This window comes from Psychromonas hadalis ATCC BAA-638 (assembly GCF_000420245.1).
In the GTDB taxonomy this organism is placed as follows: domain Bacteria; phylum Pseudomonadota; class Gammaproteobacteria; order Enterobacterales; family Psychromonadaceae; genus Psychromonas; species Psychromonas hadalis.
On sequence record NZ_ATUO01000005.1, the window covers coordinates 1 to 50,695 of the forward strand.

Consider the following 50,695-nt stretch of genomic DNA (forward strand, 5'->3'; position numbering starts at 1 on the left):
ATAAAATTTAATCAGTCGATAATAAAGTTTAACCACCCTGTAATATTGCTAGAGAATAGAGATTGATGGGATACAGTTCAGCACTGCCCTATAGGAAACCTTTTTATACCAAGGGCTATAATAAGCCGCCGGATTGATGAGGTAATAGGGGCGGAAATCCATCAGGGCTAGAGGCATCAGTGATACCTCATAAAAAAGCCGAATATATGGCTGCAATGCACTCTATTTCAACGATCAAAATTGTCTTGCAATCGGAGAGGGTCCATATATGGTATAAGGTTGTTGATAATGGACCTTTACACTCTTTTATTCAAAGTCGTGCATGGTGCTAAATTGCTAAGAACTTAAACTATATATAAAATAAAAATTAACAATTTTAGAGGGTATTGATATCATACTTAACGATTCGGCATAATTTTGCTCCGCTATTGGAGGTACATTTTATTTTGTATTTCTAAGGTGTACTATATTTTTACTTTTATGTTTATACCTTTTTATTGCGTGACTTGTATATTCTAGTAATGATTGCATAGCAATTACTTTTTATATTTAACAAATGTGACTTTGAGCCATGATAGTCGCTTGAGTCAAATTCGTCATTTACAATCAATTTTTAACTCAAATTAAAAGGATTTGGAATTGCAAAAGAAAAAGAACGTCGTTCATTATTGGGGAGGATCCCCAATGGTAGCAACATCAAAATGGATGAGCTATTTAAAGCTAATTGAGAGGTGTGCGGAGCAGGGGTGGAATAATTGGCTTATTTTATCTAAGCAACCAGAAGACCAGTCCCTTATTGAGCCATTCTTAAAAGTGGGTTGCAAAATTATTTATCAACCGCGATCGAAAGGGAATTTTGATCTGCAAAGTATTCACCGAAACTATAAATTATTACGATCGATTCAGTGTGATATTTTTCATTGTTATAATGATCATACTAGTCCGCTTATTGCAGCTAAGTTAGCAGGGGTACCCGTTAAGCTGTGGTCTAAGTTATCTATGTCCTCTTATTATGAGCTAAGTACACGCCCTTCAGGTTTGCAAAAGCTTATGCTCAGTTCGAGAATTACAGGCTGGTGTGTTGATCGTATCCTTGCGGTAAGCGACCTTGCTGGAAAAGAGGTTATTGAACAAGTTGGTTTTAAAGATAAAGTAACCACCGTCACAGTGCCTGTTTCTGTTGAACGTTTTGTCTCGATTAAACACTCGCAGGTGAGAAAAGAATTTAATTTAAAAAAGTCGGATGTTGTTATTGTAGCTGTTGGTCACTTTGTAGAAATTAAAGGCTGGGATATTGCTATCGATGCTTTTGCACTCGTTAATAAAAATGTTCCAGATGCAAAATTATTATTAGTGGGTAAGAAAACCTCAGAGCGTTTTTACCAAAAGGTAATTAAAAAAATTGATGAATACGGATTATCTAAGCATGTCATTATCTTAGGAGGGCGAAGTGACATCCCAGAAATACTTAAAGCAAGTGATCTTTTTATATTACCTTCGCTATCTGAAGGTACCCCCGCTGCGCTTGTTGAAGCGATGGCAGTTGGTATTCCTTGTATTGCGACTGCAACGGGTGGTATGCCTGAGGTGATCGAAAATGGGGTAAATGGTTTTCTCTTTCAGCGTGAAAATGCAGATGAGCTTGCGGAGAAAATTATTTATGTTGTGTCTCATCCTGAATTACGTATGAAAATTGTCGATGAGGGGCGGAAAGGCTTGCAGAGATACTCAATGAAAACTTATGTCGAGACGGTATTTAGCCATTATCAGAATTTATTAGATAGCTCTCAGTAGTGTTTGATATGAATTTTTTGACATTATTTAAAAGTAAGTTGCTATTGAAAAAGGCTTTTTTATGGATTTTATCAAAGTTCGGTGTGTTGGCGTTTTTACATTATAAAAATCGTCATAAAATTTGTGTGTTGATGTTGCACGGTGTAATGGAAAAACAGACAGCAAATACATGGAATCCACTACGATCACAGATTTCACCCAATGAACTCAAACGTACTTTGAAAATATTGTCTGGTTATTATCGCTTTATTAATATTGATCAAGCTGTTGATATATTAACAGGTCAGATGCCGTTAATTGATAATGCAATGCTCATTACCTTTGACGATGGCTATCGTAATAATATTGATTATGCCTTACCAATTTGTGAGCAGTTTGGCATTAAGCCCGTTTTATTTGTTGTCACTGGGCATATTGATTCTGGTTTGCCTTTTTGGTTTGATCGCTTCGATTACGCATTACAACAAAATATGGGGGAGTGGCTTTCGTTGCAATATGAGCATGAAACATACCTGTTTGATGCAACATCTCGCGGTGCGTTGCAGAAAAGCTACAAAGTTTTTAGAGATGACTGCAAAAGAAAATTTACTGATGATATTAAAATGAATCAACTCTTTAATGGGCTTTCTGAAATGCTTGAACAACAGTCAGGTAAAGCACTTTCTGATATCTGTGCAGATGATGATTGGTCTGCTATTGCCTCCTGGTCGCAGTTGCAAAAGGCCGTAACACAAGGGCGAATGGATGTTGCAAGTCATACTGTTGATCATTTTCGTTTGGGGAATTTATCGGCACCGCAAATGTTATCACAAATAAAACAATCAAAAATCCGTATAGAGGAAAAAATGGCAGTGAAATGTCAATATTTTTGTTATCCTAATGGCAATTACAATAAGTCTGCTATTAGTCTTTTAAAGAGCAATGGCTTTAAGGCTGCTTTCTCCACGGATGTTGGATTATGTCAATCAAAGGATGATTTAATGACTTTAAAACGTTTTAGCTTCCCTTTGGATAAATCAGAATCTGAATTGCTATATCTGCTAAACCGATAATGCATTCGATTGCAGAAGCTCCACCTATTTCATCAAATTTTAAATACTTATTAGGTTATAAATTATCATGTTAAATATCTGCTTAGTTGCACATTTCGCATACGATGCAATAAAGGGCGGTAATACTGGCTTTATCGGTGGTGTAGAAAGGCAAACCACTTTAATGGCGAAATGGCTAGCGGAAAAAGGGCATAAAGTTTCTTTATTGACTTGGGCGGATGGTAATAGCGAAGATGAAGTCATTGACGGTATTAATGTTATTAAAATTTGTAGGAAAGATGCTGGTATACCGGGTGTACGTTTCTTTTATCCCCGTTGGAGTGGCTTAATTAGTGCGATGAAGCGTGCTAATGCAGATGTGTATTATCAAAATTGTGGTGAGTACATTACTGGGCAAATTGCCATGTGGTGTAAATTAAACAATAAGCAGTTTTTATATTCATTAGCAAGTGATGCCGATGCGGATCCCGCTTTGCCTGTAATGACAAAGCTACGTGAAAGAGTTTTGTATCGTTACGGTTTACGCCATGCAGATCATATTTTGTCGCAAACAGAAAAGCAGGTTAATTTATTGGCATCTGGGTTTCAGCTAGCTTCAACAGTGATGCCAATGCCTTGCCCTGGTCCTACTGAAAATCAGTATCAGCCTTTAAAATATAAAAAGGATAAGCCAACAATATTGTGGGCCGCCAGAATCCACCCATGTAAACGATTAGAGTTGTTATTGGAAGTGGCAGAGTCACTTCCTGAATTTCAATTTGTGGTCGGTGGTAGCCCTTTAGAGGAGGATGATTACTCCGACGCGTTGTTTAACACGATGAAACGTTTAGACAATGTATCATATTTGGGTATGGTAGGACGTGATGATATGCCCGCTTTGTATCGTTCCAGTACGCTGTTTTGTTGCACTTCAGAATATGAGGGTTTTCCAAATACATTTTTAGAATCTTGGAGTAATGGATTGCCAATAGTATCTACATTTGATCCCGATGACTTGATTCAGAAAAAGCAATTAGGATTACCGGCCACAAGCAAAGATGAGCTTATTGCTGGCATTCGATCATTATGCAAAAATGAACAACAGTGGTCTGAATGCTCACATAATGCGCGATCGTATTATCAGAATAATCACTCTGTTGATGAAGTGATGACCCGTTTTGAAAAAGTATTTAAAGAATTATCTAACTAAAGCTAAGGATTAGCATGTCGACTACCAAACTCGCCTTCGTTACTCAGTTTCCTATCGATTCAAACCGACCCTTAGGTGGTGTTGAAGCGGTGAGTGTTAATTTAGTGCATTCATTATCAGCTTATTCAGATCTGAAAATTGATGTCGTTACCTTGTGTAGTAGCATCACTGAAGCGATGATTGAAACGTGGGGAAAAGTGAAAATTCATCGTTTGCCTAAACCTGTTGGTAGTGAGCTTGTGAATGCAATTGGTAAGAGTAAAAAGCTGATTGAAGCTTACATTCAACAACTACGGCCTGACCTTATTCATGCTCACGATACTTATGGCATTATGACTCAAGATATCGATGTACCGAAAGTATTTACCGTGCATGGTTTTATTTACGGTGATACCTTATTTTCAAGCGGTAAATGTAAATGGCTTCGTTCTAAAATTTGGGAAAAAATAGAGAAAGGCAGTTGGGCGAAGCAACCGAATATCATCTCAATTAGCCCTTATGTGCGTGAACGTGTTTCGCCTGTGTCTGATGCCATTATTTATGATATCGACAACCCTATCTCCGATGCGTTTTTTAACTTAACACGTGATGAGATAAAGGGGCGCATATTTACCTCTGCGGTCATTTGTCCTCGCAAAAATACCCTGCAATTGGTTAAAGCGGTAAAACTACTGGTTGATGAAAGTGTTAATGTTGAACTGCGCATTGCGGGTAGTGTTGGTGATGATCAATATATGCAAGAGATGCTGGCTTTTATTAAAGACAATAATCTTGATAAGCATGTCACTATTTTAGGGCGCATTACCACCACAGAGGTGATGCAAGAGCTAATTCACGCCTCTATTTACGCGTTAGCGTCCCTTGAAGAGAATTCACCCATGGGTATTGAGGAAGCGATGGCAGTAGGCATTCCTGTGGTTACTTCCAATCGCTGTGGCATGCCTTATATGGTCAAAAATGGTGAAACGGGCTATTTGGTTAACCCATTTGATGCTAAAGATATCGCTAACAAGTTGAAACGAATTTTAGATGATAGCGAATTAAAAAAATCGATGGCTAAAAAATCAACTGAGCTTGCTTTAGATCTTTACCACTCGGAGAGTGTCGCAAGACGTACCTATGCTGTTTATCAGGAGTTATTATTGGTCGCGGAGAGTTCGCCTTGTTAAAACGATTTGGCGCTGTGAATATCGCTTCTCTGCTAGGTTTATTAGTAATCTTATTAGTAAATACTTCAGTTTTAGTAACCATCTTCGATGAATGGAATAGCAACGGTCCTTATAGTCATGGTTTTTTGGGTTTTGCAGTCGTACTTTATGTATTGTGGTTAAAGCGCGATATTTTTAATGATGCACAGCATGCGCCCTCTTTTATCGCCTCCTTGTTATTAGTAATGAGCTGTTTAGGGTTGTTGATTAACCATTTAGCGAGTATTCAGCAACTGCAGCAGTTGATGTTGTTTGCGGTAATGGTATTTTATATCGCTAGCATTTATGGCTTTTCAATGCTTAAAAAACTGTTTTTTCCACTGACCATGCTGGCGCTTATTTTACCCGTTTGGAATGTTTTTCAAATGCCTTTGCGTGAGCTTTCTACCATCGCGGGGGATCTCGGTCCTCGTTTAGTGGGTATTGATGTATTGCGTGATGATTATCGCCTTTCAACCTACGGGGGGCTTTTTGATGTAGAGCCTGCCTGTTCAGGTTTAGGTTTCTTTCTGGTTTCCGCTCTGTTCGCGGTCTGTGTTAGCTTTTTTAATAACCTTGGAATAAAAAAAGGATTACAGTTTTTATTAATATGTCTCTGTTTTGCAATCTTTGCTAACTGGATGCGTATTATCATCATTATTGTGGTGGGTAGTTATACTCATATGCAGCACTTTATCGTGCAAGACCACTTAACCTTTGGCTGGGCTGTATTTGCTGTTTTCTTAATGCCTCTTATTTATATCTCTCGTTTCTATTTTGAGGATGAAGTGCAACGAGATAGTGCTGATGAAGCGTCAACTGTTACTGCTGTTAATAAAATTCAGCTATTAACGACTTACTCTATTTTGACTATTTTTACACTGGCATTATTTTGGATACCCTCACGGTTTGATGAAAACTATCAGTTTCAACTACCTGTTTTAGATGAGTACAACTTAGTGAGCGCAGACAAGCTATTCAGTCCAAATTGGTCGCCGCTCTCTCATGGTGTGAGTGCTGAGAGTTTTAACTTCTTCATCAAAGATGAGGTGGCTGTGCAGGTTTATTTAGCCAACTATATCAAGCAAAGCCAAGCGCATGAGATGATCTATGTAGAAAATAGCCTTTATGATAAAAAACATTGGTCAGTGACGGAGCAAGGTAAGTTGTGTCTTGAGAATAACCAAGTGAATCTATTAACGCTAAGTAGAGGGCAAGATCGCTCACGTTTGATTGTTTATTGGTATTTGGTCAACGGTAAGCATACCGAAAATAAGAAACGAGCAAAATTAGAAGAGGTTAAATCAGCCATTGTGGGTACACCGGGAGCGACATTGATTGCCTTTGCGATAGATTATCGTAAGCAGGGAGAGGCTATCGCACATCAGCAGATGCAAACCTTTACACAAACATTTTTTAATAATTTATAGATAGAGAGCTTCATGCAATCAATTACTTGGTATGTAAAACGCATTAAAATGATGTCAGTCAAAGAGATCATTTGGCGTGTCACTTCATTAACGGATGCTTATGTTGAGAAAGGGCGTGTGCAATTTAATCTTGTACCCAAGGTTAAATTCAAGCCTACTTATAACCCTGATGCTGATTTTGTGGGTGGTTTTGAGGTGTTTACCGGTGCAACCGAAGGTTTTCAAAAGCAATGGAAAATAGATTTAATAAAAAAATCTGAGATGATTCTTGAAAATAAATTAAGCTATTTTGATCTTAAAGAGCATGATTTAGGAACGCCTATTAATTGGCATAAAGACCATTCTGCAAACATCTTTTCAAGCTTGAATCATATTGTGGCAGTGAATTATCGCGATTTTGCAAATAATGGTGACTGTAAGTTAGTTTGGGAGCCAAACCGCCATCATCAGTTAGTGGTGTTGGGGCGTGCTTATAAAGTCACGGGTGAACTTAAATATGCGCAGGGTGTGGTTGCTCAATTAACCTCATGGTTAGATGCCAACCCTTACGGTTATGGTATGAACTGGCGTAGTCCGTTAGAGTTAGCTATTCGTTTAATTAGCTGGGTGTGGGCGATTGATTTAATCAAAGATTCAGGGCTTTTTAACGGTGATTTTAAAGCGCGTTTATTAGCTAGTGTTTATCTGCACTGTAGAGATGTAAGTGGAAAATATTCGCAAGGTACCTCTGCAAATAACCATTTAGTAGGGGAAGCTGCGGGTGTTTATATTGCGGCTTGTTATTTTGATATGTTAGCCGATGCACCACAGTGGCAGATTGATAGTAAAGTTGTTTTAGAGCGTGAAATTCAAGCGCAAACCTTTGCCGACGGCTGTACCAAAGAGCATGCATTTAGTTATCAGTTTTTTGTTTTCCAATTTTATCTGTTTACCGCATTAACGGGTAAATGGAGCAAAGATCAATTCTCAGATGAGTATTGGTCAACACTAAATACTATCAGTGCTTTTATTGCGAAGGTTGCTCAGGGCGGTGAATACTATCCCATGTTAGGTGATCAAGATGATGGTTATGTTTTAGATTTAGGCGATCATGTTCATAATATCAATGCAGTGTGTGATATATCTGGTTATCTCTACGACGATGAAATATTTTCTTCATCCTTTAAACAGCACAGTGAATCCACTTTTTGGTTATTTAATGGCAGAGCCAAACGTAAACAAGCGCCAATGACAGAAGTGAGGCCATTAAGCTCACTACAGTTTAAAGCGTCTGGTTATTTCCTGTTGCAAGCTGGCTCATTAGCTGAAAAAAACCAAGCAAGCATCCTGTTTGATTGTGCAGAGCTAGGTTATACCGCGATTGCTGCCCATGGACATGCTGATGTATTGAGTTTTGTTATGCGCATTAATAATAACGATCTGTTTGTGGATACTGGCACTTATGATTATTTCAGCCATCCTTTATGGCGTAACCATTTTAGAACCACTAAAGCACATAATGCACTAGAGGTTGATGGATTAGATCAATCGGTGATGACCGGCCCGTTTATGTGGGAATCACATGCACAGGCAAGTTGTACAGAGTGGTCGCCAAGCGATATTGGTGGACGTGTTGTTGCTGAGCATACGGGCTATTTACGTTTAAGCTCTCCAGTAAAACATCAGCGTGCGATTACCTTAAATAGCGAACAGAAAAACATTACTATCATTGATAGTGTAGAGACTGAAGGACAACATGATATTGCTTTATACTTGCATTTTTCTGAATTTTGTTCTGAGATTAAAATTGAAAATGGAGTTTGTCGACTGAAGCTGGGTGATGAGCAGATTAATATTAGTTTATCTGCTGAGTTGAGCGCTGAGATTATTACCGGGCAAGAGGGCGACGATAAAGAAACACCTGCACTGGGGTGGTTAAGCCGTGGTTATCATCAAAAAGTGGCTATCTCAACATTAGTACTTACAACACGTGTGACAGGTGATAGTGAGTTTAAAACAACAATCACTTGGTAAATACTTTAACGCCTGTAAGCAGGCGTTAAAGCTCCTTTAAATAGCGCCCTGTTGGCCAGATTGCTTTGAGTTTAAAAGGAGTGTTTTTAACTTTGTTAGAGAAGATAAAGAGGTTACAACCTTGCCTCTTTTCTGCTAACCAGCGACGTTTATGATCTGTATAAACACCTAAAAAATCATAAGCTTGAAGTTTCTCTTTAATGCAACGTTGAAAAGAAAAATAGCGTAAAACCTGTCCTGTTCCCGCAAGAAAATCAGGATTAAATCCCTCTTGAATTGCTAAAAATTGTTGTTTATAAACATAACCTATCTGCATCGCTTGTACTTCACCATCGACCTCTAAACGTAATAAACGTAACCAACCTTTTTTTAGTGCTACTTGTGCAAATTGTTGGTAAAAATCAGCCATTGCAGGGCGTCGTTCAAATGAGCCTTGCAAGCCTGCTTTTTGCCAGCGTTTATTATGTAGCGTAAATAAATGCTGTAATTCAGTGGCTAATGTTTCTGGCTGAGTGCTTGTGGTTACTTGCCATTCACCTTCTCGAGTAAGGTATTTTTGAGTCTGTTTTATATTGGTGCGTAGGCTTTTAGAAAGGTGAGGTAATATATCCTCTCCAAGTGAATTTAATGGGCTACTACTAAACTCGATAGTACGTTGATGAACATTGAGTTTGTTAATTTTTGCTAATGCCTCGATTAAACTTTTTCCGCCAGCGGTCCATTGCGCAATATTGGTTAGCCAGATAAAATCCCAGTGTTTTTTATTATCTAATAAAACCTGCCAACAGTGTGTTTTTAGCTTTTCACTGTTGCTATTATTAACAATAAAATTACTGTATTCAGATCCAATACCTTGGTCGCCGGCAAAGCGTAGTGCTTTGTATTTTATGCTGTTTACGAGTTGGTAGGTTTGTTCATAAAAGGGGGCGATAGCAACAATATGATCGTTCTCTTTTAAGATTATAATATAGGGTGTAATAGGGTTGGCAACGCTGTTTCGCCAGCAATTTATCCACTGCCAGGTTAAAAAAAGGTTGTCAGCATCAGACTGGGTAAGTAACTCATCCCATCTATCTTCTAATGCTTCAAACTCTGCCCATGTTGTTAATATTTTACTTTTTAAACGCATCTTTGCACCTTATATCAATCGATACAATGATACTTCGATTATCTTTAAAAGTAATTTTATTTTGCTAAAAAGGGAAGGGAGAACAACGCTTATCATTAAGAGATAAGCGTTGTTGATTTTTACTCAGCGAGATTTTAACTCAGTTTAGGGCCCGCGCTAACTAACTCTTTTCCTTGCTCTTTATCAGTGTATTTTTCAAAATTAGTGATAAAAAGTTGTGCAAGATGTTGTGCTTTTTTATCCCACTCTGCTTTATTCTCGTAGGTATCACGCGGATCAAGAATATTGCTATCAACATTCGGTAAAGCGAGAGGGACTGCAAGATCAAACAGTGGGATCTGCTTGGTTTGTGCTTTCTCAATTGAGCCATCTAAAATCGCATCAATAATGCCCCGAGTATCGGCAATTGAGATACGTTTACCGGATCCATTCCAACCTGTATTAACCAGATAAGCTTCTGCGCCACAGGCTTCCATGCGTTTTACTAATTGCTCTGCATATTGTGTTGGATGCAAACTTAAAAATGCAGCACCAAAACAAGCGGAAAAAGTCGGTGTAGGCTCAGTAATACCAAGCTCCGTCCCTGCTAGTTTTGCGGTGAAACCAGACAGGAAGTGGTATTGTGTTTGTGCTTTCGTCAGTTTGGCAACGGGAGGTAAGACCCCAAAGGCATCGGCAGTTAGAAAGATAACTTTTTGTGCATGACCTCCTTTCGAGATAGGTTTTACAATATTATCAATATGGTTAATCGGGTAGGAAACACGTGCATTTTCTGTTTTGCTCGCGTCGTCGTAATCGACAACACCATCACTATTAATTACCACGTTTTCAAGCAGTGCATCACGGCGAATTGCACCATAAATATCAGGTTCGGCTTCGGCGCTTAAACGAATGGTTTTTGCGTAACAGCCACCCTCAAAATTAAACACCCCATCATCGTCCCAGCCATGTTCATCGTCACCAATCAGAGCGCGTTTTGAATCGGTAGACAGGGTGGTTTTTCCTGTCCCTGAAAGACCGAAGAAGATGGCGGTATCTCCCGCTTCTCCGATATTGGCAGAGCAGTGCATAGAAGCCATACCATTAAGCGGCAATAGGTAGTTCATCACGGAGAACAGCCCTTTTTTCATCTCGCCACCGTACCAAGTCCCACCAATGACTTGTACTTTTTCGGTAAGGTTAAAGGCGACAAAATTTTCAGAATTTAGCCCTTGTGCTTGCCAGTTGGGGTTAGTGGTTTTTGAACCATTCATGACCACAAAATCAGGTTCAAAATCGATGAGTTCTGTTTCTGTTGGGCGAATAAACATATTTTTAACAAAATGTGCTTGCCATGCCACTTCCATAATAAAGCGTACTTTTAGGCGTGAGCTTTCATTGGCGCCACAATAAGCATCGATAACAAAGAGGCGTTTATTGGACAGTTGTTTGCTAACAATGTTTTTTAGATCCGACCAAATGCTTTGATCTATCGCTTTGTTATCATTTTTACCTTGGTCGCTCCACCAAATGGTATCGCGAGTCGTTTCGTCTTTAACAATATATTTATCTTTCGGAGAGCGGCCAGTGAAGATGCCTGTGTCAACAGCTACCGTACCGTTGGATGTAATAATTCCTTTTTCAAACCCTGTTAAATTAGTCGCCATCTCCTCTTCGAACAGTGTTTCATAACTCGGGTTGTACACAATCTCAGAAACAGCTGTAATGCCATATTTGCTTAATTTATTAGGTGCTAATGCAGTCATAATCAGTTCCTCTTAAGTGATTGAAATATCAATCTTGAGAGTAGGGGATTATCGGTGAAAAGGGTGAGATCTAGCTCATAAAATTGATTAAAAAATCGTCGTTAATGTTAATTAATTGTAGCGAGCTTATTGTGGTGGCTTTTGTTTGAAAAGTATCACCACGAAGTCGTTACATTAAAAAAAGAATAAAAGTTTATTCTTTTTTTTCTTGGTAACTTTGTGGTTAATCAGCTTTTAAGTGGGTTGTTATTTTTAGTGTTGTTGGTTGTGAGTATCACCTAATAAGATCTGTAGATCGTTTACTTCAAAACGATAATCACTGGCGCAATATTCACAATGCATCTCAATGGCGCCACGTTCATTTAAAATGCCTAAAATCTCTTCGGGTGTGATAGAAGCAAGTGATGATAAGCAGCGATCTTTTGAGCATGAGCATTTAAATGCAATGGCCTGCTTTTCAAAAAGACGCACCGTTTCTTGATGGTATAAACGATGCAGCAGTTCTTCTTGTGTTAACTCGTATAGTTCATCCGCTTTTACGGTATGTGCTAATGCGCAAACGTGCTGAAAATCATTTTCATGGTTGTCACCAGTTGAAGGTAATGTTTGAATTAAAAGACCTGCCGCTTGTGCTTTACCTTCGCTGTCTGCATGTAAAATAACACGCGTAGGCAGTTGTTCTGATTGATCAAAATAATTTTCTAAACAGGCGCTTAATGAGTCTTTACTGAGGTCAACAATACCTTGGTAACGTTCACCATCATCCGGGCTGATGGTGATCATCATATGTCCATTACCCACTAACTGTGAGAAAGACAGCCCTGCTGTTTCGCCCTTTACACGCGCTGTACCACGTACCTGTAAATTTTGATCGGCATTAATTACCACCATTTTTAGTGGTCCGTCACCCTGTAGCTGTACCGCTATTTTTCCTTCAAATTTAAGCATGGCGGTTAACAGTGTAGTAGCAACTAAAAGCTCACCCATTAGGTTCGCTACTTCTAGCGGGTAATCATGGTTTTTGATGATCTCGTTAAAGCTGTTATCGGCATTGGCAATTTCACCACGAATGTCAAAATCATCAAAAAGGAAACGTTGTAGTTGATCGGTCATTATTTTTATCTCTGTTTAGTCAAAGTTAGCGTTATTACGTTGGGCTTTCGCTTGTATTAGCTCTCTGCGCTGTTTTTTATTGGGTTTTTTATCTGGATGAGGGGCATTTTGTAGACTTAATTTGCGCAATATTGAATATTCTTCGCGTTTTTTAATGCTCAGGGCTGTTTCTTGGTAGAGGGTAACAGCAATAGGAGCACCACGACGTTGATCTGATAACTGTTCGATAGTGACCTGTTTCGCAATATCACCTAGGCGAATGGTGAGTAACGCACCTAATTCAATCATTTTACTCGCTTTAGCGCGCTGACCATTATAGTGGACTTTACCACCATTAATCATGTCACGAGCGATGCTACGTGTTTTATAAAAACGTGCTGCCCAGAGCCATTTATCTAAGCGAATTTTTTTATCAGACATTACTTTATCCTATCCTGTAAACTAGCAGTATAACAAAGAAGAATTTACCGCTAGTTAATTTTTCACCACTTGCTATAAAAAAATAATCAATTTTCCAATAAAATGTAACGTCTCGAGGTGATTACCCTCTATAATCCACATAATTCGTGTCATTTACTTGTTGCATTGTCACCCCTAGGGTAGCATGCTGAATCATTATATTTGTATGAAAACAGGGTTTTTATCGGTGTCATTAGCTTCTCTTTTACAAAAATCTCCCATGATTGTATTAGCAATCGTCGCTACTTTGTTCGCGTATCAATTAGCATTGTTAACATGGTTTTTTGTCCCAACAGAAAAACCTGCACTGCTGTGGCAACCAGTAACAACGAATAAAACGCAAAATAGTAGTAAAATTAATACTCACCAACTGCAAAATCAGCACCTGTTTGGAGAAAAAGCGCGACAGGTTAAACCGGTTGTTAATGAAACCAGTATTACCAATGCACCTAAAACCCGCTTGAATTTAAAATTGGTGGGCGTGGTCGCCAGTACGGAGCCAGAATATTCAAGTGCTATCATTGATCAAAAAGGGCGTCAATCGAGTTATTTTATCAACTCTAAGATTGATGGTACCAGCGCAGTGATTACAAAAATTTATCAAGATCGTATTATCTTACAAGTGAATGGTTCACATCAAACCTTGATGTTAGACGGTGTTGAGACATTAGATAAGCAACATCAGCGTCAAGAGACAAAAGCAAAAAGTACACAACAAAGAAAGACAGCGATGAAAAGTTCAGAGGTAAGAACGGTAAAATTAGACCGTCAAGCGCTCTTGAGAAACCCCGGTAAATTAACTGACTATATTCGTATTTCTCCTGTGCGCCAAAATGGTAAGGTGAAAGGGTATCGTGTGAAACCGGGTAGAGATAGAACGCTGTTTGACCAAGCAGGGCTGAAAAGTGGAGATTTAGCGGTGGAATTAAATGGTATTGATTTAACGGATACGCAACAAGCGTTTACATTGATGAAAGAGTTTCCAACCATGACTGACATGACCTTAACCGTTGAACGAGCTGGGCAGTTACATGAGTTGTATTTTAGTATCCCGTAGTAGGGGTCATTCTTAAACAGTAATTTTAGACATTAAGTAATAGATAGTCGGAGTGGTATTAAATGGTATTTTTAGGGATAAAAAACAGAGTGGGCAAGTTGCTTAATTTGGGTCTATTAGCGGCCGTTTTAAGTGTTAGCCACGTTGGCACGTTGAGTGCAGTAGAATACTCTGCAAGCTTTAAAAACGCGGATATTAATGAGTTTATTAATATTGTGGGTAAGAATCTTAAAAAAACCATTATATTAGATCCTGCGGTGCGTGGCAGTATTAATGTGCGTAGTTATGATCTGCTTAATGAAAGTCAATATTACCAATTCTTTCTTAATGTCTTAGAGGTTTATGGTTTTGCTATTGTTGAGATGGAAGGTGGCATCATTAAGGTGATAAAAGCCAAAGATGCCAAAGTGTCCGCAATTCCAGTCGTCGATGATGGCAATCAATATAAGGGTGATGAGATGGTTACCCGTGTTGTGCCTGTGACCAATGTTTCAGTACGTGAATTAGCGCCTCTACTACGCCAGCTTAATGATAATGCCGGTGGTGGTAACGTAGTACATTACGATCCGTCAAACGTTATTATGATCACGGGGCGTGCTGCCGTGGTTAATCGTTTGGTCAAAATCATTCACCGTGTTGACAGAGCAGGTGACCAAGAAGTTGATATCATCAAGCTTAAATATGCTAGCGCATTGGAGATGGTGAAAATTATTACCGCGATTCAAAAACCTGCCAAAGGAACTAAAAACACCACACCAAGCATACTAAAGCCTCGTTTGGTCGCTGATGAACGTACGAACTCACTGATTGTTAGTGGTGAAAAGAAAACCCGTGCGCGCATCGTAAAACTGGTAAAAACATTGGATAGTGAACTGAAAAATAGCGGTAATACCCGTGTTTTCTATCTCAAATATGCAAAAGCTAAAGAGGTAGTAAGTGTTTTAAAAGGGGTTAGTAAAAGCCTTGGAAACACAGATAGCAAAACAGGCAATAAGTCGAGTCGCTCTGAATTAAGCATTGAATCACATGAGGGTACCAATTCAATTGTTGTTTCCGCACAACCTGCATTGATGTCATCACTGAGCAGTATCATTCGCCAATTAGATATTCGCCGCGCACAAGTATTGGTGGAAGCGATTATTGTAGAGGTTTCTGAGGGGGATGGTATTGACTTAAGTGTACAGTGGGCAACACCCGCTGGTGGCACACAATTTAAAGACAATGGTGTCACTACGGGTGAAGTGATTGGTGCCGCTTATCAAGTACGTAATGATGAAGATGATCTTTCTGCAGTGGTTAATGTGATTGGTAAACTGGCGGGTGGTGTCGCGGGTTACGTGGGTGATGATTGGGGGGTGATGTTACAAGCATTGAGTAGTAGTAGTACCTCAAATATATTAGCGACACCGAGTATTACCACTTTGGATAATCAAGAGGCAAGCTTTATGGTCGGTGATGAAGTGCCGGTATTAACGGGATCAACATCCAGCTCTTCGAATGATAATCCTTTCCAAACTATCGAACGGAGGGAGATTGGTATTAAGTTAAAAGTCACACCGCAAATCAATGAGGGTGATGCAGTGCAGTTAACCATTGAGCAAGAGGTCTCTAATATTAAAGGGAAAACATCGGTGGATGTTATTTTTTCAACACGATCAGTGAAAACCACGGTATTAGCAAAGTCGGGTGAAACGATTATTATTGGAGGCTTGATTGATGAAAAAGTCACTGAAACCGTTAGTAAAGTGCCACTGCTTGGGGATATTCCATGGATTGGTCATCTCTTCAAATCAACGAAAAGTAGTACCGAAAAACGTAATTTAATGATTTTCCTGCGTGCCACAATTATTCGTGACGATGAAACCATGAGTAGCCTCAGTATGCGTAAATACGGCTTGATTCGTGCCATTCAATTAAGGCATCGAGAGGGCGGTATTAATTTGATGCCAAATACTGACGCGCCTGTATTGCCTGAGTGGGGGCAAAGCCATGAAATTAACCCTGCTGATTTTTTTACTGAAAAAGATCTTGAAACAACACAACAAAAAATGAGTAAAGAGGAGCCACAAGCGTTGTCTGGCTTCACCGATGATGCAACAGAGGAAAAACAATAATGACTGCACTTGATAGTGAGTTATTAGAGGAGATCACGGAGAGTGAAGGGGATCATTCTGATATCACGCCACGTGGTCAACTGCCGTTTCCATTTTCTAAAAAACATGCATTAGTGGTTTTTTATGAAGGAGAGAAAAGCGAACTCTGTTTTAAAGTGCCTCCTAGCGCCGATCTCATTTTAGAGGTGCGTCGTGTACTGGGGCATACCTTTACCTTGACCCAAGTTGATGATGATCGGTTTGATCAGCTGGTGGGTATTGCTTACCAGTCATCTTCTTCTGAAGCGCAACAACTCATGGAAGATATTGGTAGTGAGGACTTTTTTACGTTGGCAGAAGAGATGCCCGGTGAAGAAGATCTGCTCGAAGCGGAAGATGATGCACCTATTATCAAACTCATTAATGCCATGTTGGGTGAAGCGATTAAAGAGGAAGCTTCCGATATACATATTGAAACATTCGAAAGTACTCTGGTCATTCGTTTCCGTGTGGATGGTATCTTACGTGAGATTTTGAAACCTCGGCGTAAACTCGCTTCACTGTTAGTGTCACGTATTAAAGTCATGGCAAAACTAGATATCGCAGAAAAACGTATTCCTCAAGATGGTCGTATCTCATTGCGTATTGGTGGGCGTGCGGTGGATGTGCGTGTTTCAACCATGCCAGCAAGTCATGGTGAACGTGTGGTGATGCGTTTATTAGATAAAAATGCCATTAAATTAGATTTAAATACCTTGGGTATGACCCAGAAAAATCACCATATACTGCGTGATCTGATTCATAAACCGCATGGCATTATTTTGGTGACGGGGCCGACTGGCTCAGGTAAAAGTACCACTTTATATGCGGGGCTGTTAGAGATAGATGCGAGAGAGCGTAATATATTAACTGTAGAAGATCCGATTGAGTATTCGATTGAGGGTATCGGACAAACACAAGTTAATACCAAAGTTGATATGACCTTTGCACGTGGTTTACGCGCTATATTACGTCAAGACCCCGATGTGGTGATGATTGGTGAAATTCGAGATTTAGAAACAGCGCATATTGCCGTACAAGCTAGCTTAACAGGTCACTTAGTGCTATCAACACTGCATACTAACACCGCGGTGGGCGCAGTAACGCGTCTACGTGATATGGGGGTTGAACCTTTCCTTTTATCGTCGAGTTTATTAGGTGTGCTTGCGCAACGTTTGGTACGCCGTTTATGTTTACATTGTAAAGAAGCGCATCCTGCGACAGAAAAAGAGCAACAAATATTAGCGTTGAAAAGTGCAGATAATCCGTTGATCTATCGCGCCATTGGTTGTGCTAAATGTAATCATAGCGGTTACAAAGGGCGTACCGGTATTCATGAATTGTTGGTGGTGACCGATGAAATACGTGAAATGATTCAAAATGGTGCCAGTGAACAAGCGGTTGAAAAAGTGATCCGTAAAACATCAAACAGTATTCGTGATGATGGCCTCGCCAAAGTATTAGACGGACAAACCACATTAGAAGAAATTTTACGTGTAACAAGAGAGGATTAAAGTGGCGACGTTTACATACAAAGCTATTGATGCCAATGGTAAACAGAAAAAAGGTACGTTAGAGTCTGATTCTGCACGTTTATTACGCCAACAGTTGCGTGGTATGGGATTAACGCCGATTGAGGTGGAGCCTGTTGCCAATAAAGCCACTAAATCAGGTTCAAGTCTACTGCGCAGTAAAATTAAAACCGCCGATTTAGCCTTGATCACCCGTCAACTTTCGACATTAGTGGCTTCCTCTATTCCTATCGAAGAGTGTTTGTATGCGGTAGCCGAGCAGTGTGATAACCCTAAAATTAAAGTAATGCTCTCAGCCGTGCGCAGTGGTGTTATTGAGGGGCATAGTTTGGCTGATAGTATGCGTGGCTTTCCTCTTATTTTTGATAACCTGTTTTGTGCAATGGTGGCCGCGGGTGAAAAATCGGGTCATCTTGATAAAGTATTAGATCGATTGGCGGATTATGCAGAGCAGCGCCAAGAGATGAAAAGTAAAATGATGCAAGCAATGATCTATCCAATTGTATTAACCTTAGTCGCTGTTTCAGTGGTTGCTATTTTGCTCACCTCGGTTGTACCACAGGTTGTGGGGCAGTTTGAGCATATGGGCACCGACCTTCCTGGTTCTACGCAATTTTTAATCGCTGCCAGTGATGCATTGCGTGATTATGGGATCTATTTTGTGATATTGGTTTTTGCTTTTATTAGTGGTGTAAAAGTGTGGTTGAAAAAAGCCAAAAATCAGCTTGTTTTTGATCAATACTTGCTAAAAGTACCGGTTATTGGTCGTGTTGCTAATGAGCTAAATACCGCCCGTTTTGCACGTACATTAAGTATTCTTAACAGTAGTGCCGTGCCACTTTTAGAGGCGATGGGTATTGCTGGTAAGGTATTGAGTAATCAATTTATTCGTCTCAAAGTGGGTGAGGCAACTAACTTAGTGCGTGAAGGAACGGGTCTTGGACTGTCACTAAAAAGCACCCAACTATTTCCTCCGATGATGTTGCATATGATAGCCAGTGGTGAAAAAAGTGGTGAATTAGGTAATATGTTGGAACGATCTGCTGATAATCAGGACAAACAGTTCTCTATGCAAGTAACGGTTGCCTTGGGGATTTTTGAACCTGCACTGGTTGTTTCTATGGCAGGAGTGGTGCTGTTTATTGTTTCTGCTATCCTGCAGCCCATTTTACAGCTTAATAATATGGTTTCAGGCTAAAGCCTGAATTTTTACATTTAGATTAAAAAGGAAAATTTCGTGAACAATAATAATAAAAAACAGAGTGGTTTTACCCTGCTCGAAATCATGGTGGTTATCGTTATTCTTGGTGTGTTAGCGTCAATGGTTGTGCCCAACTTAATGGGCAATAAAGATAAAGCTGATCGCCAAAAAGTGGTTTCAGATTTGATCGCATTAGAAAATGCGTTAGATATGTACAAGTTAGATAATAATCGTTACCCAACAACAGACCAAGGTTTAGAAGCGTTAATCAATAAGCCAAGTGGAGAGCCTGAGCCACGTAACTACCCTGAGGATGGTTACATTAAACGTTTACCAGAAGATCCGTGGGGTAATGAATATATCTTAAACAGCCCGGGTGAACATGGTAAAATTGATATTCTTTCTGTGGGTCTAGATGGTGAAGAGGGCACAGATGATGATATCGGTAACTGGAACCTTGATGGTAAAAAATAGGACTTAGCGAGTGTTACAAAAATCATCAAGCTCGTTGTTAGATCAGCGAGGATTCACCCTATTAGAGATCATGCTGGTATTAGTGTTAATTGGTATGGCTTCTGCGGGGGTGATGATGACCATGCCAAATAATATTAGTAATAATGATAATGTTGATTGGCAAGCACAACGATTTAGTACCCTATTACAGTTTGCAGAAGATGAAGCGTTAATTTCTGGTAAAGAGTTAGCGCTGGTTTTTAACGACAATACTTACCGCTTTGCCTTTTACGATTACCCAAGCAAAAAATGGATCGCGTTAGCGTCTGAACAGATTGGTAAAGTGATTGAGTTGCCAGAATCGATCAATTTCGAGTACACCCTGATAGGCTCTGTCTGGGATGAGATTGAAACAGAAGATGAAGATGTTTTTATTGATGAAACATATTTAGTGCAGATTGACGGTGATGAAAATGAGGTGAAAAGCTTCTCTCCACAGGTATACATCATGTCGAGTGGTGAAGTGACGCCCTTTCGTGTGCTGTTTTCAGAGAATGCTACAGGGCCTGATAAACGTAGTAGTTTATTGCAAGTGAGTATGAGTGGCATGATCATACGGATGGAGTCAGATAAGCAATGAATTGCTTAAGTTTCTTTAAAAAACAGCAGGGTATGACTTTACTTGAGGTGATGCTGGCACTGGTTATTATGGCAACAGCAGGTGTTGCAGTGATGAATTCTGCCTCTAGCGCACTCAATAGCCAAGCATATCTACAAAACAAAACCTTTGCATTGTGGATTGCCAGTAATCGTTTGGCAGAGTTAAAATTACAAAAAGTGTGGCCGGCGGCCAGTTGGCGTTATGACACAACGGAGTTTGCGGATGTGACATGGTTTCTGCGTTATAAAAGCGTAGAAACGGGTGATAATAATTTTAAAGCATTAGATATTGAGGTGAGTGATGTAGAGCGTGGACGCGCACTCGCTTATATGAGGACTTACATTGCAAAACCGTAAGCTCTATCGTGGTACACAAGGTTTCACGCTGTTAGAGGTGCTGGTTGCTATCTCTATTTTTGCGCTGATGAGCATGGTCTCTTATCAGATCTTGCAAGGCGTTATTCGTAGCGGTGAGATAAGCAAAAAACACAGTGATAAATTGCTTAAAATACAGCGTGCAATGTTGATGATGGAGCAAGATTTCACGCAAATTATCGCCCGTGCTTCAAGAGATGAATCGGGAAACAGTGATAAAATTAGTGTACTAACCGTGGGTAAATCACTCTTTGAATCAGAAGATGAAGGTATTGAATTCACCCGTTTAGGCTGGACTAATCCGCTCAACTTATTGCCCCGTTCAAATCTACTGCGCGTGCGTTATCGCCTAATGGATGGTGAGTTACAACGTCTTTATTTTTTATACCCTGACATTGTTGCTGGACAAGTGCCTGAAGTACAGGTGTTGTTAAAAGACATTGAGAAATTAAGCTTTCGTTTTTGGGCAGATGGTTGGCAAACCAATTGGAATGAAAGCAATAAATTACCGCGTGGTATTGAGATACGTTTTAGTAGTAAACAATTTGGTGAGCTTAATCGCATCTTCTTAATCCCAGAAAGTGAGGTGATCAAACTATAATGGCGAACTCACCAAAAAAACAGCAAGGTATTGCGCTGATCACAGTATTGATGATTTTAGCAATAATGGTGACGATTGCCGCTACCATGACTGGGCGTTTAACCATGAGTCTTAAACGTACCGAGGGGCTGATTTTTTCACAAAGTGTTTATTGGTATGGTCAAGCTGCCGGTGATTTTGGACGCATGGTATTAAACCAAGATTTTGCCGATAGTAGCGTGGTCAGTTTAGATCAAAATTGGGCGCTGCCAGAGATGATTTTTCCGCTTGAAAATGGCAATATCGCGGGAGAGTTCAAAGATATGCGTAGCTGTTTTAATCTCAATGCATTAGGGGTTAAAGATAAAGGCAATATTCGTGCGACGCCTGTAACACAGTTTCAAACACTGTTAGAAGCCATTGGTATTAACGATTATGCAGCTGAAATGATTGCTGAATCGAGTCGCGATTGGGTCGATAAAGATGATGTTAGCAATGCAGCGCAAGGCGCTGAAGATAGTATCTATCAAGCGCGTAGTGTACCTCATTTAGCAGCTAACAACTTGATGGTCGATATCAGTGAGTTGCGCGCAGTACAAGGTGTTGGTCAAAAGGTATATGAACGTATTTCGCCCTACTTATGTGCCATTCCAACAAAAGATCAAAAGATCAATGTTAATACCGTGACCATCGAACAAGCCGCCATATTGTATGCCCTGTTTAAGCAAGATTTTGATTTTGCTTTAAGTGATTTCAGTAAATTATTAGAAGATAGGCCCGTCAGTGGCTGGAACAAGGTAGATGACTTTTTAGCATCTTCTTTATTTAGTGATGTAAAAGTATCAGCAGGGTTAAAAAAAATGTTGAGTGTGACAAGTGAATATTTTCAGCTTAATGGTGCGGCAGAATTTGAAGATCGTATTACTGCAGTGCAAATATTATTTAAAATGGACGATAAGAAAGCCAAGGTGATCCGATATCAATCGGGTGGGCTTAAATAGATGGAGAGTGTGGGTGAGTGAACGATTAATAATCCGCCTAGCAAGTGAAGCTTCGCAGAAACAGCATTGGCTTATCTGGTCTGAAAGTGAAAAAGAGATCATCGGCTCAGGTGAGTTAGATAATGCTGAGCAATTAAAAACATTAACGGAAAAAGCACAATCACGGCATGTTATCTGTTTATTGCCGGGTGTGGATGTGTGCATCAAAGAGGTGGTCATCAAGGGGGCCTTTAATCGCCAGATGCAACAAGCATTACCCTACATTATTGAGGAAGAGCTAGCGGGCGATGTTGAAAAACTACACTTTACCGTGATCGCTAAACGCACCAATTTAGTGCATGTTGCAGTGTGTGATAAACAGCGTATGACTAGCTGGTTAGGCTGGCTTGCTGATGCAAAAATCAGTTGTAAGCAGTTTATCCCCGAAGGGTTAGCATTGCCGTTTCCTGCTGCTAGAAATTGGCAAGCGGTGCAACTTGATAACCACTGGATAATACGTGAAAGCAAAGAGCTGGCATGGAGTTGTGAGCTATCAATGCTGGATATTATCTTATCCAGTAAAATTGACGAGCAGAGCAATCAAACCATTGAAAGTTATAGTCCCCTTCTGGAAGGTTGCTTGGGTGATTGGGTTAATGACTTTCCCACATTGCCGATGGAGCTATTAACCGCGGGAGCCATCGGTTGTAAAGTGAACCTGCTTAACGGTGAATTTAAAGTTAAAAAAGAGATCAATAAAAATTTACTGAAATGGCGTTTACCTGCGATTTTAGTGGCGCTGTTCTTTGTGATTAGCTGCATCAACCTAGTGATGGAAAATAGTCGCGTTGAAGCACAAGTTGCGATGGTAAAAGGACAAGTTGAGAGCGTTTATAAACTCGCCTTTCCAGAACAAAAAAAATTGCGTTACAGCCGTGTCAAAAAGAGGTTGAAAACCATGCTAAAAGCGACCAATGGTAACCGTGATCCTTCTGGTTTTTTAGTGATGCTTGATGAAATAGCACCTATATTTGAAAATAATAAAGAGCTCGAAACAAGTAGCTTAAAATATGATGCCAAAAAACAACAGATGCGTATTTTAGCGGTAGGTAATAACTTCCAAGCGTTTGAAAAATTCTCAAATGCGCTACCCAAACAGTATCATTTACAGCAGGGGGCACTTAATAGTAGCAAAAACCAAGTAAGTGGTTTGCTGACAATAGGGAAGAAATAGCAATGGAACAGTTTAAAGCCTGGTGGGAAAGTATCACACCAAGAGAGCAACAATTAGCGATGATCAGTGCCGTCGTTTTGGGTATTGCAATACTGTATTGGGGAATTTGGTCACCATTAACCAACCAGCTTGCTGATAGCCAAAAACAACTGGTACGTGCTGAAAGCACACTTAATTGGAGTAAAGAAAAAGCAACCGTTTTATTAGACTCTGGGGTAGGAAAACCACCGGTGAGAGGTGGCAATTTAACGCAAATCATTAATAGTAGTGCCCAAAAGCATGGCATCATTTTTTCGCGTATTGTTAATAAAAAAGGAAAAATGGAAGTGTGGATAACGGATGTTGAGTTTAATCGTTTTATAAAGTGGTTAACTAGCTTAAGTAATAAACAGGGTGTATCGGTATTAAATGCTGATTTAGGTAGAACAGAGCGCAGCGGTTATATCAAAGTTAATCGTTTGTTGCTGAGTCAATAATTGTTTAGAGGTAAGTTAGGGATTGCATATGAAATTAAAAATTAGCTTGGCATTTATTACTCTGTATCTCATCTCACTGGTATTAACTGTGCCTGCAAGCATGGTGACACGTTTTATTCCTGAAAATTCAGGTGTGCAAATAGGCCATATATCAGGGACACTGTGGAATGGTAAATTCTCACAGCTGGATTATCGTAATCAGTTTCAATTGCAAAAATTAACTTGGAAATTTGACTGGTTAGCGCTGTTAACACTTAAATTAAAAGCCGATGTTAGGTTTAACAACGGTCGAAAAGTGATGTCCGGTGTCGGTTCGGTCGCCTATGGTTTTTCAGGACTGACACTTTTTGACATTGAGATTGATATGAAAGCCACAGAATTACTCTCCTATATAAAACTGCCTATCCCAATTACCCCATCGGGGAAATTTTCATTAGTGATTGAAAATGCAACACAGGGTGTGCCGTACTGTGGTGAACTTGATGGTTATTTAGTGTGGCATGAAGGTAAAATACAAACCCCAATGGGTAATATCAATTTGGCGACGCCAAGCATGGATCTCAACTGCGCTGAGGGCGGATTGCTCGCCTCACTTAAACAGCACTCTGAACAGTTAACCACTCACGCCGAGATCTCATTAAAAGAGGGTGGGAATTACCAGCTTAAAGGCACGATTATTGGAGGTGAAAAACTCGATCCTTCTATTTTACAAGCGCTCTCATGGCTTGGGCCAAAAACAGAAGCAGGTGAAACGGTGTTGAACTTTAAAGGGCGATTATAATTTTTATGAATAAAATTTTCTACTTATTGCCACTGTTGATGCTTTTATCGGGCTGTTTTAATGATAACAATGCACAGCTAAATAACCTTTATGATGATGGTGACAAACAGGCAGACTCACTGCTTGAAGGTGCTGAATATATCGAATTTTTGTACAAACAGCAACGTGGTGGTGTGATGGTCAGTAGCGCAGGACGTATTGCTAAGCTACTAGAAAATCAACAATCCCCCTATATTGCACAGGTGATTTTAATTCGTCTTAGTTCTGGCAGAAAACTACTGATTAAACACAATATTGAAAAAGCCAACGCAGTGCCTAAGTTAGTTGTTGGTGAAACGCTCACATTTAGTGGTACTTATCGTTGGAACAGTAACGGTGGCATGATCTTATCAACCTATCAACAAGCTGATAAACCACAGTACTCTGGCTGGCTTAAATATCAGAATACTCTTTACCAATAAACCCTAAGTGACATTATTGTCATGAGTGCGTCAGCCAAGTGACAGGGTTTATTGTTTATTATTAAGTGGAGTTAACAAGTTCTTCATTCTATTAATAAATAAGGAAAGATCATGAAAAATTTAACCCCTGCATTACTCCTCGGTAGCACGCTTATGATGTTAAGTGGTACAGCATTAGCAGACGTTACATTCCCAGCGGGAAACTACACCTTACGTAACGCTGAACGTCATATTACAACTAAAATAGCGACCACAAAAGAGCAGGCCTACAATAATGGTTATGAAAGATTAGTCGCAGTCAAAGGTAAAAAAGGCTCTGCACTTAATAAAGAGTTGCGCTTTTGGGGAGGGGCCTCTGCATTAAATAGAAGCCTCCATTTAGATAACGTCTTTGTAACCGTTACTGAGTTTATGGATGATTCGGGAAAGATGGCATACCAAGGTATTGTAAATGTTAAATATCATTATCAGGAACGTAGCTCTAATTAAGGGGCAGTTTGAGTATCCCGACAGATAAAACACATTAAAGAGACTTAATGTTAGGCATAAACGCTAAAAAGAGATGGCGAGTGATGAGCGGAAATAAACGCTATGCTCATTCCTTCGCCATTTTCTCATAATAGGCGCTAATATCGGCTAAGTCTTGATCGTTTAACCTTGATAATTGCTTACTCATCATGGTGGCAAGACCACCACTGCGCATACCACTTTGATAGATCTTCATACTTGAAAATAGATAAGCACTCTTTTGACCTGCTAAATTAGGGTAAGTATCCTGAGTACCGATACCATCCTGTCCATGGCAAAATCGACAACTGGGAGTTTTTAAGGGGCCTAAGTTTGCGTCACCTACAGGCATCTGCGCATTCACAACTGCACTAGATAAGCTTAACAAGATGATAATAAAGGTTATTTTTAGCTGCATAGTGTCCTTTTTTGTGCGTTAAATACGTATTTATACCGTACAGTAATATTGTCGTTACAACTATCTTCATGGTGAAAAAGGCTGGATGTTTAGTGAATCAGCGTTTTGTCATTGCTTATTTTCTCTTAGTCATGGCAGGAGCGTGATGACAACTTACCTCTTTATAGGATTTTTGTTCTAAAATATTTTGGTCAACAAATTGATAATAACTCGCTTTAATACGCCCCCAGAAGTGTTGATCGATACCTACCTGCTGTGAGTGAATAATGGTTTTTAGCGCATCTAAACTTGTATGTGTTGCATCGTAATGAACGATTAATAAAGCGGACTGTTGATTAAGCGTCACCTTATCTACCCCGAACGTTGTATCAATTGCTTGATAAAGTCGGGCATAATTTTTATCTGTGAGCCCTGTTAATATTAATTTTCTGATCACTAAATTGAGTTCACAAACACCGGCTAGATGGTTGAAATGATTCATAAGTTACTCCTTATTTTAATGGTTATGGGCTTAGTGCACAACCATTTACTTGTCTGCCGCTAATGATTGCTTATTGTGCAGTTTTAAGCGTTGCAACACCGCTTTCACCTTCAATAATCAACGTTTGTTGTTTATCTGTTGCTGATATATTTCCCTTCAGAAAGAATCAATATCTACCTTAAAAATAACCTTTACCCGTGGGGAAAGGTAAAGGTTATTTTTATGACAATATTGTCATCTTGCTGTCACCTTTGTGAAAGTAAGCATCTATTATTATCTAAGTCGATATTTCATTAAGGAGTCAGAATATGAGCCATAACATTGCAGAGTGTGATACCGCTCGTCGCCAATTTATGAAAAAAACGCTTACCGGAGGCAGTCTACTCGCTGTTGCTACGCTGATACCTATTGCGAAAGCTAATAATGATGATGTAAAACAAAAAGATGAAAAGAAGTCGGTATTAACGGGTAATGAATTTTTTCTTACCATCGTAGAAAGTAAGGTTAACTTTACTGGCAATACACGTGTTGCCACCACGGTAAATGGTTTACTGCCAGGGCCAACTCTACGCATGAAAGAGGGAGATACTATTACTGTCCACGTGCGTAATGAACTTGATGAAGATACCTCAATTCATTGGCATGGCATTATTCTTCCTTATCAGATGGACGGTGTTCCCGGTATTAGTTTTACAGGTATTAAAGCAGGGCAGACCTTTACCTACCAATTTACACTGGCGCAAAGTGGCACTTATTGGTACCACTCACACTCTGCTTTTCAAGAAATTACAGGTTTGTACGGTGCTTTAGTGATTGAACCCGCAGAGCAGGTTGAGCCGGTGATGGCAGAGCAAGTGATTGTATTGTCTGACTGGACTGATGAAAATCCGATGCGTGTTTTTGGTAAGTTAAAAACACAAAGTGATTATTACAATTATAACCAAGCGACCTTTTTTGATTTTATGAGTGATGTTAGCAAGGTAGGTATCGGTGGTGCGGTCAGTAAGCGCAAAATGTGGAATGAGATGCGTATGAGTCCAACAGATTTAGGTGATCTTTCTGCTGCCACACTCACTTTCTTGATGAATGGTAAAACTGCCGATGATAATTGGAGTGGTCTATTTAAAGCGGGTGAAAAATTACGTTTACGCTTTATTAACGGTGCGGGTAATAGTTTTTTTGATGTGCGAATTCCGGGATTAAAAATGACTGTTGTGGGCGCTGATGGTGGAGATCTTGAACCTGTTGAGGTTGATGAATTTCGCTTTGGTCCTGGCGAAACTTATGATGTCATCATTGAACCCACGGAATCTGTTTACACTCTTTTTGCACAATCAATGGAACGTAGTGGTTATGTACGTGGCACTCTGGCGATAAAAGCAGGGTTAAACGCGCCAGTACCTGAGGTTGATGCTGTTCAGCCATTGACCATGGGAGATATGATGGGGGGTATGGATATGTCGAATGATATGAGTGCGATGGATCATTCTGCGATGGATATGTCGGGTGACATGAGTGCGATGACTATGAATATGCCGGGTGACATGAATGCGATGACTATGGAGATGTCGGGTGACATGAGTGCGATGGATATGCCTAATGCGCGTAGCAAGGCATCTCAAACGGTGCGCCATGCACAGCAAGAATATGGTGCGTCAGTGGATGCGCGGGTTGATACACCTCGTATTACATTAGATGATCCCGGGGTGGGGCTACGTAATAATGGTCGCCGTGTATTAACACTTGCAGATCTGAAAAGCAAAGGGGGTGAGATAGATACTCGTCCCGTAGACAGAGAGCTTGAACTGCATTTAACGGGAAATATGGAACGCTACACTTGGTCTTTTGATGGTGTTGAGTTTGGCAGTTCAACCCCAATTCATTTAAATTATGGCGAGCGTGTACGTATTATTTTACATAACGATACGATGATGACACACCCTATGCACCTGCATGGCATGTGGAGTGATTTGGAAGATTCTGACGGTAATTTTTTAGCGCGTCGCCACACTATCCCAATTCAACCTGCACAACGTGTGAGTTTTTTAGTCACAGTGGATGCTAGAGGGCAGTGGGCTTGGCATTGTCACCTTCTTTTCCATATGGAAGCGGGGATGTTCCGCAAAGTGGTGGTCTCATGATATTTATAAATAACGTTAAAAAAGTGAGTTTGGTGGCATTTTTTATCTTGCCACTGACAGGCAGTTTTGCAGATGAAACGACTGAGCAAGAGCATTCGGCTGTTAATGATTCAATGGCTGAGATGGATCATTCACCAATGACTCGCTTACCGACTTTAAAAGCGTCATCGCGTAGTGCCGATCAATATTCTAATGGCTATACATTAGAAGATGCACCTTACGGTTTGGCGGGTCCACGGCAGCTGAAATTGGCAGATGAACTCCTATTTTGGGGGTTAAAAGCGGATCGAATAGAATATGTTAATAGTGGCGATCAAGACTATCGCTGGATTTACGATACACAATTTTGGATAGGTAGTGATTACAATAAATTATTACTCAACGCCGAAGGTGAGTTCGATAAAGATGGCAAGTTAGAAGAGAGTAGCAGTGAGGTTTTATGGAGCTATGCGCTCTCAACTTTCTGGAATACACAGCTTGGGGTGAACTACACAACCAGTGACGCACCTTCGCAAACATGGTTGGGAGCAGGAATTTCAGGACTTGCACCCTATTGGTTTGAGATTGATATGATGGCTTATGTTACTAAAGGCGGACAAAGTGCCTATCAATTAGAAGTAGAATATGAGCTATTACTGACTCAGCAGTTAATTTTGCAGCCACGTATCGAATTAGCTGCTTTTTCAAAAAATGATGATCAACAGGGGCAGGGAAAAGGGCTTTCTGAAATGATTGCTGGGTTACGTTTACGTTATGAAATCAGTCGTCAAATAGCACCTTATATAGGTGTTGAATGGCAAAGTACACTCGGTAATAGTGCCGATATGCGACAGCAATCAGGTGAAAACAAGCAACAAACAAATTGGATTGCAGGTTTGAGTTTTTGGTTTTAAATCGTCTAAAAAAGGAAAGTAACATGAAAAAGATAGTCGCGTTTTTATTAATGAGTTTATTAGCTGGGCAAGCTTTTGCGGGGGCGGGTCATGGTAAACAAGAGAGTGTTGTTGGTATGCCGGGTCATGCTGATGAGGTAACACGTACCATTAATGTAACGCTCAACGACTTAATGCGCTTTACTCCTGATAATATTAACGTTAAAAAGGGGGAGACAGTGCGACTTGTTATTACTAATAAAGGGCAGTTAAAACATGAACTTGTGATTGGTGAAACGCAAGCACTATTGAAGCATGCTAAAATGATGCGCTCGATGCCAGATATGCAACATACCAGCCCTAATACTGCGAGTTTAGAACCGGGTAAGCAAGGCGCTATCATTTGGACGTTTGATAAGGCTGGTAGTGTTGATTTTGCTTGTCTTATTCCTGGTCACTGGGAAGCGGGCATGAAAGGTGCGTTTTCAGTTAATTAATCCTCTGGCATTGATGTAGGTCGATTAACCACGAAAAAGTCGCCTACTTTAATGTCGTTTAATCAAGGTGGTCAATGAAAATATTAATTGTAGAAGATGAAGCTAAAACAGGCTCCTATTTGCAACAAGGGCTTACAGAGTCTGGTTTTATTGTCAATTTAGCCTGCAATGGGGTTGATGGTTTATTTTGCGCACAAACAGAGCATCATGATCTACTGATTCTTGATGTGATGTTGCCTCAGCTTACCGGCTGGGAAATTTTACAAAAATTACGTGCGCAAGGGGATGAAACACCCGTGATCTTTTTAACTGCACGTGACAAAGTAGAAGATCGTGTCAGAGGACTGGAACTTGGTGCCGATGATTACCTCATTAAACCTTTCTCATTTTCAGAGTTATTAGCACGAGTGCGCACTATTTTAAAGCGTGGTTCTAAAAGTAGTGAACAAAGTATCTTATCTGTTGCAGATTTAACCTTAGATCGCCTAAAGCGACGCGTGCAACGTAACGGGCAAAATATAATATTAACGGCAAAAGAGTTTGTTTTATTGGAATTTTTTATGCGCCGTCAAGGTGAGGTATTATCACGCGCATTGATAGCATCAGAAGTCTGGGATATGAACTTTGATAGTGATACCAATGTCATTGATGTATCGATTCGTCGTTTACGTAATAAAATAGACCGCCCTTATGAAGTGAAATTATTACAGACTATCCGAGGTATGGGATACTTACTTGATCTCCCCGAGGAAGGTATTTAATTATTCATGTTTAAGTATTCACTGACACTGCGTCTCACTCTTTTTTTCACTATTGCCATCCTTTTGTTATTAAGTGGATTATCTTTTTTTGTTAGCTCCGCTATTGATGCACATTTTATAGAGCAAGATAACCATACCTTAGAAGAGAAAAAAGAGAGCTTTAAAAACGCTTATCAACAGAATGCTGATCTGGCATCACTTTTTCAAATTGCAAAAAATCACACCGGATTAATATTCTTAGTTAAAGGGGTCAGTGAGCAATTTCCAATGGGAAAAAAGGAGGCTCTTTTCAAGTGGCAAGACAAAGAAAATCGCTATTTAGGCCTGCCCTTTTTATTAAAAGAGGGTTCTACACCCATATTGCATGCTGTTTTAGCGATAAATATTAATCATCACCAACAATTTCTAGATATTTTTCATGCGATATTATTAAAATTTATCTTATTTACTGGGGGAATAGGCGGATGCCTTGCGTGGTTTTTAACGCGTAAAGGGTTACAGCCATTGGTCAAGTTAAGTAAGCAAGCATCACTGATCTCGTTACAAGATCTCACGCAACGTATGCCTGAAAAGGGATTACCTATTGAGATACTATCGTTATCAAAAACACTCAATAAAATGTTACAACGGTTAGAAGAAGCGGTCGGTCAGCTTTCTCACTTCTCCTCGGACATTGCGCATGAATTGCGTTCCCCGGTTAATAATTTAATGACACAAACGCAAGTAAGTCTCAGTAAGCCACGCAGTAAAGCGCAGTATGTTGACCTTCTCGCTTCAAATGTTGAAGAGTTTGAACAGCTTTCTCGAATGATCACTGATATGCTTTTTTTAGCTAAATCAGATAACCACGCTTTTCAGTTTGATAAAAAAAAGCTGGCACTACATGACGAATTGTTACAGTTAATTGAATTTTATGACGCACTAGCAGAAGATAATCAGCTCCAGATAAAAATAGAAGGTGAAGCCTATTTTACAGGTGAACAACGGATGTTACGCAGGGCATTTAGTAATTTGCTTTCAAATGCTATTCGTCATAGTTATACAGGGAGCTGTATTGAAATATCCTTAACAACAGATCAGCAGAGTATTACTATTGAGATCAAAAATAGGGGGGAAACAATCTCTGGCACAGATCTCCCCTATCTTTTTGACCGCTTTTACCGTGTCGATAAATCACGCACACATAGCAAACACTCAGGAGTCGGGCTGGGGTTGGCAATCACTCGTTCTATTATCGAAGCTCATGCAGGCAAGCTATCCGTCACCTCTTTTGATGAAGAGACTATTTTTAGTATTAAGTTTTTACTACTTGAGCAATAAGAGTCATTAATTCGTTACTTTACCCCGTTGCAGTGTTTAATTGGTCTCGGCTAAGCCAAGTTTTCTCTCTGATAGATAATAAAACAAGCTATTCTCATGCTAATAATAACATCTGGATTATCTTGCATACTCGCAACGCTAAATTTTGGGGCATGGACTGGTAACGGGTATATATTATTTAATAAATAACATTAATGTTGTTATTCAAAAATAGTCTTATGATTAATTACCCCTCAGGGTCAATCAGTTCCATACTTCTTAACGTCATTATTGATAAAGGAGCGAGCAGATGATAGTTGCAAGGTGGACGATTGATGCTAAATTTGGACACAAGCCTGATGTACTTAATTCACTAAAAGGATGGTTTGAGCAGTTTGGATCACAAATAGGTTGGAATAAAGGTAAATATCGAATTTTAGTGGGCTCTATAGGGGCATTAGAATCACAAGTGATATCAGAGATAACCCTTGATAACCTCTCTGAGCTAGATGAGTCTTGGAAAAAACTGGGGGAGTTATCTGGGCATAAACAGTGGAGTAAAGAGCTAGAGGCTCATATAGTATCAGGTACTCAAAAATGGGAAATATTTAGTGTAGAAACATAAGTGCTAGATTATCTATTTAAATCAGGCGTAGTATGACCGCTATCCTGATTTAAAGCTGATATTCGTGAAGACGTTACCATCCTATTTCCTATCCCGTGCAATGCTTTTTCTGTAGCCTCCCATGCACCGCTTCATAAAAATGATAGCGCAAAGATTATTTACCCTGCAAAACTAGAATAATAGTCTGTATAGATATACACTGTGTATGTTTACAGTCCCATTCTATTTGCGAGGTAAGTGATGAAAGAGTTAACTAAACGTCAAGGTGAAGTTTTAGAAGTTATCAAAGATTGCATCAATAAAACCGGTATGCCTCCCACACGTGTTGAGCTTGCGAAAATTTTAGGTTTTAAAAGTGCAAATGCGGCCGAAGAACACCTGAAAGCGTTAGCACGTAAAGGTGCTATTGAAATTTTATCGGGTACTTCTCGTGGTATTCGTATTGTGGAAAGCCACAAAAACAATATTGTCCCTATTGAAGAGGGATTGCCTTTAGTGGGTATGGTCGCAGCGGGTGAACCTATTCTAGCGACAGAAAATGTGGAGTCTCACTATGATGTTGATCCAAACTTGTTTCATCCCTCTGCTGATTTTCTTTTACGTGTGCAGGGTGAGAGTATGAAAGATATCGGTATTATGGATGGTGATTTGTTAGCGGTGCATAAAACCCAAGATATTAGTAATGGACAGGTTGTTGTGGCACGTGTTGGTGATGATGTGACGGTGAAGCGCTTTTATCGTGAGGGTAGTCGAGTGACACTGAAAGCAGAAAATGATAAATTTAATCCAATAGAGGTAGACCTCGAATATCAAGCATTTGATATTGAAGGGATTGCTGTCGGTATTATCCGCACAAGTGATTGGATGTAAATTTAAAGGATTAATCATGAAAAAAGGGTTGTTGGGTGGTTTTGTTTTTTTAGTGGTTATGGTTAGTATTTTCCTAAAAATAGGACTGACTAATACTCTTTCTGATAACCCCTCATTAGTGATGCAAACAGAGGGTAAAATTTTACCTGACTTTGCGTTTGAGATGGCAGACCATAAAGTTTTCAACAATGAGAGTCTACTTAATCACTGGACGCTGTTGTTTGTTGGTTATACATTCTGTCCTGATATCTGTCCCACTACGTTGGCTGATTTAGACCGCGTGTATCCTGAATTAAGTAAACCTCCCTATGACAACATTCAAATTGTATTTGTCTCCGTTGACCCAAACCGTGATAAAGCCAATAACCTTGCTGAATACGTAAACTACTTTAATCCTCATTTTCTTGGGACAACCAGTACTCATGAGCAACTGTTCCCTTTTGTACAAGATCTTGGTTTGGTGTATAGCATTGTGGATGAAGGTGACAGTGAAGATGCTTATTACTTGATTGATCACAGCGCTTCATTAGTACTGGTTAACCCACAAGGTGAACATCAAGCAAGCTTTAAAGCCGTATTAAATGAAGATGGCATTCCACATGTTGATATGGATTTTATGGTGGAAGATATCCATAAAATAATTCAAGTTAAACAATAAGGATCGGCTTCAAAATTACTTGTGCTTTTGTTTTCAAAATAACCAGTCATTTCAGGCTTTTTGAAAACAATTTAGCGCAAGTTATTATGTAACGATTCCTAAGTGGCTATGCTAGTAACTGTATTCATTTTGTGGGCTAACAATGAAAAAAATTCTACTAGCAATAGCATAAAATTCACTGTGTGAGTCTATTCACTTTGCCCTTTCTCAGAAAAACTATCATGTTGATGTTATTGATAATGGCCAAGATGCTCTTGATTTGATGGCTCAGAGGGACTTTGGTCTGCTTATTGGCTGTTTGAAATTGCCCGCTATTGATGGATTAACTTTATCTTCACGATTACGCGATCATGTACAGTGTCGATTTCCCCCTGTACTGCTTCTGCTTGATGGTGTTGTTAGTCAAAATGAGAGTAAGTCTCTGTATGGCAATATCAGTAGTACCCTTAATATCCCCTTTAATATGGATGAACTGCTGTTTAAAATAGAGAAGTTATTACCCTGTCAAAAGTAATCGCACCTGCTCGACTTTAAGAGTACTTATGGAAGTGAAACGTTACTATTTGCCTTAATTTTGAGGTATGGGTTAAGTGCCATTGTTCGTTATTGATATAGCGACAGGCGGGAGTCATATCTTCAAGGAGTTGTTTATGAAAGAGCAATTATACCAATCAGAATTGATTATTCATGGAGTTACCCACACTCTATCAGAATGGAAAAATCAACTAATTTTAGTGGTTAACACCGCTACTAAGTGTGGTTTTTCATCACAGTTTAGTGAGTTACAAGCACTGCAAGATGAATATGGTGAAGCGTGTTTGAAGGTGATTGGTTTCCCCTGTGATCAATTTCGTCATCAAGAGCCTGAAAATGATGAGAGTATGGGTAAATTTTGTGCATTAAATTTTGGTATTAGTTTCGATTTAGCACACAAAATTGAGGTTAATGGTCAGAATGCGGATCCTCTTTTTCAAGCGTTAACATCACTTGCTCCAGGTTTATTAGGCAGTAAAGCTATAAAGTGGAATTTTACCAAGTTTTTAATCAGTGCTAATGGGGAACAAATATTACGTTTTGCACCACAAACAGCCCCGAAAAAATTAAAGGCGGATATTAACAGGATGATGGTCGTTAAATGATAAATATAAAAAATAGCTTTGAATGGATTGCCACTACATTATTAGCACTTTATTTTTTAATACCTGGCATGCTTAAATTTTCCACTTGGCAGCAACATATTGAGATGATGCAGCTGCATCAACTGCCAATGCCTGTACTGTTGTTATTTTTTGCAGCGGTTTGGGAAGTGGTCGCAGCTATGCTACTTTTAACGCGACGTTATGTGGCTTTTAGTGCTTTATCTTTGGCGTTATTAACTTTATTTATCAATGTGGGTATGCATGATTTTTGGAACCTTGATGGCATTGTAAGAGATCATGAAATGCAAAATTTCATTAAAAATTTAGCTGTTTTTGCAGGGTTATTGTTACTAAGTAGTCAGCATTGGCCAAAAAATAAGCATCTAAGATAAACTCATTACCATTCAAGGCTTCTAGTAACGAAATGTCTTTTTGATCGCCGTTAGTGACTGAGCAAAGCAGTTTGATTCGCAACGGGTATGAGTTTACTTGTCATTGTAAGTTATTTTACCAGTGATTTACTCCAAAACAGCGCATTGCCCTGTGCTGGGTCGAGCTGGTAATCCGCATAACCCAGTTTTTTATAGGCATTTTTTGCAATTTCGTTACCTGATAAAACCTCTAAGGTAATTTTACAATACTTACGTTGCTTGGCTATTTTTTCAATTTCAGAAAACAACATTGTAGTAAGCCCTAAACCGCGAAACGCTTTAAAGACTATAACATCATGAATATTGAACAGTGGCTTGCAATAAAATGTTGAAAATCCCTCAATAGCCGTTAACAGTGCAGCTGGCTTGTCCTCTTTGAAAATTAATAAAGTAATCACATCATCGCGTTTTAATAAACTACTTACTAAATTCTCTTTAGCAAAGTCGGAAAGATCTTCGCCACCCCCCATTGGATCGCAAGCGTAATGAGACATGAGTGATAAATAAGCGTTAGCATGTTTTTCGTTGGTTAAATCCGTTTCAACAAGAGTAAACATTTGAAATCCTTTGGGAAATTATTTAGAACTACTATCTCATAATCATTATGCCTAATGAAACATTAATGTTAGACTTCTAGATGGCTAAATTAGAAAAATTAACATTTATGGAGTTGCTTATGCCTATTCGTATCCCCGATGATCTGCCCGCCACAGGAATTTTAAAATCTGAAAATATTTTTACCATTTCAGAATCTCGTGCAAGCCATCAACATATTCGTCCTCTACGTGTTTTAATTTTAAATTTAATGCCTAAAAAAATAGAGACAGAAACGCAGTTGATGCGTTTGCTTTCTAATACACCGCTACAGGTTGATGTTGAGTTAGTACGTGTTGATGCGCGTGCGTCACGCAATACACCGCAGGAGCACCTTGACAAATTTTATGGTGATTTTGAGCGTGTTAAAAGTCAAAAATGGGATGGCTTTATTATCACAGGTGCCCCACTGGGAAAAATTCCTTTTGAAGATGTTTATTACTGGGAGAAGTTCAAAGAGATTGTTGATTGGTCGCATCATAATGTTACCTCAACCCTCTTTTTATGCTGGGCTGCACAAGCGGCACTGACCCATCTTTTTGATATTAAAAGAGAAACACGTGAAACGAAGCTTTCAGGAATTTACAAACATAATACCTATAACCATCATCATCCTTTAGTGCGTGGTTTTGATGACCAATTCTGGGCACCACTCTCGCGTTTTGCTGAATTTGATTCTAAAAAAATAAAAGCCAACAGCGATTTAACTATTTTTGCAGATAATGCTGAAACCGGGGTTTATCTGGCTGCCAGCCCTGATTGTCGTCAGGTATTTATCTCTGGTCATCCTGAATATGATGCTAATACATTAAATAATGAATACTTACGTGATTTGGATGGCGGGACTAATCCTAATTTGCCTGTGGATTATTATCCAGAAGACGATGAGAACCAAATTCCGCGTGCAAAATGGCGGAGTCACGGTAACTTGTTGTATAGTAACTGGTTAAATTATTGTGTTTACCAAGTAACGCCATATGACTTAAATGAGTTGAAATAAAAACTGTGACATAGATTAAAAAACACCTTAAAAGCGTCTTTTTAGACTGGCATAAATAAGTAGTCATCCTACACTTAATAGTAATTAAAGCGTTACAAAGGAGAATAAAATTAGTACCTAGCACAGTGATAAATGAATAGCCTTAGTCGTTAACATATAAGAGGCAATTGGTAACTTAAGAAGTTCGACATAATTGATGCAACTTCAACGCACTAAAATAGTGTTTATTACCAAAGGATTTTATTACTGATAATCTAAAACAGAGATGGAGGCATTGTTATTACTTCTTATCAGTTTTTAGTAAGGCAAACACCCAACGAGGCGTTACCAAGGTAACGCATCCGCTCAACGGAGCGATCGGGAAAGGTCTTTTTTATTTTGGTGGTTTAGTCCAATAAAATGACTGAAATAAAATGCTGGTTGTCGATTCAACTTTCAAATGGAGGGATAAGATATTTTTACTTCATATCAGTTTTTAGAAAAGAGTAATCAACTTTAGGAGTTTGTTTTATTAAGCAACTCATCGCCAAATTGGCATATTAGTTACTCTTTTTTGTTATGTGATAGTCGATCATAAAGTAAATGGTTTTTAAGTTTTACTGTGGAATTTTCCGTTTTATACGGATTTAGTGTCTTTGGTTTTTAAGCCTGTTTTTTGTAAACACTTTGACGTTCTTAAGTTTATGTTTATAGGGATGATGGAGTAGCAATACTAATGGAAGGTGAAAGACCGTGAAACTGTAAAATAGAATCACTGTTTATAATGATGACATTACCCAAGCTCTTTTAAGATAAAGCGAACTGTAATTAGTTCGCTTTTTTTATGCCTAATTTTTAGCCCTCTTTTTTCTCATGTTGTTCATGACAATATTTCAATTTATCACTTCAGTTACCGAAATACTGACTGTTACTTTTATGTTAAACTGCGCCCTCTATTTTATGAATAAAATTGTAAGGGATACTATGTCAGCCATCGATCGCAGCGCATTAATTAAATCACAGTTACAGAAACATATTCTGCTTATTGATGGTGGCATGGGCACCATGATTCAAGATTATAAACTTGAAGAGGAAGATTATCGTGGTAGCCGTTTTGCCGATTGGAAATGTGACGTAAAGGGTAATAATGATTTACTGGTTTTAAGTCAGCCAGAAATTATTGAAAATATTCATAAAGAGTACCTTGATGCAGGAGCAGATATTCTTGAAACAAACACCTTCAATGCCACTACGATTGCCATGGCAGATTACCAGATGGAATCACTCTCGGCAGAAATTAACCGTGAAGCCGCACGTATTGCACGTAAAGTGGCCGATGCCAAAACGGCTGAAACGCCAGATCGCCCGCGTTTTGTGGCTGGCGTTTTAGGACCCACAAATCGTACTTGTTCTATCTCTCCGGATGTCAACGATCCCGCTTTTCGTAATGTGAGTTTTGATGAATTAGTCGAAGCTTATACAGAATCTACACTGGCTTTGATTGAAGGTGGCTGTGACCTGATTCTGGTCGAAACTATTTTTGATACCTTAAATGCAAAAGCCGCTGTTTTTGCCATTAGCGGTGTGTTTGAAAAGTTGGGTTACAAATTACCGGTGATGATATCGGGTACTATCACTGATGCCTCGGGGCGTACTCTGTCTGGACAAACAACCGAAGCATTTTATAACTCATTGCGTCATATTGAGCCGATCTCATTTGGTTTGAACTGTGCGTTAGGCCCTGATGAACTGCGCCAATATGTCGCCGAGCTGTCGCGTATCTCAGAAACGTTTGTTTCTGCACATCCTAATGCAGGTCTGCCTAATGCTTTTGGGGAATATGATTTAGAAGCTGATGAGATGGCGGAACATATTAAAGAGTGGGCGGAAAGTGGCTTTCTCAATTTAGTGGGTGGCTGTTGTGGCACCACGCCTGCGCATATCAAAGCGATGTATGATGCGGTTGAAGGGGTGACTCCACGTGCTATTCCTGAGATAGAGGTTGCATGTAGACTGAGTGGTCTCGAAGCGTTAACCATCCGCAAAGACTCACTGTTTCAAAATGTCGGTGAACGTACCAATGTAACGGGTTCAGCACGTTTTAAACGTTTGATTAAAGATGAATTATACGATGAAGCGTTAGATGTCGCGTTACATCAAGTGAAAGCGGGCGCTGATATTATTGACATTAATATGGATGAAGCGATGCTTGATTCATTGTATGTGATGAAACGTTTCTTAAACCTCTGTGCCTCTGAGCCAGATATCTCTCGTGTGCCTATTATGGTCGATTCCTCTAAATGGGAAATTTTAGAGGAAGGGCTGAAATGTGTGCAAGGTAAAGGTATTGTTAACTCTATTAGCATGAAAGAGGGGGTTGATAACTTTATTCGTCAGGCCACCCTGATTCGTCGTTATGGTTTTGCCATGATAGTGATGGCTTTTGATGAAAAAGGGCAAGCCGATACCCGCGCGCGTAAGTTTGAAATTTGTAAAAAATCTTACGATATTCTGGTCAACCAAGTGGGTTTCCCACCCGAAGATATTATTTTTGATCCTAATATTTTTGCCGTTGCCACGGGAATTGAAGAGCACAATAACTACGCGGTTGATTTTATTGAAGCGGTAAAAGATATTAAAGAAAACTTACCACATGCGATGGTGTCGGGCGGTGTTTCTAATGTGTCATTCTCCTTCCGTGGTAATAACCCCGTGCGTGAAGCGATTCATGCGGTATTCCTCTATTACTGTGTGAAAAATGGCATGGACATGGGTATTGTTAATGCTGCACAATTAGCAATTTATGATGATATTCCCGCGGATTTAAAAGAGGCAGTTGAAGCCGTTGTTTTGAATAAAAGTCTCACCGCAACCGATGATCTACTCGAAATTGCAGAGAAATTTCGTAATGCAGGGCAAGAAAAAGTAGACGATGGTAAAGCGCTTTTATGGCGTGAACTGCCTGTTAATGAGCGAATTGCCCATGCGTTAGTGAAAGGTATTACTGAATTTATTGTCGAGGACACCGAAGTTGCTCGCCAGAATGCCGATAGACCGATTGAGGTGATTGAAGGCCCGTTAATGGATGGCATGAATATCGTTGGTGACCTATTTGGTGAAGGTAAAATGTTCCTGCCACAAGTGGTAAAATCGGCACGGGTTATGAAACAAGCAGTGGCTTACCTCAACCCTTATATCGAATTAACCAAAGAGAAGGGCGCAACCAACGGCAAAATCGTCATGGCGACGGTAAAAGGTGATGTACACGATATTGGGAAAAATATTGTTGGTGTTATTTTACAGTGTAATAACTATGAAATAATCGATTTAGGCGTGATGGTATCGACGGAAAAAATCATCAAAACTGCAATTGCTGAAAAAGCAGATATGATTGGTTTGTCTGGTCTTATCACGCCATCACTTGATGAGATGGTTTATGTGGCCAAAGAGATGCAACGCCAAGGGTTAAAACTGCCGTTATTGATTGGTGGAGCAACGACTTCCAAAGCGCATACCGCAGTGAAAATAGAGCAAAACTACGATGAACCCGTGGTTTATGTTTCTAATGCATCTCGTGCGGTGGGTGTTTGTCAGCTATTATTAAACCCTAAAACTAAACCTGATTTTGTGGCGAAATTGGCACTCGATTATGATCGTGTACGTGTTCAATATGCCAATAAACGTCCGCGTAGCAAGCCAGTTTCACTGGCGCGTGCGCGCTTTAATTGCGCTAAAATTGACTGGAAAAATTATGTACCACCGACACCTAATAAACTCGGTGTGCAGGTCATTAAAAAAATGTCGATTAAAATATTGCGTGAATATATCGACTGGACGCCGTTCTTCATGACATGGGGTTTAGCGGGGAAATATCCACGTATATTAACCGATGAAGTGGTCGGTGAAGAAGCGACTCGTTTGTTTGCTGATGCATTGGAAATGTTAGACACCGTTGAAGCGCAAGGTGAAATCTCAGCATCGGGTATTGTGGGTATTTTCCCCGCCAACAGTGTCGGTGATGATATTGAAATATATACCGATCAGTCTCGTAGTGAAATATTACAAGTTAGTCACCAGTTACGCCAACAATCAGAGAAAAAACCGCCTTTTATTAATCATTGTTTAGCGGATTATATTGCGCCTAAATCGTCAGGTGTGGCGGATTATATTGCCACCTTTGCCGTTACGGGCGGTATTGGTGAACGTGAAGTAGCAGACAGATACAAAGCGAATAACGATGATTACAATGCGATTTTAGTACAAGCGATTTGTGACCGACTTGCAGAAGCGTTCGCAGAGTATCTGCATCAACAAACGCGTAAAGATTATTGGGGTTTTGCTGCGGATGAAACCTTAGGCAGTGACGAGATGATCCGTGAAAAATACCAAGGTATTCGCCCTGCACCAGGTTATCCGGCTTGCCCTGAGCACACGGAGAAACAGGTGATTTGGGACTTAATGAATGTAGAGAAAGAGATAGGCATGGAGCTGACTTCGAGTTACGCAATGTACCCCGGTGCTGCTGTTTCTGGTTGGATATTCTCGCATCCTGAAAGTCGTTATTTTGCAATCGCACAGATTCAACAGGATCAAGTGGAAGATTACGCAAAACGCAAAGGTTGGGACTTATTAACGGCTGAACGCTGGTTAGGACCTAATATTAATTAACCCAACCTTTGTATTTATGCCATCTCAATTGATGGCATAAATATTTTTTATAACACAATAACCTCACGCTTAATCAATTTCGCAAAACCACCCACTTTAACATTACTAATCTTGCTATCTGTTATCGCAACCGACGCACTTAATAAACTGCTACGCCTCATACTTCTCCCTTGCTGAAATAGGCTATTTTCTATTTTTAAATGCTGATAAAGATAACAAGCTAACGCCCCACAAGCGCTACCTGTTGCGGATTCTTCATCAATACCAACTAATGGTGCAAAGTTGCGACAGCTTGCGCTTACTTTTTCTGTTTCTGCATTTAATTCAAAGAGGTGTAAACCTATTATGTTTTTTTCAAAACAGAATTTTTTAATCAAAGGCAAGTTCGGTTTAATGGTATCGAGTAGACCGAGTGGTATAGGTATGAACAAATCAGCTAAGCCTGTTGATAAGACTTCAATCGGTAACGTGTTTATTAATTTTTCAGGTTTTAAATTTAGTAATGGTGCAATTTGTTCAGAAGAAAATCGTGCTAATGTTTTAGGTAAAATTTGTTGCATTATCACGCCACCATCCGCTTTTAGCGTGACAGATAAAATGCCTGCTTTGGTGCGTTGTTGATAGTCACCTATACCGACTATTCTTTGTTCAAAGAGTAGATAAAAAAGTGCTAAGGTTGCATGACCACAAAAATCGACCTCTGCTGTTGGGGTAAAAAAGGAAACAGAAAAGTCTACCTGTGGATCAGAGCAAACAAAGGCAGTTTCAGAATATCCTGCTTGTTTGGCTATCTGCTGTTTTTGCTTATCGGAGAGCTTATCGGCATTTAAAACCACACCTGCTAAATTTCCACCATGGCCATGGTCTGTAAAAGCACTAATCGTGTGCAGTATCATTTCCATATTATCTCCCTGTTTTTTTGTATAAATTTAACATAAAAGCAACGATTCAGCATTTTATAGCATTGAATTTGATGAGAAAGAGATAGCCGTAGTAACCGTTAGTTCATTATTAGATAGTGTCATTAATCAAGCTAAAGTAGGGTAAGAGGTGAATGTGAGTATTGTGGGTAATTTGATTCTTAATGAAGTGGTGGATATTCGATTTTAGATTGTTCTGCAATATATTACTTTTCCAGCGAACCACTGCTGATGAAGATGCCCCTGAAAGCTCTATTATTTGATTATTAGAATAATTTTTTTTCAACCATTAATTTTTTATATTCTAATTTTTGAGCATGTGTAAATTTAATGTGTACTTTACGAGTTGCATTGGTCATTTTAATTTCCTGTTTTAATGAATTTAAGAGGTTATCAAACCCTCTAAATTTATTAAACCATTACACGTTATGGTTTTACCAACAGCGAACTACAATAAAGCATATTATGCACACTACTTTTATGTTGAGAGAACCCCCAAATAGGTATCAAATTCATTGACCTATAAAACAACATATCCTACCATTTGATAACAAAAGTACCTATAAAATATCTTATAGATACATAAAAGGAACAGATATGAATCCTTTCAGTATTAATAAAAAAATCATGACTATGAGCGTGATATTGCTCATAGCCGCAGCTGTACTTATCTATTCAGTGATGCAGTATTTAGCCCTGCCAGTGATGCAACAACAAGTTCAACGCGAGGCTAGAGCTCAGGTGGCGACTACGGTAAATGAATTGAGAGTATCGTTGACTGACGCGTCCTCGCTGACCCAGAGTCTTGCGGGATTAGCACAATCACTGCCGTTAGAGCAACAATTATTCGAAAGTTATTTTCCTGCGCTAGTCGATAAATTTTCCGATAGTAGCATAGCTGGTGGGGGCATATGGCCTGAACCTAATGCTTTTACAGCAGGCATCGCAAGGCGTTCTTTTTTCTGGGCCCGTAGCAGCAGTGGAAACTTGAGTTTATTAGATGATTATAACGACCCTGCTGGGAGTGGCTATCACAATGAAGGTTGGTATCAGGTAGCTAAAAAATTAGCACCTGGCCAGTGCGCATGGTCGGAAGCTTATGAAGATCCGATCTCGAAAGTGCCGATGGTTACTTGTACTGTAGCAATTCAAAGAGATGGCGCTTTTTGGGGGGCTGCAACTGTAGATCTAATGTTATCGAATTTAACAGAACTTTTTACCCAACAAAATGAAATGACCGGTGGTTACAGCTTTGCCGTTGATCAGACCGAACAAATTGTTAGTTTTCCACAGATCCGCACTAACAGCCTAGCGATGACGACACTGGCTCAAGCCTTGAAAACTGATAACAGTTTAGCGCCGCTAGCTAAGGCCATACGTACAGGAACTGAACTCTCTATTATGCCGAGTGGAGTCGTCCCTGGGGATAGCAGTATCTTAATATTGCAAAAATTAAAGCAACTGGACTGGACCATTGGTATGCTGCTACCTGACAGTGTAGCTCAACAACCAGTACAAAAGTTAGCAATCAGTTTATATGTAACTATATTTCCCGCTCTGCTTATCTTCGTTGCTATTTTCACTTGGTACAGCAAGGTTGTGCTGGGCTGGATTAAAGACACGACAAGGCAGATTAAGTTACTTTATAGTGGCGGCTCTGCAGCCTGCTTAGAAATTAGTTCAATGGATGAAATTGGTCTGTTAAAAGAGGCAGTCAATGAATACGGCAGTTATCTCAATAATTTACTTGATGAAATTGGTACCGAAGCTAAGGGTATCAGCAAAGAGGCTGATGGTTTAAACCAGTTGAGTATCACCCTCCGTGACCGCGCTACCGCTCAGATGGATGAGAGCAATATGTTGGCTACCGCTATCCATGAGATGTCTGCCAGTGCTCGCGATGTGGCACAAAACACCGATGAAGCAGCAGGGACTGCAGAAAATGTCAATGCCTTAGTTTCTCAGGGGCGAGAGTTAGCGTTACAAAACGGGAGCGCAGTACAAAATCTAGCCGAAGCACTGGATGAAACATCGGGTGTGATTGATAGATTGTCGGCTGATAGCCAAAAAGTTGGGGTGGTCTTAGATGTGATAAAGGCGATATCTTCCCAGACCAATTTGCTGGCTTTAAATGCAGCTATTGAAGCGGCCAGAGCTGGTGAGCACGGACGAGGCTTTGCGGTAGTGGCAGATGAAGTGAGAACATTAGCTGCCAGAACTCAAGATTCTGCCGCCGAGATTGAAAATATGATTCAACAATTACAAGAGGCGGCAACAAATGGTGTAAAAATTATCGCCAGTAGCCAAAGCTTGTCGGCCGAGTCGATTCAGCGTGTCGATAAAGTTGTCGAATCCTTTGAAAACATAGTAGAAGCTTTCGATAATATTAATCAGCGTACATCAATGATCGCGTTGGCCGCCAATGAACAAGCGAAAGTTACGGATGAAATTCATGAGTTGGCCGAGCGGATTCGTGGCATTAGTGAGCATAACGCTACGGATGCTGCCAAGCTTACTGATATGAGCAAGATCTCTTTAGAGGCATCGAGTCGACTTTATCAGCTCAGCAAAGTATAAGAAGAATACACGCTCTTTTATTGGTAATTTTACCTTAAGCAATCGATGTGCGACAATTTATTATTGCAGTTGAGGCTGCAGTCTTGTTTATGTATCGATTGTTGTCCAGTATGGAATAGATGGTTTTTCAGGAGTTAAAAACCATCTATTGTCACGACTGAAAATCAAATAAAAAGTTGCAATATTTCTTATAGTGGATCTGTGTTAATAAATTATTAGTGAAAACATGAGACTCAATGTTCAACCTGAATTCTCATTTATAATTTACTGAACTTGATTTTTCATCAATTTAGCGCCCCCAAATTTAAGAACACCTGATGGAAACATTAAGTGTTCTTTATCTCTAAAATACAGTCATACCTGTCTAGATCCGTGATCTTTGAAAATGCTTTTCAATTCAATAAAAACATTGAAATTTATTTTAGAAGGATCAAACTAATAAAATGTAAATATCTCTGACCTACCAAGAAAAATTAGCCTTAGAATCACGCCATAAAAAATGCAGTGATAAACGAGAGTGTGACTGAATTAAAGCGATTTTATTGTCAGATGAAGGTTGGTCAACAACGATGATCTCTTAAGTTTTACGAAAGCACCCAACAAGCATTATTCGCCACCTGAATGATTATGCCTCTCACCAGAAAACCACATCAGAAAAGGGTAGTTCAGATAGTTAGCTCAATGATGTACAAACCGAATTGGTTATTGAAAATTTGAGTAAGATTACTTACTTTCATATGCATGATATTCGAGAATATATAAAAGACACTTTTGACGTAGAGTATTCAATTCCTGGTTTGCAAAAATGGCTTCATCGCAATGGGTTTAGCTACAAGCAATTTAAAGGCGTCCCACACCAATATGACCAAGAAAAGCAAGACACTTTTGTTGAAAATATAATGCGCTAAAAGCGCACGTAGCAAGCGATTAGCCCATACTTTTTATGGATGTCACACACCCAACGCAGGCAACTAAAGTAAGTTGTGGCTGGATACGAACTGGGATAAACCGATAGAAATAACAAGTAGTCGAACTCGATTGAATATTGTTGGTGCAATCAGGTTAGGTCATTTACAAGATGCGATAACGAAACAATATGCCACAGTAAACGGTGAATCTATTATTGATTTTTTAAAGTTGATAAAAGAGCAGTATGTAACAGATAAAGCAATCCATTTAATACTTGATGGTGCAGGATATCATCGTAGTGATGTCGTCAAAACTCAAGCGAAAAAGTTCGCAATTATACTACATTATTTACCGCCTTACAGTCCCAACTTAAACCCAATAGAACGGTTGTGGAAGGTAATGAATGAGCATGCAAGAAATAACAAGAATTTCGCAATTGCCAAAGAATTTTGACAGAGCATTGATAATTTTTTTGATGATGCATTACCTCAAATTGGACATACTTTAACGAGTAGAATTAATGACAACTTTCAGACCTTCAATTTTTCATCTTGAATGATGACGGGTATATACGAGGATTTTTGTTTCCTTTTTACCTTTATGATGGGTAATCAGCGATTTACCTTACTGCTACTAAGTCAGCTTGTTTGCATATTGATGACGCAAATAACTTATTATTCCTTTCCTTATAGGTAAGATCTCTCTATCATGAATGATCCATTTTTACCGTTGGTTACCTAGATGCCTAAGATCACTCAGCAAGACATTTCCACCAGTTTTGGTCGCAACATTATCGACCGTGGCACTCGCTATTTTAAAGAGAGTCGCGTCCTGTCTTGTGAGTTTGATGACGAAAAAAGTAAGCTTAGTGGCAGTGTAAAAGGGGGATCTGAAACCCCATACCAAACCAGTGCGACTATTAAACCCTCTAATAAGGGCGGGTTTATTATTCACAGTACTTGCTCATGCCCTGTGGGGTGGAACTGTAAACATGCGGTTGCGCTATTACTTGCTTATCAAGCAGATACCCCTAATTATAATATTGAAAACAGTTATCAAACTTGGTTTGAGATGTTGCAGGGGCAACTCGATAAAAAACAACCGACTGTGGTCGCAAGTGCTTATCAAGGTTATTTCCGACTCTCTTTCATTAAAACCGCTTATAACCATGCATTACAATATATTCAGGTCGAATATGGCTCAGTGCGTTTTCTTAAAAGTGAAAATGTCAGTGTTTTTGCTGAGAAAGACCTTATCTCTGTGGTTGACAATGAAACATGGATGGAGAGTTACAAGTGGGTAAAGCCTGAAGATATTAATATCTTACAACTGTTACTTTCTAAAGAGGGACGGGTTAATAAGTTAGCTAAAACCACTATTCATACCGAACATGATCAACTCGCACTACAAAAAATATTAGCGACTGGGCGCTGTTTTTGGTCTGAGATGGCATTGCCTGTTGTGGCTGCGGAGCCTAAAGTATTACAACTAAATTGGCAGAATGAAGAGGAGCTTAAACAGCTTCAATTGAATTTAACCGACAGTGAAAACTGGCTACTTATTCCGACACCAACTCCCTATTATATTGATACTGACAGCGGTTTTATTGGTGAGATAGAAAGCGAGTTTGATAGAGAGTGGATCTTATCACTTATTCAGACGCCACCGCTTGCGGCCGAGCAGTGTGAACATTTCACCGAGCAAGTTTCGCTGCGTTTTCCGCAGACTGTTTTGCCAAATCCTATCGCTTATCAAGCGCGTGAATTAGATGCTCCGCTGAAAATAGAGTTCAGTTTAAAAAGTAAAATGGTTAAAGATAAACCGTTGTTTATTGCACGTCTGTCTTTCTTCTATGGTGAATTGCAACTTGATCCCAGCATACTTGATGAAAAAAGCCGTGATCAATTTATGTTTAACAATGAGATTGTCACTATTAATCGTGATGTTGAAGCGGAGGTTGTTGCGCTACAGGAGTTTGACCAACTGTGCTTGTTAGATCTGTTTCTCTACGATGATAAACAGCCAAAATCAAAAATGTTATTAGGTATTTTACCTCCTGAATTAGGCGGTTCTCAACAGTTTCAGTGGCTCTCTTTTTTAACGGCTCACAAAGCACGTTTAGAGGTGTTGGGTTGGCAGTTTAATATCGCCAATGATCTGGTCTTAGAGAGTGAGCAGATTGATAGTATTGACATTGCAATTTCAGAACAGGGGAACTGGTTTGATTTAGGTGTTTCCATTGAGGTTGAAGGTAAACGTATTGAGCTATTACCGCTGTTACTTGAGTGGTTACGTAGCAATGAAAGTTGGCAACAAAACAATTTTGATATCTTATTAGCGCAAGCAAATGGTCGTCCGCTACGTGTGAAACGTAGCTCTATTCAGCCTATTCTCTCTATTTTACAAGAGTTAGGTGAAGTGAATAATGATCATATTAAACTACCACAAAGCCAAGCAGCACTGCTTGCGCAACTTCCTGAGATTAATAAATGGGTGGGTGGCAGTCATGTGAAAGCGCTGGCTGATAAGTTAGCTACCTTTACGGGCATTGAAACCGTTGAAGTGCCAGAGGGATTACAAGCGACACTGCGAGATTATCAATTGACGGGTTTGAACTGGTTGGTATTTCTTAATGAGTATGGATTTTCTGGTGTACTTGCGGATGATATGGGCTTGGGTAAAACAGTTCAAGCATTGGCTTATCTGCTTTACAAAAAACAGCATCAACAACTTAATGAGCCTGCGATTGTTATTTGCCCAACGTCGTTGGTGGGTAACTGGTTAAATGAAACAAAGAAATTTACCCCGGATCTGAATGTGCTGGTTTTACATGGCGCAGATCGTCATCAGCATTTTGCAAAAATTACCGAGTATGATTTAGTGATCACCACTTATCCGTTAGTGGGTCGTGATTTTGCACAATTGGAAGCGATTACTTTTTCAGATCTTATTTTGGATGAAGCGCAAACGATTAAAAATCCATTGGCAAAAATGACTAAAAGTATCAAACAGTTAAATGCAAAGCAGCGGTTATGTTTAACGGGTACGCCGATGGAAAATCATCTTGGTGAATTGTGGTCACTGTTTGACTTCTTAATGCCGGGATTTTTGGGCTCGCATACTACTTTTAACCGTTTTTACCGTAAAGGCATTGAAGGTGAGGGTAATGTGCAGATACAGGAGTGGTTGATTCAAAAAACCCAGCCATTTTTACTGCGTCGTACTAAAGATGAAGTGGCGAAAGAGTTACCTGCGAAAACCGAGATCATTCATAAAGTGATATTACCCAATGATCAGCGCACCTTGTATGAAAGCATTCGTATTACCATGGAAGCAAAAGTACGTGATCTGCTCAAAGAAAAAGGCATGGCGCGTAGTCGTATTGAATTTTTAGATGCGCTGCTTAAACTTCGTCAAGCGTGTTGTGATCCTCGCTTGGTAAAATTAGAACATGCACGGGGCATTAAAGGCTCTGCAAAATTAGATTTCTTAATGGAGATTGTGCCTGAGATGATTGAAGAGGGAAGACGTATCTTAATCTTCTCTCAGTTTGCCACTATGTTAGGGCTGATTGAGCAGGAACTTAATGAAAAAGGTATTGAGTTTGTAAAACTCACAGGGCAAACACGTAACCGCACCGAGATTATTGATAGGTTCCAAACGGGTGAAGTGCCTGTGTTCCTTATCTCATTAAAAGCGGGAGGCGTAGGTTTGAACCTTACCGCCGCCGATACAGTGATTCATTATGATCCGTGGTGGAATCCTGCGGTTGAAAATCAAGCAACAGACAGAGCATATCGCATTGGTCAGGATAAGCCTGTATTTGTGTATAAACTAATCTGTGAAGAAACCGTTGAAGAGCGTGTACTTGCGCTACAAGCTCGTAAGCAAAAATTGGCTGATAGCGTCTATGGTAAAGAGCAGGAGGAAAAATATGCACCCGATAACAGTGATGCATTGCTGAAGTTGTTTGAACGTTATTGATAACATACCTCTGAATGTTATGAGCTATTATGGAAGTGAATGATTTTTAATAAGGGGCAGATTCAACCTTGAAGTGCATAACCGCTACGCCACTAGTGCGGTTATGTGTCCTGCCATCATTTGAAGCGGGGTTTTAAAAAAAAGCTTCTTTCTCGGCCTATTATTCAGCTGTATTAAATTCACCCTGACATCCTCATTGCGGACCAATTTAAAGTCGGTAGATTTTGGCCAATATTGTCGTAAAAGTCCATTGGTATTCTCATTTAATCCTCGTTGCCAAGAGCAGTAAGGATCTGCAAAATAATAGTCACAGCTAAGCTCTTTAGATACCT

At 39.6% G+C, this 50,695-nt stretch carries 44 protein-coding genes and 1 pseudogene; 36 read left to right on the top strand and 9 right to left on the bottom strand.

Annotated elements, in window-relative coordinates:
* Positions 1 to 684 precede the first annotated feature (684 nt).
* The 6 genes from G322_RS0101180 (at position 685) to G322_RS0101205 (ending at position 8,665) form a co-directional block, all read left to right on the top strand.
* Positions 685 to 1,794: a glycosyltransferase gene (locus tag G322_RS0101180; protein ID WP_022939981.1), complete on the top strand. Its 1,110-nt coding sequence runs from the start codon at positions 685 to 687 to the stop codon at positions 1,792 to 1,794.
* Between the two features lie 8 nt (positions 1,795 to 1,802).
* On the top strand, positions 1,803 to 2,846 hold the full coding sequence (locus tag G322_RS0101185) for a polysaccharide deacetylase family protein (protein ID WP_051143710.1): 1,044 nt from the start codon (positions 1,803 to 1,805) through the stop codon (positions 2,844 to 2,846).
* Positions 2,847 to 2,913: 67 nt separating this feature from the next.
* On the top strand, positions 2,914 to 4,035 hold the full coding sequence (locus tag G322_RS0101190; RefSeq protein ID WP_022939983.1) for a glycosyltransferase family 4 protein: 1,122 nt from the start codon (positions 2,914 to 2,916) through the stop codon (positions 4,033 to 4,035).
* Positions 4,036 to 4,049: 14 nt separating this feature from the next.
* A complete protein-coding gene (locus tag G322_RS0101195; protein ID WP_022939984.1) occupies positions 4,050 to 5,204 on the top strand; it encodes a glycosyltransferase family 4 protein in 1,155 nt (384 codons plus the stop codon).
* Positions 5,198 to 6,652 (top strand): exosortase C-terminal domain/associated protein EpsI, encoded by a 1,455-nt coding sequence (locus tag G322_RS19625; protein ID WP_022939985.1) that lies wholly within the window; start codon positions 5,198 to 5,200, stop codon positions 6,650 to 6,652. The genes G322_RS0101195 and G322_RS19625 overlap by 7 nt, the downstream gene beginning before the upstream one ends.
* A gap of 12 nt (positions 6,653 to 6,664) precedes the next feature.
* Positions 6,665 to 8,665 (top strand): heparinase II/III family protein, encoded by a 2,001-nt coding sequence (locus G322_RS0101205; RefSeq protein ID WP_022939986.1) that lies wholly within the window; start codon positions 6,665 to 6,667, stop codon positions 8,663 to 8,665.
* A 25-nt stretch (positions 8,666 to 8,690) separates the two neighbouring features.
* On the opposite strand, the gene G322_RS0101210 is transcribed toward G322_RS0101205, so the two are convergent.
* From G322_RS0101210 to hslR, 4 genes are all read right to left on the bottom strand, one after another.
* Positions 8,691 to 9,794 carry a GNAT family N-acetyltransferase gene (locus G322_RS0101210; RefSeq protein ID WP_022939987.1) on the bottom strand — a complete coding sequence of 368 codons (1,104 nt, stop codon included), beginning with the start codon at positions 9,792 to 9,794 and terminating at the stop codon, positions 8,691 to 8,693.
* Between the two features lie 134 nt (positions 9,795 to 9,928).
* Entirely contained in the window at positions 9,929 to 11,539 is a 1,611-nt protein-coding gene (pckA, locus tag G322_RS0101215) for a phosphoenolpyruvate carboxykinase (ATP) (protein ID WP_022939988.1), read from the bottom strand.
* A gap of 252 nt (positions 11,540 to 11,791) precedes the next feature.
* Entirely contained in the window at positions 11,792 to 12,655 is an 864-nt protein-coding gene (hslO, locus tag G322_RS0101220) for an Hsp33 family molecular chaperone HslO (RefSeq protein WP_211217117.1), read from the bottom strand.
* A gap of 12 nt (positions 12,656 to 12,667) precedes the next feature.
* Entirely contained in the window at positions 12,668 to 13,072 is a 405-nt protein-coding gene (gene hslR / locus G322_RS0101225) for a ribosome-associated heat shock protein Hsp15 (RefSeq protein WP_022939990.1), read from the bottom strand.
* Between the two features lie 184 nt (positions 13,073 to 13,256).
* On the opposite strand from hslR, the gene gspC reads away from it, so the two are divergent.
* From gspC to G322_RS19640, 14 genes are all read left to right on the top strand, one after another.
* On the top strand, positions 13,257 to 14,168 hold the full coding sequence (gene gspC, locus G322_RS0101230; protein WP_022939991.1) for a type II secretion system protein GspC: 912 nt from the start codon (positions 13,257 to 13,259) through the stop codon (positions 14,166 to 14,168).
* A gap of 62 nt (positions 14,169 to 14,230) precedes the next feature.
* Positions 14,231 to 16,282 carry a type II secretion system secretin GspD gene (gene gspD, locus G322_RS19630; RefSeq protein ID WP_022939992.1) on the top strand — a complete coding sequence of 684 codons (2,052 nt, stop codon included), beginning with the start codon at positions 14,231 to 14,233 and terminating at the stop codon, positions 16,280 to 16,282.
* Entirely contained in the window at positions 16,282 to 17,814 is a 1,533-nt protein-coding gene (gspE, locus tag G322_RS0101240) for a type II secretion system ATPase GspE (RefSeq protein WP_022939993.1), read from the top strand. Before gspD ends, gspE begins: the two co-directional genes overlap by 1 nt.
* Before the next feature lies 1 nt (position 17,815).
* On the top strand, positions 17,816 to 19,030 hold the full coding sequence (gene gspF, locus G322_RS0101245) for a type II secretion system inner membrane protein GspF (RefSeq protein ID WP_022939994.1): 1,215 nt from the start codon (positions 17,816 to 17,818) through the stop codon (positions 19,028 to 19,030).
* Positions 19,031 to 19,069: 39 nt separating this feature from the next.
* Positions 19,070 to 19,507: a type II secretion system major pseudopilin GspG gene (gene gspG / locus G322_RS0101250; protein ID WP_022939995.1), complete on the top strand. Its 438-nt coding sequence runs from the start codon at positions 19,070 to 19,072 to the stop codon at positions 19,505 to 19,507.
* Between the two features lie 10 nt (positions 19,508 to 19,517).
* The gene (gene gspH, locus G322_RS0101255; protein WP_022939996.1) at positions 19,518 to 20,126 is read left to right on the top strand and encodes a type II secretion system minor pseudopilin GspH; all 609 of its coding nucleotides are present in this window, start codon (positions 19,518 to 19,520) and stop codon (positions 20,124 to 20,126) included.
* Positions 20,123 to 20,503: a type II secretion system minor pseudopilin GspI gene (gspI, locus tag G322_RS0101260; protein ID WP_022939997.1), complete on the top strand. Its 381-nt coding sequence runs from the start codon at positions 20,123 to 20,125 to the stop codon at positions 20,501 to 20,503. Before gspH ends, gspI begins: the two co-directional genes overlap by 4 nt.
* Positions 20,490 to 21,122, top strand: a complete 633-nt coding sequence (gene gspJ / locus G322_RS0101265; RefSeq protein WP_022939998.1) for a type II secretion system minor pseudopilin GspJ — start codon at positions 20,490 to 20,492, stop codon at positions 21,120 to 21,122. The genes gspI and gspJ overlap by 14 nt, the downstream gene beginning before the upstream one ends.
* The gene (gspK, locus tag G322_RS0101270; protein ID WP_022939999.1) at positions 21,122 to 22,102 is read left to right on the top strand and encodes a type II secretion system minor pseudopilin GspK; all 981 of its coding nucleotides are present in this window, start codon (positions 21,122 to 21,124) and stop codon (positions 22,100 to 22,102) included. Before gspJ ends, gspK begins: the two co-directional genes overlap by 1 nt.
* 13 nt (positions 22,103 to 22,115) lie before the next feature.
* Positions 22,116 to 23,315 (top strand): type II secretion system protein GspL, encoded by a 1,200-nt coding sequence (gspL, locus tag G322_RS0101275; protein WP_022940000.1) that lies wholly within the window; start codon positions 22,116 to 22,118, stop codon positions 23,313 to 23,315.
* A 2-nt stretch (positions 23,316 to 23,317) separates the two neighbouring features.
* On the top strand, positions 23,318 to 23,791 hold the full coding sequence (locus tag G322_RS0101280; RefSeq protein WP_022940001.1) for a type II secretion system protein M: 474 nt from the start codon (positions 23,318 to 23,320) through the stop codon (positions 23,789 to 23,791).
* A 28-nt stretch (positions 23,792 to 23,819) separates the two neighbouring features.
* A complete protein-coding gene (locus tag G322_RS0101285; RefSeq protein WP_022940002.1) occupies positions 23,820 to 24,572 on the top strand; it encodes a type II secretion system protein N in 753 nt (250 codons plus the stop codon).
* A gap of 5 nt (positions 24,573 to 24,577) precedes the next feature.
* Complete coding sequence (locus G322_RS22095) at positions 24,578 to 25,033, top strand: DUF3465 domain-containing protein (RefSeq protein WP_022940003.1); 456 nt, start codon at positions 24,578 to 24,580, stop codon at positions 25,031 to 25,033.
* A 111-nt stretch (positions 25,034 to 25,144) separates the two neighbouring features.
* Positions 25,145 to 25,522, top strand: a complete 378-nt coding sequence (locus G322_RS19640) for a DUF3316 domain-containing protein (RefSeq protein WP_022940004.1) — start codon at positions 25,145 to 25,147, stop codon at positions 25,520 to 25,522.
* 106 nt (positions 25,523 to 25,628) lie between these two features.
* On the opposite strand, the gene G322_RS0101300 is transcribed toward G322_RS19640, so the two are convergent.
* Entirely contained in the window at positions 25,629 to 25,958 is a 330-nt protein-coding gene (locus tag G322_RS0101300; RefSeq protein ID WP_022940005.1) for a c-type cytochrome, read from the bottom strand.
* 115 nt (positions 25,959 to 26,073) lie between these two features.
* Positions 26,074 to 26,439 carry a hypothetical protein gene (locus tag G322_RS0101305; protein WP_022940006.1) on the bottom strand — a complete coding sequence of 122 codons (366 nt, stop codon included), beginning with the start codon at positions 26,437 to 26,439 and terminating at the stop codon, positions 26,074 to 26,076.
* Between the two features lie 308 nt (positions 26,440 to 26,747).
* Between G322_RS0101305 and G322_RS0101310 the strand changes: the two genes are divergently transcribed.
* The 11 genes from G322_RS0101310 (at position 26,748) to G322_RS0101360 (ending at position 35,693) form a co-directional block, all read left to right on the top strand.
* A complete protein-coding gene (locus G322_RS0101310) occupies positions 26,748 to 28,580 on the top strand; it encodes a copper resistance system multicopper oxidase (RefSeq protein ID WP_022940007.1) in 1,833 nt (610 codons plus the stop codon).
* Positions 28,577 to 29,473, top strand: a complete 897-nt coding sequence (locus tag G322_RS0101315; RefSeq protein ID WP_022940008.1) for a copper resistance protein B — start codon at positions 28,577 to 28,579, stop codon at positions 29,471 to 29,473. Before G322_RS0101310 ends, G322_RS0101315 begins: the two co-directional genes overlap by 4 nt.
* A 23-nt stretch (positions 29,474 to 29,496) precedes the next feature.
* Entirely contained in the window at positions 29,497 to 29,949 is a 453-nt protein-coding gene (locus G322_RS0101320; RefSeq protein WP_022940009.1) for a cupredoxin domain-containing protein, read from the top strand.
* 74 nt (positions 29,950 to 30,023) lie between these two features.
* Positions 30,024 to 30,710 (top strand): heavy metal response regulator transcription factor, encoded by a 687-nt coding sequence (locus G322_RS0101325; protein ID WP_022940010.1) that lies wholly within the window; start codon positions 30,024 to 30,026, stop codon positions 30,708 to 30,710.
* A 6-nt stretch (positions 30,711 to 30,716) separates the two neighbouring features.
* Complete coding sequence (locus G322_RS0101330; RefSeq protein ID WP_022940011.1) at positions 30,717 to 32,030, top strand: heavy metal sensor histidine kinase; 1,314 nt, start codon at positions 30,717 to 30,719, stop codon at positions 32,028 to 32,030.
* 289 nt (positions 32,031 to 32,319) lie between these two features.
* Complete coding sequence (locus G322_RS0101335) at positions 32,320 to 32,634, top strand: hypothetical protein (protein ID WP_022940012.1); 315 nt, start codon at positions 32,320 to 32,322, stop codon at positions 32,632 to 32,634.
* 240 nt (positions 32,635 to 32,874) lie between these two features.
* A complete protein-coding gene (gene lexA / locus G322_RS0101340) occupies positions 32,875 to 33,504 on the top strand; it encodes a transcriptional repressor LexA (protein ID WP_022940013.1) in 630 nt (209 codons plus the stop codon).
* A gap of 16 nt (positions 33,505 to 33,520) precedes the next feature.
* On the top strand, positions 33,521 to 34,162 hold the full coding sequence (locus G322_RS0101345) for an SCO family protein (RefSeq protein WP_022940014.1): 642 nt from the start codon (positions 33,521 to 33,523) through the stop codon (positions 34,160 to 34,162).
* A gap of 190 nt (positions 34,163 to 34,352) precedes the next feature.
* On the top strand, positions 34,353 to 34,676 hold the full coding sequence (locus G322_RS0101350) for a response regulator (protein WP_281166488.1): 324 nt from the start codon (positions 34,353 to 34,355) through the stop codon (positions 34,674 to 34,676).
* Positions 34,677 to 34,812: 136 nt separating this feature from the next.
* The gene (locus tag G322_RS0101355; RefSeq protein ID WP_022940016.1) at positions 34,813 to 35,301 is read left to right on the top strand and encodes a glutathione peroxidase; all 489 of its coding nucleotides are present in this window, start codon (positions 34,813 to 34,815) and stop codon (positions 35,299 to 35,301) included.
* A complete protein-coding gene (locus G322_RS0101360; protein WP_022940017.1) occupies positions 35,298 to 35,693 on the top strand; it encodes a DoxX family protein in 396 nt (131 codons plus the stop codon). Before G322_RS0101355 ends, G322_RS0101360 begins: the two co-directional genes overlap by 4 nt.
* 110 nt (positions 35,694 to 35,803) lie before the next feature.
* Here the strand turns inward: G322_RS0101360 and G322_RS0101365 are convergent, their stop codons facing one another.
* A complete protein-coding gene (locus G322_RS0101365; protein ID WP_022940018.1) occupies positions 35,804 to 36,289 on the bottom strand; it encodes a GNAT family N-acetyltransferase in 486 nt (161 codons plus the stop codon).
* Positions 36,290 to 36,408: 119 nt separating this feature from the next.
* On the opposite strand from G322_RS0101365, the gene metA reads away from it, so the two are divergent.
* Together metA and metH are read left to right on the top strand one after the other, a co-directional pair.
* The gene (gene metA, locus G322_RS0101370) at positions 36,409 to 37,326 is read left to right on the top strand and encodes a homoserine O-acetyltransferase MetA (RefSeq protein ID WP_028866342.1); all 918 of its coding nucleotides are present in this window, start codon (positions 36,409 to 36,411) and stop codon (positions 37,324 to 37,326) included.
* A gap of 963 nt (positions 37,327 to 38,289) precedes the next feature.
* Positions 38,290 to 41,973: a methionine synthase gene (metH, locus tag G322_RS0101375; RefSeq protein WP_022940020.1), complete on the top strand. Its 3,684-nt coding sequence runs from the start codon at positions 38,290 to 38,292 to the stop codon at positions 41,971 to 41,973.
* A 47-nt stretch (positions 41,974 to 42,020) separates the two neighbouring features.
* Here metH and G322_RS0101380 read toward each other — a convergent pair whose 3' ends face one another.
* Positions 42,021 to 42,875, bottom strand: a complete 855-nt coding sequence (locus tag G322_RS0101380) for a PhzF family phenazine biosynthesis protein (RefSeq protein WP_022940021.1) — start codon at positions 42,873 to 42,875, stop codon at positions 42,021 to 42,023.
* A gap of 615 nt (positions 42,876 to 43,490) precedes the next feature.
* On the opposite strand from G322_RS0101380, the gene G322_RS0101390 reads away from it, so the two are divergent.
* The 3 genes and pseudogenes from G322_RS0101390 (at position 43,491) to G322_RS0101400 (ending at position 50,363) form a co-directional block, all read left to right on the top strand.
* Positions 43,491 to 45,470, top strand: a complete 1,980-nt coding sequence (locus tag G322_RS0101390) for a methyl-accepting chemotaxis protein (protein ID WP_022940023.1) — start codon at positions 43,491 to 43,493, stop codon at positions 45,468 to 45,470.
* A 449-nt stretch (positions 45,471 to 45,919) separates the two neighbouring features.
* Positions 45,920 to 46,934, top strand: a pseudogene (locus G322_RS21590) (IS630 family transposase).
* Between the two features lie 186 nt (positions 46,935 to 47,120).
* A complete protein-coding gene (locus tag G322_RS0101400) occupies positions 47,121 to 50,363 on the top strand; it encodes a DEAD/DEAH box helicase (RefSeq protein WP_022940024.1) in 3,243 nt (1,080 codons plus the stop codon).
* Positions 50,364 to 50,447: 84 nt separating this feature from the next.
* Here the strand turns inward: G322_RS0101400 and G322_RS23185 are convergent.
* Positions 50,448 to 50,695, bottom strand: a 248-nt coding sequence (locus G322_RS23185) for an IS30 family transposase (RefSeq protein ID WP_022940025.1), incomplete at its 5' end; no start/stop codon positions are given.

Bases quoted from the DNA above. Each gene is read 5' to 3' on its own strand.
- G322_RS0101190 (WP_022939983.1), top strand. From the start codon at position 2,914: ATGTTAAATATCTGCTTAGTTGCACATTTCGCATACGATGCAATAAAG.
- G322_RS0101320 (WP_022940009.1), top strand. From the start codon at position 29,497: ATGAAAAAGATAGTCGCGTTTTTATTAATGAGTTTATTAGCTGGGCAA.
- G322_RS0101310 (WP_022940007.1), top strand. From the start codon at position 26,748: ATGAGCCATAACATTGCAGAGTGTGATACCGCTCGTCGCCAATTTATG.
- G322_RS0101180 (WP_022939981.1), top strand. From the start codon at position 685: ATGGTAGCAACATCAAAATGGATGAGCTATTTAAAGCTAATTGAGAGG.
- gspE (WP_022939993.1), top strand. From the start codon at position 16,282: ATGACTGCACTTGATAGTGAGTTATTAGAGGAGATCACGGAGAGTGAA.
- G322_RS22095 (WP_022940003.1), top strand. From the start codon at position 24,578: ATGAATAAAATTTTCTACTTATTGCCACTGTTGATGCTTTTATCGGGC.
- G322_RS0101210 (WP_022939987.1), bottom strand. From the start codon at position 9,794: ATGCGTTTAAAAAGTAAAATATTAACAACATGGGCAGAGTTTGAAGCA.
- G322_RS19640 (WP_022940004.1), top strand. From the start codon at position 25,145: ATGAAAAATTTAACCCCTGCATTACTCCTCGGTAGCACGCTTATGATG.
- lexA (WP_022940013.1), top strand. From the start codon at position 32,875: ATGAAAGAGTTAACTAAACGTCAAGGTGAAGTTTTAGAAGTTATCAAA.
- G322_RS0101325 (WP_022940010.1), top strand. From the start codon at position 30,024: ATGAAAATATTAATTGTAGAAGATGAAGCTAAAACAGGCTCCTATTTG.
- G322_RS0101195 (WP_022939984.1), top strand. From the start codon at position 4,050: ATGTCGACTACCAAACTCGCCTTCGTTACTCAGTTTCCTATCGATTCA.
- pckA (WP_022939988.1), bottom strand. From the start codon at position 11,539: ATGACTGCATTAGCACCTAATAAATTAAGCAAATATGGCATTACAGCT.
- hslR (WP_022939990.1), bottom strand. From the start codon at position 13,072: ATGTCTGATAAAAAAATTCGCTTAGATAAATGGCTCTGGGCAGCACGT.
- G322_RS0101360 (WP_022940017.1), top strand. From the start codon at position 35,298: ATGATAAATATAAAAAATAGCTTTGAATGGATTGCCACTACATTATTA.
- gspC (WP_022939991.1), top strand. From the start codon at position 13,257: ATGCTGAATCATTATATTTGTATGAAAACAGGGTTTTTATCGGTGTCA.
- G322_RS0101305 (WP_022940006.1), bottom strand. From the start codon at position 26,439: ATGAATCATTTCAACCATCTAGCCGGTGTTTGTGAACTCAATTTAGTG.
- G322_RS0101315 (WP_022940008.1), top strand. From the start codon at position 28,577: ATGATATTTATAAATAACGTTAAAAAAGTGAGTTTGGTGGCATTTTTT.
- G322_RS0101365 (WP_022940018.1), bottom strand. From the start codon at position 36,289: ATGTTTACTCTTGTTGAAACGGATTTAACCAACGAAAAACATGCTAAC.
- G322_RS0101380 (WP_022940021.1), bottom strand. From the start codon at position 42,875: ATGGAAATGATACTGCACACGATTAGTGCTTTTACAGACCATGGCCAT.
- gspI (WP_022939997.1), top strand. From the start codon at position 20,123: ATGAATTGCTTAAGTTTCTTTAAAAAACAGCAGGGTATGACTTTACTT.
- metH (WP_022940020.1), top strand. From the start codon at position 38,290: ATGTCAGCCATCGATCGCAGCGCATTAATTAAATCACAGTTACAGAAA.
- G322_RS0101285 (WP_022940002.1), top strand. From the start codon at position 23,820: ATGAAATTAAAAATTAGCTTGGCATTTATTACTCTGTATCTCATCTCA.
- G322_RS0101205 (WP_022939986.1), top strand. From the start codon at position 6,665: ATGCAATCAATTACTTGGTATGTAAAACGCATTAAAATGATGTCAGTC.
- metA (WP_028866342.1), top strand. From the start codon at position 36,409: ATGCCTATTCGTATCCCCGATGATCTGCCCGCCACAGGAATTTTAAAA.
- G322_RS0101185 (WP_051143710.1), top strand. From the start codon at position 1,803: ATGAATTTTTTGACATTATTTAAAAGTAAGTTGCTATTGAAAAAGGCT.
- G322_RS0101345 (WP_022940014.1), top strand. From the start codon at position 33,521: ATGAAAAAAGGGTTGTTGGGTGGTTTTGTTTTTTTAGTGGTTATGGTT.
- G322_RS0101330 (WP_022940011.1), top strand. From the start codon at position 30,717: ATGTTTAAGTATTCACTGACACTGCGTCTCACTCTTTTTTTCACTATT.
- gspK (WP_022939999.1), top strand. From the start codon at position 21,122: ATGGCGAACTCACCAAAAAAACAGCAAGGTATTGCGCTGATCACAGTA.
- gspD (WP_022939992.1), top strand. From the start codon at position 14,231: ATGGTATTTTTAGGGATAAAAAACAGAGTGGGCAAGTTGCTTAATTTG.
- G322_RS0101355 (WP_022940016.1), top strand. From the start codon at position 34,813: ATGAAAGAGCAATTATACCAATCAGAATTGATTATTCATGGAGTTACC.
- G322_RS0101400 (WP_022940024.1), top strand. From the start codon at position 47,121: ATGCCTAAGATCACTCAGCAAGACATTTCCACCAGTTTTGGTCGCAAC.
- G322_RS0101390 (WP_022940023.1), top strand. From the start codon at position 43,491: ATGAATCCTTTCAGTATTAATAAAAAAATCATGACTATGAGCGTGATA.
- G322_RS0101300 (WP_022940005.1), bottom strand. From the start codon at position 25,958: ATGCAGCTAAAAATAACCTTTATTATCATCTTGTTAAGCTTATCTAGT.
- G322_RS0101280 (WP_022940001.1), top strand. From the start codon at position 23,318: ATGGAACAGTTTAAAGCCTGGTGGGAAAGTATCACACCAAGAGAGCAA.
- G322_RS0101335 (WP_022940012.1), top strand. From the start codon at position 32,320: ATGATAGTTGCAAGGTGGACGATTGATGCTAAATTTGGACACAAGCCT.